The organism is Pseudomonas sp. B14-6 (assembly GCF_013260315.1).
Taxonomy (GTDB): domain Bacteria; phylum Pseudomonadota; class Gammaproteobacteria; order Pseudomonadales; family Pseudomonadaceae; genus Aquipseudomonas; species Aquipseudomonas mandelii.
The window spans coordinates 2,421,093-2,478,763 of record NZ_CP053929.1; the positions used below are offsets into that span (position 1 = coordinate 2,421,093).

General features: G+C 57.5%; 56 protein-coding genes and 1 tRNA gene (2 of these 57 cut by a window edge). 29 read left to right on the plus strand and 28 right to left on the minus strand.

What is annotated here, in order from left to right; genetic code table 11:
- The 3 genes from HP062_RS10940 to HP062_RS10950 form a co-directional block, all read left to right on the plus strand.
- Positions 1-1,739, plus strand: partial view of an RHS repeat-associated core domain-containing protein gene (locus HP062_RS10940; RefSeq protein ID WP_172791402.1) — the end only. Its footprint begins 3,136 nt before the window's first position; 1,739 of the gene's 4,875 nt are visible here — the last part of the coding sequence; its start codon lies beyond the left edge, outside the window; the stop codon is at positions 1,737-1,739.
- Positions 1,729-2,130, plus strand: coding sequence for a hypothetical protein (locus tag HP062_RS10945; protein ID WP_102595493.1), 402 nt, complete (start codon positions 1,729-1,731; stop codon positions 2,128-2,130). The genes HP062_RS10940 and HP062_RS10945 overlap by 11 nt, the downstream gene beginning before the upstream one ends.
- A 325-nt stretch (positions 2,131-2,455) precedes the next feature.
- A complete protein-coding gene (locus tag HP062_RS10950; protein ID WP_169856733.1) occupies positions 2,456-2,851 on the plus strand; it encodes a hypothetical protein in 396 nt (131 codons plus the stop codon).
- Between the two features lie 580 nt (positions 2,852-3,431).
- Here HP062_RS10950 and HP062_RS10955 read toward each other — a convergent pair.
- From HP062_RS10955 to HP062_RS10980, 7 genes are all read right to left on the minus strand, one after another.
- Positions 3,432-3,644, minus strand: a complete 213-nt coding sequence (locus HP062_RS10955) for a hypothetical protein (protein WP_172791403.1) — start codon at positions 3,642-3,644, stop codon at positions 3,432-3,434.
- 106 nt (positions 3,645-3,750) lie between these two features.
- Positions 3,751-3,933, minus strand: coding sequence for a hypothetical protein (locus HP062_RS10960; RefSeq protein ID WP_010456579.1), 183 nt, complete (start codon positions 3,931-3,933; stop codon positions 3,751-3,753).
- A 127-nt stretch (positions 3,934-4,060) separates the two neighbouring features.
- Positions 4,061-4,489 carry a glycine zipper domain-containing protein gene (locus tag HP062_RS10965; protein ID WP_010456581.1) on the minus strand — a complete coding sequence of 143 codons (429 nt, stop codon included), beginning with the start codon at positions 4,487-4,489 and terminating at the stop codon, positions 4,061-4,063.
- A 193-nt stretch (positions 4,490-4,682) separates the two neighbouring features.
- Positions 4,683-5,054, minus strand: coding sequence for a hypothetical protein (locus tag HP062_RS10970; RefSeq protein WP_010456583.1), 372 nt, complete (start codon positions 5,052-5,054; stop codon positions 4,683-4,685).
- Positions 5,055-5,391: 337 nt separating this feature from the next.
- Positions 5,392-5,577, minus strand: a complete 186-nt coding sequence (locus HP062_RS31055; RefSeq protein WP_010456584.1) for a hypothetical protein — start codon at positions 5,575-5,577, stop codon at positions 5,392-5,394.
- Positions 5,578-5,764: 187 nt separating this feature from the next.
- Entirely contained in the window at positions 5,765-6,085 is a 321-nt protein-coding gene (locus tag HP062_RS10975) for a YbjQ family protein (protein WP_010456586.1), read from the minus strand.
- Between the two features lie 329 nt (positions 6,086-6,414).
- Positions 6,415-6,504: transfer RNA gene (locus HP062_RS10980), tRNA-Ser, on the minus strand.
- A gap of 307 nt (positions 6,505-6,811) precedes the next feature.
- Between HP062_RS10980 and HP062_RS10985 the strand changes: the two genes are divergently transcribed.
- The 3 genes from HP062_RS10985 (at position 6,812) to HP062_RS10995 (ending at position 9,570) form a co-directional block, all read left to right on the plus strand.
- The gene (locus HP062_RS10985; RefSeq protein ID WP_010456588.1) at positions 6,812-7,501 is read left to right on the plus strand and encodes a crotonase/enoyl-CoA hydratase family protein; all 690 of its coding nucleotides are present in this window, start codon (positions 6,812-6,814) and stop codon (positions 7,499-7,501) included.
- 214 nt (positions 7,502-7,715) lie between these two features.
- The gene (locus HP062_RS10990; protein ID WP_010456590.1) at positions 7,716-8,438 is read left to right on the plus strand and encodes a 1-acyl-sn-glycerol-3-phosphate acyltransferase; all 723 of its coding nucleotides are present in this window, start codon (positions 7,716-7,718) and stop codon (positions 8,436-8,438) included.
- Positions 8,439-8,598: 160 nt separating this feature from the next.
- On the plus strand, positions 8,599-9,570 hold the full coding sequence (locus HP062_RS10995; RefSeq protein ID WP_010456592.1) for a magnesium and cobalt transport protein CorA: 972 nt from the start codon (positions 8,599-8,601) through the stop codon (positions 9,568-9,570).
- Positions 9,571-9,624: 54 nt separating this feature from the next.
- Here the strand turns inward: HP062_RS10995 and HP062_RS11000 are convergent, their stop codons facing one another.
- The 3 genes from HP062_RS11000 to HP062_RS11010 form a co-directional block, all read right to left on the minus strand.
- A complete protein-coding gene (locus HP062_RS11000; RefSeq protein ID WP_010456594.1) occupies positions 9,625-10,353 on the minus strand; it encodes an amidotransferase in 729 nt (242 codons plus the stop codon).
- Positions 10,354-10,448: 95 nt separating this feature from the next.
- Positions 10,449-12,593 carry a 3-hydroxyacyl-CoA dehydrogenase NAD-binding domain-containing protein gene (locus tag HP062_RS11005; protein ID WP_077748177.1) on the minus strand — a complete coding sequence of 715 codons (2,145 nt, stop codon included), beginning with the start codon at positions 12,591-12,593 and terminating at the stop codon, positions 10,449-10,451.
- Positions 12,594-12,618: 25 nt separating this feature from the next.
- On the minus strand, positions 12,619-13,824 hold the full coding sequence (locus tag HP062_RS11010; RefSeq protein ID WP_172791404.1) for an acetyl-CoA C-acetyltransferase: 1,206 nt from the start codon (positions 13,822-13,824) through the stop codon (positions 12,619-12,621).
- A gap of 598 nt (positions 13,825-14,422) precedes the next feature.
- On the opposite strand from HP062_RS11010, the gene HP062_RS11015 reads away from it, so the two are divergent.
- On the plus strand, positions 14,423-15,244 hold the full coding sequence (locus HP062_RS11015; protein WP_010456607.1) for a cytochrome c: 822 nt from the start codon (positions 14,423-14,425) through the stop codon (positions 15,242-15,244).
- A 119-nt stretch (positions 15,245-15,363) separates the two neighbouring features.
- Here the strand turns inward: HP062_RS11015 and HP062_RS11020 are convergent, their stop codons facing one another.
- From HP062_RS11020 to HP062_RS11065, 10 genes are all read right to left on the minus strand, one after another.
- Positions 15,364-16,179 carry a transglutaminase family protein gene (locus tag HP062_RS11020; protein WP_010456609.1) on the minus strand — a complete coding sequence of 272 codons (816 nt, stop codon included), beginning with the start codon at positions 16,177-16,179 and terminating at the stop codon, positions 15,364-15,366.
- A complete protein-coding gene (locus tag HP062_RS11025) occupies positions 16,176-17,126 on the minus strand; it encodes an alpha-E domain-containing protein (protein WP_010456611.1) in 951 nt (316 codons plus the stop codon). Before HP062_RS11025 ends, HP062_RS11020 begins: the two co-directional genes overlap by 4 nt.
- Positions 17,127-17,138: 12 nt before the next feature.
- On the minus strand, positions 17,139-18,548 hold the full coding sequence (locus HP062_RS11030; RefSeq protein ID WP_010456613.1) for a circularly permuted type 2 ATP-grasp protein: 1,410 nt from the start codon (positions 18,546-18,548) through the stop codon (positions 17,139-17,141).
- Between the two features lie 393 nt (positions 18,549-18,941).
- Positions 18,942-19,283: a ribonuclease E inhibitor RraB gene (locus HP062_RS11035; protein ID WP_010456615.1), complete on the minus strand. Its 342-nt coding sequence runs from the start codon at positions 19,281-19,283 to the stop codon at positions 18,942-18,944.
- A 214-nt stretch (positions 19,284-19,497) separates the two neighbouring features.
- The gene (locus HP062_RS11040; protein WP_077748175.1) at positions 19,498-19,731 is read right to left on the minus strand and encodes a hypothetical protein; all 234 of its coding nucleotides are present in this window, start codon (positions 19,729-19,731) and stop codon (positions 19,498-19,500) included.
- Positions 19,732-19,907: 176 nt separating this feature from the next.
- Entirely contained in the window at positions 19,908-20,783 is an 876-nt protein-coding gene (speE, locus tag HP062_RS11045) for a polyamine aminopropyltransferase (RefSeq protein ID WP_172791405.1), read from the minus strand.
- A gap of 246 nt (positions 20,784-21,029) precedes the next feature.
- Positions 21,030-21,221 (minus strand): PLDc N-terminal domain-containing protein, encoded by a 192-nt coding sequence (locus HP062_RS11050; RefSeq protein ID WP_010456621.1) that lies wholly within the window; start codon positions 21,219-21,221, stop codon positions 21,030-21,032.
- A 64-nt stretch (positions 21,222-21,285) separates the two neighbouring features.
- Entirely contained in the window at positions 21,286-21,816 is a 531-nt protein-coding gene (locus HP062_RS11055) for a hypothetical protein (protein WP_077748174.1), read from the minus strand.
- Positions 21,817-22,062: 246 nt separating this feature from the next.
- Entirely contained in the window at positions 22,063-22,581 is a 519-nt protein-coding gene (locus HP062_RS11060) for an ankyrin repeat domain-containing protein (RefSeq protein ID WP_010456625.1), read from the minus strand.
- A gap of 96 nt (positions 22,582-22,677) precedes the next feature.
- Entirely contained in the window at positions 22,678-24,504 is a 1,827-nt protein-coding gene (locus HP062_RS11065; RefSeq protein WP_172791406.1) for a long-chain-acyl-CoA synthetase, read from the minus strand.
- 344 nt (positions 24,505-24,848) lie between these two features.
- Between HP062_RS11065 and HP062_RS11070 the strand changes: the two genes are divergently transcribed.
- Complete coding sequence (locus HP062_RS11070; protein ID WP_010456630.1) at positions 24,849-25,127, plus strand: DUF3509 domain-containing protein; 279 nt, start codon at positions 24,849-24,851, stop codon at positions 25,125-25,127.
- Positions 25,128-25,332: 205 nt separating this feature from the next.
- On the opposite strand, the gene mtnC is transcribed toward HP062_RS11070, so the two are convergent.
- Genes mtnC through aroC form a run of 5 tightly spaced genes read right to left on the minus strand, consistent with a single transcriptional unit; the run spans position 25,333 to position 29,494 of the window.
- Positions 25,333-26,016, minus strand: a complete 684-nt coding sequence (gene mtnC, locus HP062_RS11075; protein WP_172791407.1) for an acireductone synthase — start codon at positions 26,014-26,016, stop codon at positions 25,333-25,335.
- A 4-nt stretch (positions 26,017-26,020) separates the two neighbouring features.
- Complete coding sequence (locus HP062_RS11080) at positions 26,021-26,566, minus strand: acireductone dioxygenase (protein WP_102595319.1); 546 nt, start codon at positions 26,564-26,566, stop codon at positions 26,021-26,023.
- A 34-nt stretch (positions 26,567-26,600) separates the two neighbouring features.
- Entirely contained in the window at positions 26,601-27,227 is a 627-nt protein-coding gene (locus HP062_RS11085; protein WP_102595318.1) for a methylthioribulose 1-phosphate dehydratase, read from the minus strand.
- Complete coding sequence (locus HP062_RS11090; protein WP_010456638.1) at positions 27,224-28,369, minus strand: MFS transporter; 1,146 nt, start codon at positions 28,367-28,369, stop codon at positions 27,224-27,226. Before HP062_RS11090 ends, HP062_RS11085 begins: the two co-directional genes overlap by 4 nt.
- A 33-nt stretch (positions 28,370-28,402) precedes the next feature.
- Positions 28,403-29,494 carry a chorismate synthase gene (gene aroC, locus HP062_RS11095; protein ID WP_010456640.1) on the minus strand — a complete coding sequence of 364 codons (1,092 nt, stop codon included), beginning with the start codon at positions 29,492-29,494 and terminating at the stop codon, positions 28,403-28,405.
- Positions 29,495-29,623: 129 nt separating this feature from the next.
- On the opposite strand from aroC, the gene HP062_RS11100 reads away from it, so the two are divergent.
- Complete coding sequence (locus tag HP062_RS11100) at positions 29,624-30,577, plus strand: alpha/beta hydrolase (protein ID WP_010456642.1); 954 nt, start codon at positions 29,624-29,626, stop codon at positions 30,575-30,577.
- Positions 30,578-30,676: 99 nt separating this feature from the next.
- Positions 30,677-31,468, plus strand: coding sequence for a hypothetical protein (locus HP062_RS11105; protein ID WP_172791408.1), 792 nt, complete (start codon positions 30,677-30,679; stop codon positions 31,466-31,468).
- Between the two features lie 126 nt (positions 31,469-31,594).
- Here HP062_RS11105 and prmB read toward each other — a convergent pair whose 3' ends face one another.
- Positions 31,595-32,503 carry a 50S ribosomal protein L3 N(5)-glutamine methyltransferase gene (gene prmB, locus HP062_RS11110; protein WP_010456646.1) on the minus strand — a complete coding sequence of 303 codons (909 nt, stop codon included), beginning with the start codon at positions 32,501-32,503 and terminating at the stop codon, positions 31,595-31,597.
- A 238-nt stretch (positions 32,504-32,741) separates the two neighbouring features.
- Between prmB and HP062_RS11115 the strand changes: the two genes are divergently transcribed.
- From HP062_RS11115 to HP062_RS11165, 11 genes are all read left to right on the plus strand, one after another.
- Positions 32,742-33,332 (plus strand): cysteine hydrolase family protein, encoded by a 591-nt coding sequence (locus tag HP062_RS11115; RefSeq protein WP_010456648.1) that lies wholly within the window; start codon positions 32,742-32,744, stop codon positions 33,330-33,332.
- Positions 33,333-33,462: 130 nt separating this feature from the next.
- Positions 33,463-33,783, plus strand: a complete 321-nt coding sequence (locus HP062_RS11120) for a hypothetical protein (protein WP_010456650.1) — start codon at positions 33,463-33,465, stop codon at positions 33,781-33,783.
- An 87-nt stretch (positions 33,784-33,870) separates the two neighbouring features.
- The gene (locus HP062_RS11125) at positions 33,871-34,428 is read left to right on the plus strand and encodes a Smr/MutS family protein (RefSeq protein WP_010456652.1); all 558 of its coding nucleotides are present in this window, start codon (positions 33,871-33,873) and stop codon (positions 34,426-34,428) included.
- Positions 34,429-34,563: 135 nt separating this feature from the next.
- Positions 34,564-36,450 (plus strand): DCC1-like thiol-disulfide oxidoreductase family protein, encoded by a 1,887-nt coding sequence (locus HP062_RS11130; RefSeq protein ID WP_172791409.1) that lies wholly within the window; start codon positions 34,564-34,566, stop codon positions 36,448-36,450.
- Positions 36,451-36,751: 301 nt separating this feature from the next.
- Positions 36,752-37,297 carry a GTP cyclohydrolase I FolE gene (folE, locus tag HP062_RS11135; RefSeq protein WP_010456659.1) on the plus strand — a complete coding sequence of 182 codons (546 nt, stop codon included), beginning with the start codon at positions 36,752-36,754 and terminating at the stop codon, positions 37,295-37,297.
- A gap of 101 nt (positions 37,298-37,398) precedes the next feature.
- A complete protein-coding gene (locus HP062_RS11140; protein WP_010456661.1) occupies positions 37,399-37,770 on the plus strand; it encodes a glutathione S-transferase N-terminal domain-containing protein in 372 nt (123 codons plus the stop codon).
- A 334-nt stretch (positions 37,771-38,104) separates the two neighbouring features.
- Positions 38,105-39,454 (plus strand): NCS2 family permease, encoded by a 1,350-nt coding sequence (locus HP062_RS11145; protein ID WP_172791410.1) that lies wholly within the window; start codon positions 38,105-38,107, stop codon positions 39,452-39,454.
- 72 nt (positions 39,455-39,526) lie between these two features.
- Entirely contained in the window at positions 39,527-40,156 is a 630-nt protein-coding gene (locus HP062_RS11150) for a LysE family translocator (RefSeq protein WP_010456665.1), read from the plus strand.
- A gap of 207 nt (positions 40,157-40,363) precedes the next feature.
- A complete protein-coding gene (locus HP062_RS11155; RefSeq protein ID WP_172791411.1) occupies positions 40,364-43,963 on the plus strand; it encodes a calcium-binding protein in 3,600 nt (1,199 codons plus the stop codon).
- A gap of 234 nt (positions 43,964-44,197) precedes the next feature.
- Entirely contained in the window at positions 44,198-46,084 is a 1,887-nt protein-coding gene (locus HP062_RS11160) for a hypothetical protein (RefSeq protein ID WP_256666158.1), read from the plus strand.
- Positions 46,085-46,194: 110 nt separating this feature from the next.
- Entirely contained in the window at positions 46,195-48,054 is a 1,860-nt protein-coding gene (locus tag HP062_RS11165; protein WP_256666159.1) for a hypothetical protein, read from the plus strand.
- Between the two features lie 156 nt (positions 48,055-48,210).
- Here the strand turns inward: HP062_RS11165 and uraH are convergent, their stop codons facing one another.
- A complete protein-coding gene (gene uraH / locus HP062_RS11170) occupies positions 48,211-48,564 on the minus strand; it encodes a hydroxyisourate hydrolase (protein ID WP_010456673.1) in 354 nt (117 codons plus the stop codon).
- A 418-nt stretch (positions 48,565-48,982) separates the two neighbouring features.
- Between uraH and puuE the strand changes: the two genes are divergently transcribed.
- The 8 genes from puuE to HP062_RS11210 all read left to right on the plus strand — a co-directional run bounded on the left by puuE (position 48,983) and on the right by HP062_RS11210 (position 57,109).
- Complete coding sequence (gene puuE / locus HP062_RS11175; protein WP_008031461.1) at positions 48,983-49,909, plus strand: allantoinase PuuE; 927 nt, start codon at positions 48,983-48,985, stop codon at positions 49,907-49,909.
- On the plus strand, positions 49,906-50,421 hold the full coding sequence (gene uraD, locus HP062_RS11180; protein WP_010456677.1) for a 2-oxo-4-hydroxy-4-carboxy-5-ureidoimidazoline decarboxylase: 516 nt from the start codon (positions 49,906-49,908) through the stop codon (positions 50,419-50,421). Before puuE ends, uraD begins: the two co-directional genes overlap by 4 nt.
- Positions 50,422-50,511: 90 nt before the next feature.
- The gene (gene alc, locus HP062_RS11185; protein WP_059404692.1) at positions 50,512-51,507 is read left to right on the plus strand and encodes an allantoicase; all 996 of its coding nucleotides are present in this window, start codon (positions 50,512-50,514) and stop codon (positions 51,505-51,507) included.
- Positions 51,508-51,623: 116 nt separating this feature from the next.
- Positions 51,624-52,127, plus strand: a complete 504-nt coding sequence (locus tag HP062_RS11190; RefSeq protein ID WP_010456681.1) for an ureidoglycolate lyase — start codon at positions 51,624-51,626, stop codon at positions 52,125-52,127.
- A gap of 50 nt (positions 52,128-52,177) precedes the next feature.
- Positions 52,178-53,470 (plus strand): urate hydroxylase PuuD, encoded by a 1,293-nt coding sequence (locus HP062_RS11195; protein WP_010456683.1) that lies wholly within the window; start codon positions 52,178-52,180, stop codon positions 53,468-53,470.
- 171 nt (positions 53,471-53,641) lie between these two features.
- Positions 53,642-55,000: a nucleobase:cation symporter-2 family protein gene (locus HP062_RS11200; protein ID WP_010456685.1), complete on the plus strand. Its 1,359-nt coding sequence runs from the start codon at positions 53,642-53,644 to the stop codon at positions 54,998-55,000.
- Between the two features lie 161 nt (positions 55,001-55,161).
- Positions 55,162-55,947: an outer membrane protein OmpK gene (locus tag HP062_RS11205; protein ID WP_102595877.1), complete on the plus strand. Its 786-nt coding sequence runs from the start codon at positions 55,162-55,164 to the stop codon at positions 55,945-55,947.
- Positions 55,948-56,323: 376 nt separating this feature from the next.
- The gene (locus HP062_RS11210) at positions 56,324-57,109 is read left to right on the plus strand and encodes an outer membrane protein OmpK (protein WP_172791412.1); all 786 of its coding nucleotides are present in this window, start codon (positions 56,324-56,326) and stop codon (positions 57,107-57,109) included.
- Between the two features lie 116 nt (positions 57,110-57,225).
- Here HP062_RS11210 and HP062_RS11215 read toward each other — a convergent pair whose 3' ends face one another.
- Positions 57,226-57,671: the end of a patatin-like phospholipase family protein gene (locus HP062_RS11215; RefSeq protein ID WP_010456692.1), read on the minus strand. Its footprint extends 727 nt past the window's final position; only the last 446 of its 1,173 coding nucleotides appear in the window; its start codon lies off the right edge, out of view; it ends in the stop codon at positions 57,226-57,228.

Genomic DNA, 57,671 nt, shown 5'->3' on the forward strand with positions numbered 1-57,671 from the left:
TGGTCAGCGTCGATGACGGCCAAGACCATCCGCTGGAGTTCGCGTACGACAAGCAAAACCGCCTGATCACCGAACATCAAGGTTGGGGCACGCTGCGCTACGGCTACGACGCTTGCGGCAAGCTCAACCATCTGCGTCTGCCGGACAACAGCCAACTCGACTATCACCACGCCAAGGGCGGTGCGCTGACAGCCATCGACCTTAACGGCACACGACTTACAAGCCACACGTATAAAGCCGACCGCGAACTGCAACGTCAGCAAGGCATGTTGTCGAGCCGGTACGACTACGATGAACAGGGTCGCCTGAAAGCTCACGCTATCAGCCAACCCCAGCATCCGCTGTATCGGCGCGACTATACCTACAGCGCCAACGGCAATCTCGAACACATCGCCGACACCCGTCATGGCCAACGCAGCTATCAATACGATCCGCTTGACCGCCTGATCCGCGTCCGCCACTCCCGCGACCAGCAGCCCGAAAGTTTCGCCCATGACCCCGCCGGCAACCTGTTGATGCAGGACCGTCCAGGCCCAGCCACCCTCAAAGGCAATCGCCTGCTGATGCAGGGCGATCGCCATTTCGTCTACGACCCCTTCGGCAACCTGATCCGCGAGCGCCGCGGCGCCGCCCAAAAACTCGTCACCGAATACCGCTACGACTGCCAGCATCGATTAATCGGCGTCACCCTGCCGAGCGGCAACACCGCCAGCTACCGCTACGATGCCTTCGGCCGCCGCATCTGTAAAACCGTCGACGACCACATCACCGAGTACTTCTGGCAGGGCGACAACCTCGTTGCCGAAAGTGGCCGCGAACATTACCGCAGCTACGTCTACGAACCCGGCACCTTCCGCCCACTGGCCATGCTCGACGGCAAAGGCCCGCACCAGGCCTGCCCGTTCTACTACCAACTCGACCACCTCGGCACACCACAAGAACTCACCGACTACAGCGGCGACATTATCTGGGCCGCCCAATACACAGCCTATGGCCGCCTGACACGCCTGAACCGCGATACCCATCAGGTTCTGGATCAGCCATTGAGGTTCCAGGGGCAGTATTACGATGCGGAGACGGGACTGCATTACAACCGGCACCGGTACTACAACCCTGATCTGGGACGGTATCTGACGCCGGATCCGAGTAAGTTGGCGGGTGGGTTAAACGGATATCAGTACACGCGCAATCCAACGGGGTGGGTTGATCCGTTGGGGTTGAATGATTGCCCTGGAGGGGACGGGTGCAAGAGGCCTTCGTTTGGGGATGAGGATCCGGCGGGGAAGGTGAAGGTTGATGAGGGGGAGGCTACTCTTCCGACTCCGAAAGCAGAAATCGATTATCTTTACCGTGGTGATCTTCGTCGTCCCGATGAAATCTTTGACACTGGTTTTTTAAGCTTAGGCAAAAGTACCGATCTATTGCTCCATATATGGGACAACCGAAATCCACCAAGCAATTTCGTAAGTACATCGACTGATCGGGAAGTAGGCATCGATTTCGGCACAAGGTACAGAACTACCAAGGGTTACTTGTACACCCTGAAAAAAATCTATGGCCACGACGTGAACAAAGAATTACATCCTGACGACATTCCTTATAGTTATGAGTCTGAAATTGCAATACCTAACGGAATAGAAAGCAAAAATATTCTCGGTGCCACGCCCCTGAAAAAAGATGGTAGTTATGTTGGGTATTCCATTCCGAATCCATCAAGGAATCTGAAAAATGACAATTAAGAAAATACCTATAGTGGTGGGTGGAAAACCCGAAACTGCGACCTTGGATTATGACGAGCGGGTACCTGTGATCCGCTTGACACTTGAAAATGGTTGGAGCGAAGAATTCAAAGGCTTAGACATCTATGAGTGTCTGGGAAAAATAATTAAATCACTCCCTGAAATTAAATTTCTTTGTAAAGGAGCGAAGATAAACGTTAGACCATCTAGCATGTCGTCGCAGATGACATCCGGAATAATGGCGTACGAGCACAAAATAGGCGTCCGCGCCACAAGAAAAGATATCGTCAACATCTTCGATTTTGATGACAAAGAAATAATCAACGAACCAAGACTACAGACCGAATTCTTTCATCGCTGGTTAGAGTCCATAAAAAAAATTAAACACTAGAGCGCATACAGAGCAGCGATTTTTTAATAAAAAACACAGCCCCCTAAACATCTCTGTTATTTAAAAAAGCGCCTGAAGAGCCCAGTTTGTACTGGGCTCATCTTCTGGAATACTCGAATTAACCATCCGAACCACCACCTCCTTCCGCACTCCCCAAACTCCCACCGCGACTCATCCCTGAACCACCGGAACTACCGGATCCTCCATTCCCACTCCCAGCCCCATTCCCGATCGGTTTAAGGGGACGGGCTCAGGGGACAGATTTATTTAGGACGGATGGCAGCTCCAAGGGCTACTCAACTCCCAACCCACGCAGGAAGTGATCGTGAACAAAACAATAGAAATATCCATAAACTCCTGCGGAGTCACCGAGAAAATTTCAATCGAATGCGACCGAAAAAATCTGACATTGGTTTTCACAACAAAAAATGGCTTGAGAAAAACTTACACGGCTTTTGATCTTTACGAATGCTTTGGGCTGTTGCGAGCCGATTTTCAGGAAATGAATTTTCTATGCAAAGGCGCCAAACTCAACGTATATCCCTCGCGTATGGCCTCGCAAATGGCCGGCGGCATAGTGGCGTATGAGCTCCATATGGGACGCGCAACTGAAACTGAAGACGTGGTTAATATCTTCGATTTTGAAGACAAAGACATCACAACTGATATTCAACAACAAAGGGACTTCTATAACCGTTGGCTGCAACAGTTCACGCACTAACCACGAAGGTTAAAAATCATATTTAGCCAAAGCACTTTATTAGCAAAAAAGCCCAGTTCGGACTGGGCTTATCCTCCAAGAACAACCTGGATTAACCGCCGGAACCACTCGTCCCCCCACTAGCACCACCCGTCCCTCCTCCCGCATTTCCCGAACTCCCACCACTCCCACCACCGCTCATCCCTGAACAACCAGAGCTACCGGATCCTCCAGACCCACTCCCAGAACCACTCCCCATCGAACTTCCACCACTCATCGACCCGCTTCCCGCCCCCGGGCTGGTGCTACTCCCGCTCGCATCACCCGCATTCCCACCACCAATGGAGCCAGGCGGTAACGCCTTCCCGTCTCCAGAACCCGCGTTCATTTCAGTAGACGGCGGCATCCCGCCCTTATCGACCGGTGCATCGTTGCCGGAAGACTGAGCAAACGCCGCCATTGAACTGATCGACAACACGCTGCTCACCGTCAGGACCATCAATGTTGACCTGATCATGGTGCATCTCCTCTAAAAAGGTGCGTACCTGATTTCTGGCAGCGTTGGCTTTTTAAAGGTGCCGCTCAATCGACGAATGGTTTTTCAGCTGGGCTCACCGGAGCCATCGTTACCGGCAATATCCGGGTCTTCGGGGGTGGCCTCAACATCGCCACGTTTCACAGCATCAGTCGGCACTTGCTCGACCGCAGTGTCGTCGTCCGGCGGACGTTGATCGCGACTCAGGGAATCGGTGGGCGAAGGCAGCGGGTATTCAGGGGTGTCGTCGTCATCGTCGACTTTCGGATCAGCATTCATAAAGCACCTCTCGAAGGGCCTGAAAAGCAGGCCCTGAAATTTCGAGGGCTGGACAATGCTTGCGTTCGATCAGTGAGACGATCGGTCGATAGCACATCAACGCCGGTCAATCGTCGTCTTCTTCCTCTTCTTCGTACTCGACGTTTCCCACATCCCCAGCGTCATCGGAGTCGTTGAGCGGGACCGTTGCATCATCCATCAAAGAACCCGGATCTTCGTTGCCGGGGTCATTAATGAACGGAAGCCCACTTGGGCCTTTTTCTTCCTTGCCTTCGGTTTCAGGAGTCATGGCAGTCCTCGCGACGTTGGGGGTGTATGACGTTCGAGGCGGCTTGCGACCAAACGTTCCGGGGACTACCAGGCAGATACGAAAAAACCCGGCCTGGGCCGGGTTTCTGATATCACTCGATGTCGAATCAGTGATGTTTATTCTTGTGCTTGTTTTTGTGCTTATTCTTATGACCGCCTCCGGAATGGGAGCCGCCGTTGTCGTTGCCGAGGTTGTTACCGACCGCACCACCCGCTGCGCCACCCAGGCCTGCGCCAATGGTCGAACCGGTAGAACCGCCGAGGCTGTTGCCGATCACGGAACCGCCTGCCGAGCCTAACCCACCACCAATCGCGGCCTCTGTGCGACTGCCCTTGTTCGCGCCAACAGCGCTGCCCGCAGCACCGCCAACGCCGGCGCCAATCGCTGCGCCTGTGCTGCCGCCCATTTGCTGACCCACTACGTTACCCAGTGCGCCGCCAAGACCGCCACCAACTGCAGCAGTGCCATCACCGGCAGCCATTGCACCTTGAGCGACCAAAAGTCCCAGAAACAACGTGGACAATGTCAAACGCATGATATGAACCTCAAATTCCGCATCGGGGGTAAGAGTACGCATTGCGGATGGGCGTGAGTCTAGCACCTGCACTCACTGAATCCGGCCAGCGATGAAGGTTGGACATCTGCAAATTCAAAGTCTGTGAAAAACGAAACATCCAGATACGAAAAGCCCGGCATTTAGCCGGGCTTTTCGAGGTTATCGCTCAGGATCAGTGACGCTTGTGACCTTTGGCCAGATTGCTGCCCACGCCGCCGCCCAATGCGCCGCCCAAGCCTGCACCAATGGTCGAACCAGTCTTGCCGCCCAGGCTGTTGCCGATTACCGAACCACCGGCCGCACCGACGCCGCCACCAATGGCCGCTTTGGTGCGGCTGCCTTTACGTGCTGCCACGGCACTGCCGGCTGCGCCCGCAACACCCGCGCCGATTGCCGCGCCGGTGCTGCCGCCCATGCTCTGGCCGACTACGTTACCCAACGCACCACCCAGACCACCACCGATCGCAGCAGTGCCATCACCGGCAGCCATCGCACCTTGAGTCACCAGAAGTCCCAGAACCAGAGCAGGCAGTGTTAAACGCATGACGAAAAACCTCAAAAATAGGGAATACCGAAAAGCCGGGGATTGAATGCTTTCGAGGAGGAAACGTCCACACAAAAGCCGCCGCTCCTCGCAATTGGCGACGTTTGGACAGCTTTTATGGAAAAGGTTTTATGACAGGCAAAAAAAAGCCCGCTGGGGAACGGGCTAGGGTACTGCTTTCTAACGGATGAGCTGAGACTACGTACTTGGGTGTGAAAACTTTGTGAAAAAACATCAACAGAAAATTCTCGCTTGTCGGTCGACCATTTTTTGGGGTGTCGAGCCCCTCTAAAAATAAAAAAACCCCACTCATTGGCGGGGTTTGTCCGTTTGACCATTACTTCCTGGATGTCACTCGTTTTGGCAAAAACTTCGACCTGAGCACCTTGGTCGCCGCGGATCTGACTTTGCTGGTCTCGACCTGATCTTCACCGAAGCTCGCCACATACTCCGTCTGGCCACACTGCACGCAATTGTTGATTGGAAATTCTGCCCCGTCGTCTTCGATATACGGATCAGTCATAGCGCTTCCCCTCTCAAAGCGGGATCGATACCGGCAAGCCCTATTGCCTGAAAAATATCGACCACCAAGGCTTTTGAGACTAGCCGGTCATTACCGGACTTGTAGTTCAGATCTCCGCATGCCCGACGAATGGACCCCGCCGTTTCCTACAAAATCAGCTGGCGATCAAACAGATTCATTCCGTCACTCACCTCAACTTGACCGCCGTCCCGGTTACAAACACCACGACCATCCCACCCTTGCCGGCCGGCATGCTGATCTCAAAATCGAGCCCCACCACCGCATCCGCCTGAAGCGCCCGCGCCCGCTCCTTGATCTCGTCGGTCGCCTGAATCCGCGCTTCCTTCAACGCCCGCTCCAGCGTCTGGGAACGCCCACCGAAGAAATCCCGCATGCCGGCGAACACGTCGCGAATAACGTTGACGCCCTGCACCGACTCGGCGCTGACGATGTCCAGATAGGCGGTGATTTGGCGGCCTTCGATGGCGTGGGTTGTGGTGGTGATCATGGGGATTCCTTCTTCATAGAGGCGCGCATTATTCCTCTGCGGCCAATCGTTGGAAACAAAAAGCCCAGCAACGGCTGGGCTTCGATAATCAGGTATCACAGTTCTTCAGGCATATTTACAGAGTCAAAGAAGCTTGCCGTCGGAAGCCCCCATCCGCCTGGCGCTCCTGCGTTACTTCCCACACGCCTTTCACTATTCCTACACCATTTTCAGAAGCGACTTCGCTTATTCGCTTGAGCCAACAACGGTGCCATGATTCAAATACTAACGCCAGAAACCACAAAACCCCTGATTTCTCTCGAAATCAGGGGTTCTGGTTACATCGAATTTGGCGGTGAAGGAGAGATTCGAACTCTCGATACAATTTCTTGTATACACACTTTCCAGGCGTGCTCCTTAAGCCACTCGGACACTTCACCGTATCTCTTCAAACATGTTCTGTCTGTCGAGGCGCGCTAATGTAGTCGAAAGCTTTTCTGATGGCAAACTTTTTTTGCAGAATTTTCATGCGCTTAGCGTTTCAGTCGTTCCTGTCGGTTCCGGGCGATGGCAAACCTGCCAATCTCCGGCTTCGCGCCCTCTTCTATAAGCAGAGGAATGCACGGCGTGAGCGGCGAGCTACGCTTGCCCGGCGGGGAAAGGGTGACTGGCGGGTCAGTCACGGCGCTTTACCTGGCCTGCGGCGGTGGGTAACGTCTGCCCAACTTTCATACAAGGAATAGCGTCATGAGTGAGTTGATTTCCTACCATCTCGAAGACGGTATCGCGACCCTGACTTTGAGCAATGGCAAGGTCAATGCCATTTCCCCGGACGTGATTGCTGCGTTTAATGCTGCGCTGGATCAGGCGGTGACTGATCGTGCAGTGGTGATCATTACCGGTACGCCGGGGATTCTGTCCGGCGGTTATGACTTGAAGGTGATGACGTCCGGCCCGAAAGAAGCGGTCGCGCTGGTGACGGCCGGCTCGACGCTGGCCCGTCGTCTGTTGTCGCATCCATTCCCGGTGATTGTGGCGTGCCCTGGGCATGCGGTGGCCAAGGGCGCGTTCCTGCTGTTGTCGGCGGACTACCGCATTGGTGTCGACGGCCCGTTCAGCATTGGCCTGAACGAAGTGCAGATCGGCATGACCATGCACCATGCCGGTATCGAGATCGCGCGTGATCGTCTGCGCAAGTCGGCGTTCCACCGCTCCGTCATCAACGGTGAGATGTTTAATCCACAGAGCGCCGTGGATGCCGGCTTCCTCGATCTGGTGGTGTCGGCCGAAGAGCTGCAAAGTGCTGCGCTGGCGGCGGCGCGTCAGTTGAAGAAGATCAACATGACCGCGCACAAAAACACCAAGCTGAAAGTGCGCAAGGCGCTGCTGGATACGCTGGACAACGCGATCATCCTGGATCAGGAACACATGGGTTAAGCCCGGACAGTCTGCACAGAAAAGCCCGACCGTCGTGTCGGGCTTTTTCATACGCACGCTGTTGAAAAATCCACAACCGCTCTAGCACGCGTCTGACCCACAAGTCGGAAACATGCGTACAAACATCGCCTATCTCCTTCCTCTATAGCGGCAATTGCCGAAAACAGTGCACATCCGTACACTGCGCCACCTTTTGTCCCGGTGGGGCCTGTAAATGCTGTTTGCGTTTCGTATGTTATTGATGGGCCTGCACTTTATTTTGGCCGGTGTGCTTGGGGTGATTCTGGGCCTGTGCCGCCCGTTCAACCCGGACAACAGCCGGTTGTGCGCGCGCCTGTATGCGTGGCCGGCGATGTGTATTTTGCGTTTGCGGGTGAAGGCCGATGTCGGGCCGTTGATGGATAAGCCCGACAGCTGCGTGATCATCGCCAACCACCAGTCCAACTACGATCTGTTTGTGTTCGGCAACGTGGTGCCCCGCCGCACCGTATGCATCGGCAAAAAGAGCCTGAAGTGGGTGCCGCTGTTCGGGCAGTTGTTCTGGCTGGCCGGCAATGTGTTGATCGACCGCGGCAATGCGCACAAGGCGCGCCAGTCGATGTTGACCACCACGCACACCTTGCAGCATCAAGACACATCGATCTGGGTCTTCCCCGAAGGTACGCGCAACCTCGGGGAAGAGTTGTTGCCGTTCAAGAAAGGCGCGTTCCAGATGGCGATCGCCGCGGGCGTGCCGATCGTGCCGGTGTGTGTCAGCAGTTACGTCAAACACATGCGATTGAACCGCTGGCGCAGTGGGAAAATTCTGATCCGCTCGCTGCCGGCAATTCCTACGGCGGGATTGAGCCTGGATGACATGCCCCGGCTGATGGCACAGTGCCGCGAGCAGATGCGCGAATGCATCGAGTCGATGGACCGGCAACTCCAAGCCGTTTGACAATAAACCCGCCTAGTGCGGGTTTTTTTCGCCTGTGAACTTCTGCCGGCGAACTCGGCAGATTTCATTGACTCTCAAGCAGCAGACAAGGCTAAGCTGAGCACGGCTCGCCACTGGGTCTTTGTTAATCAAAAGCGCTAATAAGAAGTGAACCAAAATCATGGGTAGAGTTGTTGCTGCTGCGGTTTATAGCGCCGGTAAAAAAGTCACCAATATCACCCTCGACGAAGGCGCGGCCTGGGCAGCAAAGCCTGGCCACTTTGTCTGGATCGGCCTTGAAGAGCCGAACGCGCAGGAACTGGCCAACCTGCAACGCCAGTTCAACCTGCACGAGCTGGCCATCGAAGACGCCTTGGAAAAACACAGTCGACCGAAGCTCGAAACCTTCGGCGATGCCTTGTTTATCGTCACGTATTCACCGGTCCGGCATGAAGGCAAACTGGAGTTCATCGAGACTCATATCTTTGCCGGCAACGGTTACATCATTACCGCGCGCAACGGTCATTCGGCGTCCTACGCCCTTGTCCGCCAACGTTGTGAGGCGCGTCCGCTGTTGTTGGAGCACGGGGAAGATTTCGTCCTCTATGCCATCCTCGATTTCGTGATTGAAAACTACCAGCCGGTGGGCGAAGCGATCCATGCCGAGATCGATGAGCTGGAGCGCAATGTGTTGTGCAGCGCGCTGAATGAACATGACATCCAGAAGCTGCACGGCCTGCGCCGGGACGTCTTGCGCTTGCGGCGTTATGCGGCGCCGATGGTGGAGATCGGTGAGGAACTGCAGAAGCTGAGCTTTCCGTTTATCGACAAGAACATGCGCCCGTACTTTCGCGATGTGCAGATTCACGTCACACGGCAGATGGAAGACCTGACGACCCTGGCGGACATTGCCAGCCAGACCATCGAGGTCGGTGTGTTGCTGGAGGCGTCACGGCAGAGCGTTGTGCAGCGCAAGTTTGCGGCGTGGGCGGCGATCCTGGCGTTTCCGACGGCGGTGGCGGGGATTTACGGGATGAACTTCCAGAACATGCCGGAGTTGACCTGGCATTACGGGTATTTCGCGGTGCTGGGGTTTATTGCGGTGGGATGTGTGAGTTTGTGGGCAAGTTTCAAAAAGTCCGGGTGGCTTTGAAACGCTTGTGTGGCGAGGGCGCCTGCTCCCTCGCCACACATTCACTGCAATGTTTTAAACCGCTTTAGCTTCTGGCTTATGCGCCACAAACCGCATCATCCACTCCGCAACGGTCGTGCCGTGATGCTCTTGCTCAAGGCTCGCCACACCTTTCGTATAAACCTGCTGACCCAGTGCCTCCTGTCGAATCTCCAACAGCGCACGGGAATAATCGTGAATGAACTCCGGGTGCCCCTGGAAGCACAGCACCTGATCGTTGATGTGGTACGCGGCGAACGGACAGAAATCGCTCGAGGCGATAACCGTGGCGTTTTCCGGTAGCGACGTCACCTGGTCCTGGTGGCTGATCAACAAGGTCAGTTCTTCACGCACCGGACTCATCCATGGCGCCTTGGCAGCGAGTTTGTATTTGTGAGTGCCGACGCCCCAACCTTGGGTCGCTCGTTCGCTCTTGCCGCCCAGCAGCAGCGCCAACAACTGATGGCCGAAGCACACGCCCAGCAACTTGTCGCCGCGTTCATAACGCTTCAGCAAGTAGGCCCGCAGGGTTTCGATCCACGGATCGGTGCCGAAGGAATCGGCCTTGCTGCCGGTGACGAGGTAGGCATCGAAGGTCAGATCGTCACTGGGGTACTCGCCCTGCATCACGTTGTATACGGTGAACTCGGCAGCGATGGGTTGCTGCGAAAACAGATTCTGGAACATCTGCCCGTAACCCTGATATTGATCGACCAGTTCCGGACGCAGGATGTCGGTTTCCAGAATGCAGATGCGTAACGACATAAAAAATACCTGACACGTGATGGGAATAATGCACACCCCAGAGCCTGCCTCGAAACACGGTGACAAGGCAAGCCCCGGAAGGCGTCATACGTCCCTTAGAACGCCTCCCCTTTGGCCGCTTTCTCCAGCAATAACGCAGGCGGCGCGAAACGCTCGCCATACTGCTGGGCCAGGTACTGGGCGCGGGCGACGAAGTCTTTCACCCCGTACTGGTTGATGAACTGCAGCGCGCCACCGGTCCAGGCCGCGAAGCCGATACCGAAGATCGAGCCGACGTTGGCGTCCGCCGTCGAGGTCAGCACACCCTCCTCCACACAACGCACGGTTTCGATGGCTTGCACGAACAGCAGGCGATCGCGCACATCCTTTGGCGAAATCTGCCCGTCGGCTTTCTCGAAACGGCTTTTCAGCTCAGGCCAAAGATGTTTCTGGCCACCGACCGGGTACTCGTAGAACCCGCCTCCTGCGGCTTTACCGGGCCGTTTGTATTCGTTGAGCAGCAAGTCAATCACGGCGAATGCGGGGTGCTCAATCAGCGGTTTCCCTTCTGCTTGCAGGTCTTTGGCGGTCTGCTGGCGGATATGACTCATGAGGCTGAGGGAAACTTCGTCGGAGATCGCCAGAGGCCCGACAGGCATACCGGCCTTGCGTGCTTCCGTCTCGATCATCGGTGCACTCACGCCTTCGCCGAGCATGGCGATGCCTTCGTTGGTGAAGGTGCCAAACACCCGGGAAGTGAAGAAACCACGGCTGTCGTTGACCACAATCGGCGTCTTCTTGATTTGCAGGACGAAATCGAACCCGCGCGCCAGGGTTTCGTCGCTGGTGTTGGCGCCCTTGATGATTTCCACCAGCGGCATTTTCTCCACCGGGCTGAAGAAATGCAGACCGATGAACTTCGTTTGATCCGGCACGGCGGTGGCCAGGCCGCTGATCGGCAAGGTCGAGGTGTTGGAGGCGATCACCGCGGCCGGGCCGACGACCTTTTGTGCCGCCGAGGAGACTTTGGCTTTCAGCTCGCGATCTTCGAATACCGCTTCAATGATCAGGTCGCAACCGGCCAGGTCGGCATCGTTTTCGGTGGTGTGGATCCGCGCCAGGATCGCCTCTCGCTGTTGCGGGAGCATCTGGGCGCGTGCGACTTTCTTGTCCAGCAGCGCCGCCGAGTGGGCCTTGCCTTTCTCCGCTGCTGCGAGGTTGATGTCCTTGAGCACCACTTCAATGCCGGCCGAAGCGCTGACAAAGGCGATGCCCGCGCCCATCATCCCGGCGCCCAGCACGCCGACTTTTTGCGTGACACAAGGTGCAAACCCCTTGGGCCGCGAGCCGCCGGCGTTGATCTCGTTGAGCTGGAACCAGAAGGTGCCGATCAGGTTTTTCGAAATTTGCCCGGTGGTCAGTTCCGTGAAATAGCGGGTTTCGATCAGGTGCGCGGTGTCGAAATCCACTTGAGCGCCTTCGACAGCGGCACAGAGAATCTTCTCCGGCGCAGGCATGCAGCCCTGGGTTTTGCTGCGCAGGATCGACGGTGCGATGGCGAGCATCTGCGCGACTTTCGGGTTCGACGGCGTGCCGCCGGGTATCTGATAACCCTTCACGTCCCACCGCTGTGCGGCGGCCGGATTGGCAATAATCCAGGCGCGCGCCTTGCTCAGCAATTCATCGCGATCTGCGGCCAGTTCATCGATCAAACCCGCTTGCAAGGCCTGTTGCGGCCGGACTTTCTTGCCTTCGAGCAGGTACGGCAAGGCTTTTTCAATGCCCAGCATGCGCACCATACGGACTACCCCGCCACCGCCCGGCAGCAAGCCAAGGGTGACTTCCGGCAGGCCGAGTTGCACGGATGGATTGTCCAGCGCGACGCGGTGATGGCAGGCGAGGCAGATTTCCCAGCCACCGCCCAACGCCGCGCCATTGATCGCGGCCACCACCGGTTTGCCAAGGGTTTCCAGGGTACGCAACTGGCCTTTGAGCGTCAGGACCATGTCGTAAAAGGCCTTGGCCTCGGGTTTGCCGACCTTGATCAATTCATTGAGGTCACCGCCGGCAAAGAAGGTTTTCTTGCCCGAGGTGATGATGACCCCGGCAATGCTGTCCTTTTCGGCCACCAGGCGGGCGACGCAGGCGGCCATGGCCTCGCGATAGACCGCGTTCATGGTGTTGGCGCTCTGGCCCGGCATGTCGATGGTCAGGACGACGATCTGGTCCTGACCTTTTTCGTAACGAATGGCTTCAGTCATGTCACTTGTTCCTTAAGGTCGGGGCTCAGAGGCGTTCGATGATGGTGGCAATGCCCATGCCGCCGCCGACACACAGGGTCGCGAGGCCATAGCGCAGACGCCGGGTTTCCAGTTCATCGAGCAGCGTGCCGAGAATGGCGCAGCCAGTGGCGCCCAGCGGATGGCCCATGGCGATGGAACCGCCGTTGACGTTGACCTTGTCCGGGTCGATGGCCATCTCCTTGATGAATTTCAGTACCACCGAGGCGAAGGCTTCGTTGACCTCGAACAGATCGATGTCTTCAACCCGCAGCCCGGCCTTGGCCAGTGCTTTGCGGGTGGCCGGCGCCGGGCCGGTGAGCATGATGGTCGGGTCGGTGCTGGTGACTGCGGTGGCGACAATCCGCGCCCGAGGCTGCAGACCCAGCGCACGGCCCTTGGCCTCGGAGCCAATCAGCATCAGGGCGGCGCCATCGACGATCCCGGAGCTGTTGCCCGGTGTGTGAACGTGGTTGATCCGCTCCACCTGGCTGTAAACGCGCAGCGCGGTGGCGTCAAAGCCCATCAGCCCCATCATCTCGAAGCTGGGCTTGAGTTTGCCCAGTCCTTCCAGGGTGGATTCGGCGCGGATGAACTCATCGTGATCGAGCAGGATGATGCCGTTCTGATCCTGCACCGGCACCAGTGATTTGTTGAACGAACCGTTGGCCCGCGCCCGCGCTGCCTTTTGCTGGGAATGCAGCGCGTAGGCATCGACGTCCTGGCGGCTGAAACCTTCAATCGTGGCGATCAGGTCGGCACCGACGCCTTGCGGGGTGAAATGGCTGTGCAGATTGGTTTCCGGGTCCAGCGCCCAAGCGCCGCCGTCGCTGCCCATGGGCACACGGGACATGGATTCGACGCCGCCGACCACCACCAGGTCTTCGAAACCGGAACGGACCTTCATCGCACCCAGGTTCACGGCTTCAAGCCCCGAGGCGCAGAAGCGATTGATCTGCACGCCAGACACGCTGACGTCCCAATCGGCGACTTGTGCCGCCGTCTTGGCGATATCGGAGCCCTGATCGCCAATTGGCGTGACGCAACCGAGCACCACATCATCGACCTGGCTGGTGTCCAGCGACGTGCGCTGCTGCAACGCCGTGAGCAACCCGGCCACCAGATTTACTGGTTTGACGCTGTGCAAAGCGCCATCTGCCTTGCCTTTGCCACGGGGCGTGCGTAACGCGTCGAAAATCAAAGCTTGGGTCATGACGTCCTCGAACCTGGGCGGTGAGTAAATACTGAGCTTCCACCTTAGGCCGAGCCGCCATGGATTCAATGACCGCAATGCTCACTGGCGTTGACGGACACGCTCAGACGGACGGTCACTCGGGTGCGGATTAACCGATTAACGTCACCAAGCTGTCTAGCAAACGGGCGCCCAAGAAGCTGGCAATAGGCCTCATGCCTTTTTAAAAGCTTTAAGTAAGCAAACCATACGAAATGGATCTAAACCAAGCGTGACGCGGGCTCTAAGGTGAACATGTACGAAGTTGTCGTCGGGTTTTGCCGAGGCACTCGTCTTACAGGAAGTTCAGCGCTCTGCCGTCATGGAGATATGCAGGCAGGCATCAGGAAATAACAAAAAAGGCGGTCAAGCCATGTTCAAGCATTCGAAAGTACGTCAAGCCGGGCTCATTCTTTTCGCCACTACGCTGTTGTTGATTTTGCCGAACTTGACCAAGGTGATCGGTTAAGCGGTCTTCAAATAATACGGCGCCAGGTTTTTACATCGCCCTCTTAAAAATGTGACTGGCTCGCTACCCGGGCCAGCGTGGGTGTGCCAACCTTTGCGGCACTTCCACGACATGGACGGCGATCATTTGAAAACGCTCATTCTCTTTGGGGCCTTGCTGCTCAGCACGCCCTCGTATGCCGCACAGCTGAACCTTGAGCTGGGCGCGAGCAGTCGCACCTGGCAGACCGAGGAATTGCTCAAGCATCCTCAGGTCCAGACCATCACTATCAGCGACGACGTTTCCTACAAGCGGGACATGAGTTATCGCGCAGTTCCGTTGGCGGCGTTGTTGACCGGCATCAAGCCTGAAGACCATCTGCAAGCCGTGGCGCTGGACGGATTTGCCGCTGAACTGTCGGCGGCACCGTTGCTGAACGCCAAGGGCGCGCGCGCGTGGCTGGCGATTGAAGACCCGGCGAAACCGTGGCCGGCGTTATCTGAAGGGAAACCGGGTGCCGGGCCGTTTTATCTGGTGTGGGTCGATCCGCAAGCCGGCAACATCAGCCCGGAGCAATGGCCGTTTCAAGTGGCGAGTATCAAGCGCATGGCGCCCGTGGCCGAGCGCTTTCCTGCGCTGCTGCCGGATCCGGCCTTGAAGGCGGATGATCCGGTGAACAAAGGCTTTGCGCTGTTTCAGAAGAATTGCCTGGCGTGTCATCGATTGAACGGTGCAGGGGATGCGCAGTTCGGGCCGGATCTGAATATTCCGTTTAGCCCGACCGAGTACTTCGGGGCGGATTTTCTGAAGCGCTACATTCGAGATCCGCAGAGTTTGCGCCAGTGGCCTCAGGCGAAGATGCCGGGTTTTGCGCCGACGGTGTTGCCGGAGGGGGATCTGGAAATGCTGGTGGGGTATTTGAAGCATATGGCTGGGCGCAAAGCTAAGCCCTGATCCATTCCCTGGAGGAGCGAGGCTTGCCCGCGAAGGCGTAGTGTCAGTCGACATCAATGTGAATGACAGTACGCCTTCGCGGGCAAGCCTCGCTCCTGCAAGGGGCCATGGTGTTTCGGTTATTGCTGCTGAACGGAGATAATCGGCGCTGGCATCGGCGTCGGCGAAACAAACACCTTCGCGTGCATTTGCTCACACCCACCGCCCCGGCGCATCCCGCGTACAGGGCAGGCATCCAGGTAATCCAAGCCCACCGCCAGTTTCAAATGCCGTTCCGGCCGGGCCAATTCATTGGTCACATCGAAGCTGTACCAAGCGTCATCAAGCCAGGCTTCGGCCCAGGCGTGACTGGCCAGGTGTTCGCTATTCTCGCTGTACAAATACCCAGACACATAACGTGACGGAATGCCCAGGCTGCGGGCGCACGCGAGAAACGCGTGCGTGTGGTCCTGACAGACACCGGAACGCCCGGCGAAGGCCTGGGCGGCGCTGGTGTCCACTTCGGTGGAGCCCGGCGTGTAGGTCATGTGCGAATTCAGGCCATGCATCAAGTCGATCAACGCCGTGCGATCCCGGCGTTTTTTGCATTCCTTTTCCGCGAACGCACGCAGGGCTTCGTCGGCTTCGGTCAGGCGCGTGAAGCGCAGGAACGGCAGTGCCGACTGGCTTTCATGTTCGGCTTCGCGCAGCTCGTCGATGTCCACCTGGCCACGGGCGCCGATGATGATCGCCTCGTGGGGTTCGTCCATTGTCAGCACATGCAGGATGTTGCCGAACGGATCGAGTTGCGCGCGTACCGGGCGCGGCAGGTCGAGTTGCCAGCTGAGCACATGCTGACGCTCGCTGTCGTGGGGTGTCAGTCGCAGGTACTGGATGCTCGCCCGCACCTGATCTTCGTAGTGATAGGTGGTTTCGTGGCTAATGGAAAGTCTCATGCAGCCTCCAGGTAGGAACTGTGAATGGCGTTACCCAACTGGCGCACCAGCGGGATGAATTCGGTCAGCCAGGCGTGCAGGCCTTCGTCGAGAATTTCGTTGATGCCGGTGTAGCGCAGGCGCGCGTCCATCTCCGCCGCCAGACGTTGCGCGGGACGGCCATTGGCCCCCGGCAACTGGGCAAGGATCTGGTCGATTTCTTCGGTGCAGGCACGCAGGGAACGTGGCACATCGGCGCGCAGCAACAGCAACTCGGCCACATGCCGGGCACCGGGTGCATCGCGATAGATCTCGGTGTAGGCCTCGAACGACGACAACGCCCGCAACAACGCGCTCCACTGGTAATACGCGTGAGCAGTGCCGTCGCTGACCGCTTCGGCCTGATCGCCGGCCATTTCGTAGCGGGCGTCGAGCAGGCGCAACGTGTTGTCGGCCCGTTCGATAAACGTCCCCAGGCGAATGAAGCGGAACGCATCGTTACGCATGATCGTGCCGTAGGACGCGCCACGGAACAGGTGGGAACGTTCCTTGATCCACTCGCAAAAACGGCTCATGCCGTAGCGACTCAGGCCTTGCTCGGCGATCCCGCGAATTTCCAGCCAGGTGGCGTTGATGTTTTCCCACATGTCGGCGGTGATTCGCCCACGCACCGCATGGGCACTGGCCCGCGCCGCGCCCAGGCAGCTGTAGATGCTCGCCGGGTTGGCCGCGTCCAGTGCGAAGAAATGCAGCAGCCGCTCGGCGTGCAAATCACCGTGGCGCTCCAGGTAATCGTCCAGGGTGCCGGTAATCAGCAGCGGCATGGCCAGTTCGTGCAGACCGTCACCGCGACCGTCCTGCGGCATCAGCGACAGCGAATAACTGATGTCGAGCATCCGTGCGAGGTTTTCCGCCCGCTCCAGGTAACGCGACATCCAATACAAATCCGAGGCAGTTCTACTTAACATGGCAGGCTTCCTTCAATCCTCGACCACCCAGGTGTCCTTGGTTCCGCCGCCCTGGGAAGAATTCACCACCAGAGAGCCTTCACGCAGGGCGACACGGGTCAAACCGCCGGGCACAACCCGGGTTTCGCGGCCAGACAATACAAACGGACGCAGGTCGATATGGCGTGGCGCAATGCCGTTTTCGACAAAGGTCGGACAGGTCGACAGGGACAACGTCGGTTGCGCGATATACGCGTGGGGCTTGGCTTTGATCCGCGCGCGGAACGACTCGATTTCCGCTGCGGTCGCCGCCGGCCCCACCAGCATTCCGTAACCGCCGGAGCCCTGGGTTTCCTTGACCACCAGGTCTGGAAGATTGGCCAGCACGTGGGACAGTTCAGAAGGATTGCGACACTGGAACGTCGGCACGTTCTTCAGGATCGGCTCTTCGTCCAGGTAGAAACGGATCATGTCCGTGACAAACGGATACACCGATTTGTCGTCCGCGACCCCGGTGCCGATGGCATTCGCCAGCACCACGTTGCCGGTTCGGTAGGACGACAGCAGCCCTGGAACGCCGAGCATCGAGTCCGGGTTGAACGCCAGTGGGTCGAGGAATGCATCGTCGAGGCGACGGTAAATCACGTCGACCGCCTTCGGCCCGTCCGTGGTGCGCATGAACACCTTGTCGTCGCGCACGAACAGGTCCGCGCCTTCCACCAGCTCCACGCCCATCTCTCGCGCCAAAAAGGCGTGCTCGAAAAACGCGCTGTTGAAGCGACCCGGCGTCAGCACCACCACGCTCGGATTATCGATCGGGCTGGAGCTTTTCAGAGTGTCGAGCAGCAGGTTCGGATAATGGTCGATTGGCGCGATGCGCTGGGCCGAGAACAACTCGGGAAACAGTCGCATCATCATCTTGCGGTCTTCGAGCATGTAGCTCACGCCGCTGGGTGTACGCAGGTTGTCTTCGAGCACGTAGTACGTGCCGTCGCCATCGCGTACCAGATCGACACCGGAAATGTGCGAATAGATATCGCGGTGCAGATCGAGCCCTTGCATCGCCAGCTGGTATTGCTCGTTGGCCAGCACCTGCTCGGCCGGAATGATGCCGGCCTTGATGATGCGCTGCTCGTGGTAGAGGTCGGCGAGGAACATGTTCAACGCCTTGACCCGCTGGATACAGCCGCGCTCGACGATCCGCCATTCACTGGCGGGGATGCTGCGCGGGATGGTATCGAAGGGAATCAGGCGCTCTGTCCCCTGCTCATCACCGTAGAGCGTGAAGGTAATCCCGGCGCGATGAAATAACAGATCGGCCTCGCGTCGCCGTTGTGCCAAGAGCTCGTCAGGCGTCTCGGCCAGCCAACGGGCAAACTCCCGATAATGCGGGCGGACCTGGCCGCCGGCATCGTACATCTCATCAAAATAGGTGCGGATCATGCCGTACTCCTTGTCACCCGGACATCTAGGCATCGCAAGGCCCGTGCCATCGGCAGAAACGCTTTGTTATCAATCAGTTGGAGAATCACGCCGTTTGCACCGCACCAATCCTGTGCAGCAAACGCCCCACGCTGATCGCCCCCGCTTCATTGCAAGGCGACGTTGTCACCTATCACCAGCATAGTCAGAGTTGATTTCACTGCCCGGCCGGCGGTGCGGATAATCCGCGCATCCGCTGCAAAACCTGACCGAACTTCCCTTTAGCCGCCTGCTCAGGCGGTTTTTTTTGCCTCGGGATTCTTGTTTCAGGGTTTTGCCAAGGGGCGGATGCCACAAACGAAAACGGCCAACCCGAAGGTCAGCCGTTGCTGAGCGTTGTCACTGTTCATAACGTTATGCGAGACGCCCTCGTATTTCCTGCTTGACGCCCCACCCTTCGAGGATGCCGCCCAGAGGCTCAACCACCGCCTCGAAACCCTGTTCGAAATCGCCGATGTCATCGTAGGTGGCGTACATGACTTTGCTCAGTTCGAGCGCCCATGCGCCGTCATCGCGCACACTGATTTGCGCGTTCAAGGATTCACCTTTGTATTGCCCTGCCGCCCTGCGTGCCCGCTCCTCGTCCGGGAAAATGGCGTAGAACTCGATGGGATGGAACCGTGAAAAATCGAAACCGCCTTCTTTCATGCGGCGCAACACGCTGCTGCTGATGTCTTCTTGATAGGCTGTGCTCATGAAACGTCCCCCTCAATCATGATGGATAGACTTTCCGTATTCCCGGCACGCGCAACCGATTGGTGCGAGCGATGCGGCAACCAGGTCGCCGGTGGGAAGCAAGCATGTAGCTGACAAGTCCAGACCTTAGCGATCCGTTCGCTGATCTCGATTGCAGAGTAGCCCCAAGACGGAGGCGCTGCCAAGGCCTGGATAAGAATGAGACAGGTGTTGTTCAGATTGGCGTGATGCCGAGGATTTGAATGCTGTTCTGCGCTTTGAGATTTTTTACGCTGGCATCAGCGGTGCGCCCTTCCAGATCATTCAGATCCAGTTCAGCGGCGACAGGAAGGAGCCGGCCTTTGATGAGTTTCGCGGCTTGCTCGTTATCCGGGCACTCGTCGCACTCAAAGACTTCATCGACTGTTTCACCGTGATCATCCACGAAAGTGATTTTCCACTTTTGCATCAGTGCCTCCTCGAACAAACCCGCAAATGGGCTTACATCCATCTGGACGTTTGGCCTGAGTGATCGTTCAAACGGATTACCGCATGCAGGTATGAAAAACATACAGGAACCTGCAGGAGCGAAGCTTTCGCGAGCAAGCTTCGCTCCTGCAAGGGGGTTATGCGTACATCTTCAGTTTAGTCGTTGCTTGGCTTGTTGATCGCTTGCAGCACGTATTGCGGCAAGGCGAAGGCGCCGATGTGGATTTCCGGGTTGTAGTAGCGGGTGATGATGCCGCTGCCGGCGAAACGCTGTTGCAGGGTTTCGCGGGACAACTTGCGATAGGCGGTGTTGGTCGCACCCCAGGCAAAGGTCATCGAGCCGCCGATGTAGGTCGGCACCGCGGCCTGATAGAAGTGCCAGTCCGGAAACAGACTGCGCAGGCGACCCGCGGTGGTTTTGACTTCTTCGATCTGCATGAACGGTGTGCCGTTCTGCGTGACCAGGATGCCGCCCTCGTTCAGGCAGCGACGGCAGGCCTGGTAGAAGTTTTCGGAGAACAGCACTTCACCCGGACCGATCGGGTCAGTGGAATCGGAAATGATCACGTCGAATTTTTCGGTGGTGGTGGCGACGAAACGCATGCCGTCATCGATTACCAGATTCAGGCGGGGATCATCGAACGCACCCTTGGAGTGGTTCGGCAGGAATTCCTTGCACATGTCGACCACGGTGCCGTCGATCTCGACCATGGTGATGTGCTCGATGCTGCGGTGCTTGGCCACTTCACGCAGCATGCCGCCGTCGCCACCACCGATAATCAGTACACGTCTGGCGGCGCCATGCGCCAGGATCGGCACGTGGGTGAGCATCTCGTGGTAGATGAATTCGTCGGCCTCGGTGGTCTGGATCACGCCGTCCAGCGCCATGACCCGGCCCATGCGCGGGTTTTCGAAAATCACCAGGTGCTGGTGTTCGGTGCGCACTTCGTGCAGCAGTTTTTCCATGCGAAAACGCTGGCCGTAGCCTTCGTAGAGGGTTTCCAGGTATTCGCTGGTGGTGGTGTTGCTCATGGGAAGTGCTCCGATGAATGCGGTGGCAACGGACGGTTACCCGCCCATGATGGCCAATCGATCGGCTCGATTAACCGGGAAAGGCGCGCATTCTACGTTGCGGAAGATGACAGGTCGAACCTTCTGACGCCCACATACCTGTAGGAGCGAGGCTTGCCCGCGAAGAACGATAACTCGGTCTCTCTGTTAAACCGTTTAATCGTTTTTCGCGGGCAAGCCTCGCTCCTACAGGGGGCGGTGTTGGGGTCAGATCCGCACATTGCCCCGGGGCCCGGCGATAGCCCAGATGATCAGGCCCAGGACAGGCAGCAGCAGAATCAGCAGCACCCAGATGATTTTCATCCCTGTGTCAGCGCCACTTTTGAGCACGTTGATGATTGCCCAAATATCCAGGACAAGAATAATCAGGCCGATCAGGCCATTGAACGTGGAACCCATGGTGTCGCTCCCTAAGAGTGGTGTGCACTCTTAGGATAGCCGGGCCTTGCGAGGGTTCCGTTTTTTAAACGTGGACCGCTATTTTCAGGGCTTCGAGCGATGGCGCGGCGGTGATACCCACTTGCGCGCACAACTCGAGCACGCGCGGTACGTCGTTGCCGTAGACCAGCACCACTTGCAGTTCGTCGTCGAGCAACTGGCTGAAGTTCATCAGCGTGTAACCGCCGTTTTCCTTGTTCATGCTGCCCATCTGCACCTGAATGCGGTTGAGCGCTGTCAGGGCTTCGGTCTTGGCCAGTTGCTTGGGCTTGATGTTGAAATCAACGCCGGGGCCGAACGAGGCGACGATCTGGGCGAACAGGTCGACGTAGGTGTCGGCCTGGAACAGCACGGTTTCCGGCAGGCTGCCCACTACAACCCACTCGCCCAGTGGAATCGGGAAGGAATCGTCGTAGTTGATATCCTGATTGGCCGTCAGAAAAGCCTCGGGATCGGCGTAGGCCTGAGCCGCTTCGTCAGCGACTTTCAGGATTTCGTCATCGCTCATGCACCCGGAGCTGATTTTAGTGATGAGTTCGACGAGTGCGGCTTTCATGGGGCGGATCCTGTAGCGAGTGAATTTTGAGGGCGCGAAGGATAGCGCATTCGGAGAGAGTTACCGAGCAGACCAAAACTGCGTGGCGAGGGAGCTTGCTCCCGCTCGGCTGCAAAGCAGTCGTCAATCAGGTGAAAGCGGTCGACCTGATCTACTGCGGTGAATGGTTTTGGGGCCGCTTCGCAGCCCAGCGGGAGCAAGCTCCCTCGCCATAAAAGCCTCGATACCACAGGGGAGCGTGCGTATTCAGGCCAGCAATTTTTGCAACTGCGCGGTGGTATCGACCGCGCCCATGGTTTTCGCGGCGTCCAGCGCGGTGACGCCATTGGCATCCTTGGCTTTCGGATCGGCGCCTTTGCTGATCAGGTAATCGACGATTTCAACGCGGTTGAACATCGCCGCCATCATCAGCGCGGTGCGGCCGTCGAAGGATGAGCCTTCCACTTGTGCGCCCCCCTCGACCAACGCCTTGACCACCGCCAGGTCGCCCTTGAACGCGGCGCCGGCAATCGGGCTCTGGCCATTGTCGTTGCGGATTTCCGGGTCGGCCTTGTGTTCCAGCAGCACTTTCACCGTCTCCACGTGGCCGTGGTAGGCGGCGAGCATCAGCAAGGTGTCGCCCTTGTGGTTGCGCAGGTTCGGCGGCAGGCCTTTGGTCAGCAACGCAGCCATCATGGCCGCATCGCCCTCGCGTGCCTTGTTGAATACCTGTTCGGCAAATTCAGCGGCTTCTTCGGGGGTCATCTGGCGGCTTTGGTCTGACATCGGGGACTCCACTGTCTGTCATTCGGAAAGCCGACAGTTTCCCGAGCAGCCCCAAGGCTGTCACTTCTTTTTTCTCAAGAGCCGCCATAGCCACATTCAATAGCGGTACTTGCCGCCGCGAATATCCGCCAGGATCTGGTCGGTGACTTGCACGTAAGTCTGGGTGCCGGGCAGCCAGGCGTAGATCGGGTCATCGCCGGTTTTGCCGGGGTCGAAGGCTTCGTCCTTGAGCCGGGTTTTCTGGTATTTGAAGGTCCCGGTGGTTTCCATTTTCACTTTCACCCGCAGGAAAAGCGGCACCGCATACGCGGGCATCTGCTGGCGGGCAAACGCCAACAACTCGCTGAAATCCAGGGTTGCCAAGGATTCGGCAGGCGTGATCGCGGCCATGCCGGCACGTCCGTTGGTGTTCAGGATTTCCACGCCATACGCCACGGCTTCTGAAATATTCGGGTGTTGCAGCAAGATGTTCTCGACCTCGGTCGTCGAGACGTTCTCACCCTTCCAGCGATAGGTGTCCCCCAACCGATCAACAAACTGCGCATGGCCAAAACCGATATTGCGCAGCAGATCGCCCGTATTGAAGTAACGGTCGCCCCGGGTGAACACGTCGTGGAGCACGACTTTTTCAGTCTTCTGCGGATCGGTGTAACCGTCCAGCGGCGCCTTGTCGTCGATTCTCGCCAACAACAGACCCTGCTCGCCTTTGGCAACTTTGCGCATGAAGCCCTTGGCGTCACGAATCGGCTGGCCGCTGTCGTGGTCGTAGGCCACCAGCTCCCAAGCCATCAGGGAAAAACCGATGGTGTTGTCGAAGTTGAGGATGTTGGTGAAGCCGATATTGCCGTCGCTGGCGGCGTATAGCTCACAAATGTGCTCAACCGCAAAGCGCGTCTTGAACTCGCGCCAGGCGCCGGGCCGCAGGCCATTGCCGATCATCTTGCTCACGCGGTGTTTGCTGTCCTCGGCCGTGGGTGGTTGATCCACCAGGTAGCGGCATAATTCGCCGACGTAACCAAGGGTGGTCGCCTGGTATTTGCGCACGTCGTTCCAGAACTGGCTGGCGCTGAATTTGCGGCGGATGGCAAATCCTGCGGCGCCGCTGATCGCCGCCCCCCAACACACGCAGAGCCCGGTGGCGTGATACAGCGGCAAGGTGCAATACACGACATCCTCGGGCTGCATATTCAGGGCGATCTGACCGAAGCTCGCCGAGCTGCGCATCCAGCGACCGTGTTTGAACACGCCCGCCTTGGGCAACCCGGTGGTGCCTGAGGTGTAGATATAGAAACAAGGATCGTCGAAGAAAACCTGCTGGCTGCTGGCCGGATTTTCACTGGACGCCTGGGCGCTGGCGCTCATCAGATTGATGAAACCGTCGGGCGCATGGCCGGGATGTCGATAGGTGTCTTGATCGGCAACGAACCAGGTGCGCGTCGGCTCGATCGACACCCGCTCGCGGACGGCACTGAAAGCTGGGACCAGTTCTTCGCCCACAATGATCGCCGCAGGCGCCACGAGGTTCAGGCTGTGGGCCAGGGTGTCGCGGGTTTGCGAGGTATTGAGCAAGGCACTGATCGCGCCGACCTTGGCCACTGCCAGAATCGTCACCAGCAGTTCTGGACGGTTCTCGAGAAAAACCGCCACCACATCACCCTTGCGGATGCCTTGGGTAATCAGGTGATGGGCGATGCGATTGGCCCACTGATTGACCTGTGCATAACTCAGCGTCACGTCGCCTTGCAGCAACGCGGGCCCATCGGGATTGCGCAAGGTCGCTTGCTCGAACGTCCAGCCGAGGCCACACGCTTGGGTCGGGTCCTTGACGTTGGCAACCTTCATGCCCTTCACCACCCGAGGAATGGCTTTGGCAATGGAAGGCAGTTTGCGGAGCATCATGCTCCAGGTAATCGTGTCGCTCATGCTTGCTCCCGTTCGATCTTTTTATTGTCGGGCGGCGGTCTATGAGTCCGAAAATACGTCAGCGGTTCTTGAGCTGTACACGCGGTTTTTGAAATGTTTTGTATCCGCGCCCCGAGCGTTCGAGATCGCGAACCTCAGCGCGGGTGATTGGTTCCATCCAATCGAGGCCGACCCCGCAAAATGCAGGATGCACGATGGCCATTCATGCAGATTGCACGAAAGCGAAAATCCACCAAAAATATAAATCATTGATTTATAACGATTTTAAAAATATCAGGTGCTGGCACAATCACTGCAACTACCTCTCCATGCTTGCCAATCAAGTGCTAACGGAGCTGATAGACATGAGCCTGATCCAAGAAAAATTTACCTCCCTGTTCTCCAACTTCGAAGTGAACACCCAACCACGTCCGGATGGTGGCATTCTGCTGACCCTGCGCAGCACCGAAGGCAAAGTGTTCAAGCGTTCGATTTCGTACCAGCAATTGCATGCCGGCGATCAGTTGTCGTGGGTGATCAGTGCAATTCGCCGTGACCTGGCCGAACAGGCCAGCGAACTGCCGCAGATCTCCATGCTGCAGAGCCAGCAGCGGTTTGCCCTGCCGACCTATCACTCGGCGTGAACCTTGCGGTTGAGTAAATAAACACGCTGTAAAAAAACAGGCCGGGAGAGCTTTCGCTCCACGGCCTGTTTTGTTTTTGAAGCTGCACTGAGCCTTTGTAGGAGCGAAGCTTGCTCGCGAAGGCGATGGAGCAGATGTCAATAATGTTGACGGACACGCCGCCTTCGCGAGCAAGCTTCGCTCCTACAGGTAAGTCGTTTCGACGTTAAAAGGTGGAAAGATCAATCCGGGCAAAACTGTCGACGGTGACATGCCCTGCCAGCGCCCCGCCTTCCCGGGCCAGTCCGCAAGTGGCCATGCCAGCGGCGCGCGCCGCGTCCAGTTCCTCGACGATATCGGACAGAAACACAATCTGCGCAGCCTCCAGCCCGATCGCCTGGGTGATGCGCTCGTAAGAGTGTGCTTCACGCTTGGGCCCCGACGTGGTGTCGAAATAGCCGCTGAACAAGGGCGACAAGTCCCCCGCCTCCGAGCAACCGAAGATCAGCTTCTGTGCCTGGATCGAGCCCGAGGAATACACAAACAGTTTAAAACCGTCCTGATGCCAGCGCTTGAGCGCTTCAACGGCGTCCGGGTAAACGTGACCTTTCAACTGTCCGGCCTGATAGCCCTGCTCCCAGACCATGCCTTGCAATGCTTTCAGCGGCGTGGCCTTGCGGTCTTCGGCAATCCAGCCCAGCAGGATTTCGATCACCCGCTCAACGTCGGCGTCCGGTTCGTTGCTGTCACGGCGCACGGCGGCCAGTTGCTCGGCCACATCTGCGCGCCCGGCGTGCTGGCGAACAAATTCCGGCAGGTGTTTGGCGGCATACGGAAACAGCACGTCGAACACAAAACTCACCGCGCTGGTGGTGCCTTCGATGTCGGTGAGAATCGCTTTGATCGGCATCGGCTCAGTCCTCAAGACGCGGGAAGCGGCTGGCGATGTCTTCGCCGGTGAAGTTGGCAACCCAGCCTTCAGGGTTGTTGAACAGTCGGATCGCGACGAAGTGCGGATGCTCGCCCATGTCGAACCAGTGCGGCGTGCCGGCCGGTACGGAGATCAGGTCGTTCTTCTCGCAGAGCACCGCGTAAACGTAATCGTCGATGTGCAGGGTGAACAGCCCACGGCCGGCGACGAAAAATCGGACTTCGTCTTCGCCATGGCGGTGTTCGTCGAGGAACTTGGCGCGCAGTTCGGCTTTTTGCGGGTGATCGCTGTTCAGGCTGATCACGTCGACGGTGACGTAACCGCGCTCGGTCATCAGTTTGTCGATCTGTTCCTGGTACGCCGCGATCACTTCTTCCTGACTGGCGCCCGGCTGGATTTTCGCGGTAGCTTGCCAGCGGTCGAAACGCACGCCCTGCTCGGCCAGGGTCGAGGCGATGTCTTCGAAATGGGTCAGCACCTTGTTCGGAAGATCAGGGTTTGAGACGTGGTAAACGGACAGGCTGCTCATCAGGGCAACTCCTTAACGGTTCATGCGTTGCGGTTCATGCTTGACGGTTCAAAACCGCGCGCATCTTCAACTCGCATTCGAACAAAAATTCAAACGCTTCGATCTGCCGCAGGGCGTCGCTCATGCGCGCGCCCCAGGTGTAGAGGCCGTGGCCGCGAATCAGGTAGCCGACGCAATCGGGATGGGCTTCTAGCCAAGGCTGCACCTTGGCGGCGAGGCGCGCAATGTCCTGGTCGTTGTCGAAAATCGGCACGCGCACCCGGGACTCGTGGGTCGAGACGCCGCTGAAAGCTTTTTGCAGTTCGTAATCTTCGAACTCGATGAAGTCTCCTGGCGTCAGGCGCGACAGCACCGTGGCGTTCACCGAATGGGTGTGCAGCACCGCGCCGATCTCCGGGCGCCAGCTGTAGAGCTGGGTGTGCAGCAGGGTTTCGGCGGACGGTTTTTTGCCCGGTTCCAGGCTGTTGCCCGACAGGTCGGTGACCAGCACATCATCCACACCCAGCTGGCCTTTGTGCTTGCCGGACACGGTCAGCAGCGCTTCGGTCGGCGACAGGCGGGTCGAATAGTTGCTGCTGGTGGCCGGCGACCAGCCGCGACCGTACAGAAAACGCCCGGCGTCGATGATTTCCTGGGCGAGGTGTTCACGGGTAAGGCTCATGGCCTGTCCTCTTGCATGCGTGTGGCAATGATAACGGCAGCGGCGAAGGCTGCGAGACTGGCAATACTAAAGGTGAACGTGGCCCCGAGGGCGTTCCAGCTGTAGCCGGAATACAACGCGCCCAATGCGCCGCCAGTGCCGGCGAGCGCGGCGTAAAGCGCCTGGCCCTGACCTTGCTGACGCGCACCGAAGCTACGTTGCACGAACTGGATGGCAGCGGCGTGAAAGCTGCCGAATGTTGCAGCGTGCAGCACCTGGGCAAACAGCAGCACCCAAAGGAATTCGGCCAGCGAGCCCAGCAGCAACCAGCGCACGGCCGCCAGCAGGAAACTCACCAGCAGCACCCGACGCACCGAGAAGCGCGCGAGGATTTTGCTCATGGCCAGAAACATCAGGACTTCGGCGACCACGCCGACCGCCCAGAGCATGCCGATCACGCCTCGACTGTAACCGAGCCGTTCCAGGTGCAGCGTCAAAAAGGTGTAATAAGGCCCGTGGCTCACCTGCATCAGCGCCACGCAAGCGTAAAACGCCAACACGCCGGGATTGCGCAATTGCCTGAGAAAACCGTCTCCGGCAATGCGTTCGCCCTGAACCGGTTGAGCGTTGGGCACCCACAGGCTGCTGACGACGATGCCGGCCATGATCAGCACCAGCGCCACCGGGTAAATGTCGAGGCTCAGCCATTCGAACATCCGGCCGAGCGCGACCACGGTGATGATGAAACCGATGGACCCCCAGAGGCGGATCTGACTGTAGCGCGACGTCTGCCCTTTCAAGTGCGCCAGGGTGATGACTTCGAACTGCGGCAACACTGCGTGCCAGAAGAACGCATGCAACGCCATGACCATCGCCAGCCAGGCGTAGGTCTGGCTGACGAAAATCAGCGAAAACGTCAGCAGGGTGCAGACGGCGCCAAAGCGCACGATGGCCAGGCGCCGGCCGGTGTAGTCACCCAGCCAGCCCCAGATGTTTGGTGCCACGCAACGCATCAGCATCGGGATCGCCACCAGTTCGCCGATGCGCGCGCTGGAAAAGCCCAGGTGATCGAAGTACAGCGCCAGAAACGGCGCTGTCGAACCGAGCAAGGCGAAATAGAACAGATAGAAACTGGAGAGCCGCCAGTATGGGAGCGCCGCCACGTCGTCAGACCGCAGCGGCGTTGAGGTCAGCCATTAAAGCTGACCCAGCACCGGCGTGCTCACGCGCACGTCGGCATTTTGCCCGCGATGACGCAACAGGTGATCCATCAGCACGATGGCCATCATCGCTTCGGCGATCGGCGTGGCGCGGATGCCGACGCAGGGGTCATGTCGGCCCTTGGTGATGACGTCCACCGGGTTGCCATGAACGTCGATCGAGCGGCCCGGCGTGGTGATGCTCGAGGTCGGCTTGAGGGCCAGGTGCGCAACGATCGGCTGACCGGAGGAGATACCGCCCAAAATGCCGCCCGCATTGTTGCTGAGGAAGCCTTCCGGAGTCATTTCGTCGCGGTGTTCAGTACCGCGCTGGGCGACGCTGGCGAAACCGGCACCGATTTCCACGCCTTTCACGGCGTTGATGCTCATCAGCGCATGGGCCAGTTCGGCGTCGAGGCGGTCGAAGATCGGCTCGCCGAGGCCTGGCATCACGCCTTCGGCGACGACGGTGATCTTGGCGCCGACCGAATCCTGATCGCGGCGCAGCTGGTCCATGTAGGCTTCCAGCTCCGGCACCTTGTCCGGGTCAGGGCTGAAGAACGCGTTCTCTTCCACCGAATCCCAGGTCTTGAACGGGATCTCGATCGGGCCGAGCTGGCTCATGTAGCCGCGAATGACGATGCCCTGGCTGGCCAGGTATTTCTTGGCAATCGCACCAGCGGCTACACGCATGGCGGTTTCGCGGGCGGAACTGCGTCCGCCACCGCGGTAATCGCGCTCGCCGTATTTGTGGTGATAGGTGTAGTCGGCGTGGGCCGGGCGGAACAGATCCTTGATCGCCGAGTAGTCCTTGGACTTCTGGTCGGTATTGCGGATCAACAGGCCGATGGCGCAACCGGTGGTGCGACCTTCGAACACGCCGGAGAGGATTTCGACTTCGTCGGCTTCCTGGCGCTGCGTGGTGTGGCGGCTGGTACCGGGTTTGCGGCGATCCAGATCGCGCTGCAGATCCTCAACGGAAATCTCCAGCCCCGGCGGGCAGCCGTCGACAATGGCGACCAACGCCGGACCATGGCTTTCGCCCGCGGTGGTGACAGTGAACAGCTTGCCGTAGGTATTGCCGGACATGCAGGACGCTCCGTGAAATGAACCTGAATACGTAATGCGCGCCAGTATACGCAGGCTACCCAAGTAGTTCATCCTCGAACCTTATGGGTGCCCGCGAGTCCAACCGGCACCTTTGTGAATGATGGCGTGATGATGCTGCGAGTTCTAGCCTTGAGCCTTACCCTGTTTACCGGCTTTGCCCAGGCCACTGTCCTGCAACGCCCGATCACTTTGGATACCGGCACCGGGGAGCTTTTCGGCTCGCTGTTGCTGCCTAAATCCGACACCCCCGTGCCCGTTGTCCTGATCATTTCCGGCTCCGGTCCTACGGATCGTGACGGAAACAACCCCGACGGCGGCCGTAACGACAGCCTCAAGCGGCTGGCCTGGGTGCTGGCCAAACACAACATCGCCAGCGTGCGTTACGACAAGCGCGGCGTGGCGGCGAGCCTCGCAGCGACGCCGGACGAGCGCAATCTGTCGGTGGAAGCTTATGTCGCCGACGCCGAGGCCTGGGGCCGCAAGCTCAAAACCGACCCGCGCTTTGGCCAGCTGATTCTGCTGGGCCACAGCGAAGGCGCCTTGATCGCCAGCCTTGCGGCGCCCAGCGTCGATGCCGCCGCGGTCATCTCCATGTCGGGCAGCGCCCGGCCGATCGACCAGGTGTTGCGTCAGCAATTGAGCAATCGCCTGCCACCGCCGTTGATGCTGCGCAGCAATGAGCTGCTCGACAGCCTCAAGGCCGGCAAAACCGACGACAACGTGCCGCCGCAGTTACAGGTGATTTTCCGCCCGAGCGTGCAGCCGTATCTGATTTCGCTGTTCCGTCAGGACCCGGAGGCAGCGTTCGCCAAATTGAAAATGCCGGCGTTGATCATCCAGGGCAGCAACGACATTCAGGTCGGCGTCGGTGACGCCAGGATGCTCAAGGCGGCCAAACCGGACGCCGAACTGGCGCTGATCGAAGGCATGAACCACGTCATGCGCATCGTGCCCAACGACGTGAAACGGCAAATGGCCTCTTACAAGGACCCGCAATTGCCGTTGGCCGCCGAACTCGGCGCGCGAATCCTCGAGTTTATTGACGGACTTCGCACCAGTTAGCCACTACTCACCCTCCAGTCCTGAAAAAAACGGCCGATAAGCCTTTGTCGCCAGCGCTATGACTGACGACAAGCAGAGCTTGGACAGGATCTCGCCGTTATGACTGATACCCAGACTTCACCCGACACGACCGCTGAAAAAGACACACCGCCAGCGGTCGAGCTGCCGTGGGCGGACGTTCACGTCGAGCACCACAAGATGCTCCGCCTGGCGCCGCTGCAAACCGACCGCAATACCGGTGGGCGGCCATTGCGCTTTGTCGAATTCGGTTACGCCGACCGCCACAGCAAGGACCACAGCCTGATGCGCATGAGCATCAAGCTGCCCAGCCAGCGCGTGCGCAAAGAGCAGAACCATCTGGACGTGTGGGTCGATCACACCGCCAAGCGTGTGCATTTCGAGCCTGAAAGCGGTTTGCAGATTGAACCGATGAACCGTGGCATCGGCCGGTTCATGGCCGCCCAGGGCATCACTTGGGCGAAGAAGCGTTGGCCCGGCTACACCGTCGACGGCACGGATCTGAACAATAAAGATGCGTTGAACGAAGACACGCGCCTGCGCCGCGATCACTTTCTCAAGGCCCATGGTTTTGAAGTGGTCTACGCCGACGCCCAGCATTTGAAAGGCAGCGTCAAAGAAGTAAAGGTCGAAGACCTGCTGGGTGACTGGAACAGCGAAAAGCTGCAAGTGGTGGAAATACTCGAAGCCGCGCAGATGCTTCAACAGGCCGAGCAGAATCTGGCCGAGCAGGAAGTGAAGCTGAAGAAACACGAAGAGAAGGTCAGCAAGTACAAGCGTGAAGACGCCGGTCTGCGCTTTACCATTACGTGCCTGGTGGCGTTTGCGGTGTTTCAGGCGGGGTTACTGATCTGGATTGCTACGCACCGGTAACGATCCGAGACCGCGGCGCGGTCTTCGCGGGCAAGCCACGCTCTCACCGATTTTGCGTCGTGCCCAAATGATGCGGCACACACAAGACCTGTAGGAGCGAGGCCTGCCTGCGAAAGCGCCCTAAAGTCAGACGCGGGAAGCGAACAGGGCCTGATGATCGCGGCACTGCTCCGCACTCAACATAAACACACCATGCCCACCGCGCTCGAAATCGAGCCAGGCGAAGTCGACTTCCGGGTACAGCGCCTCAACGTGAACCTGGCTGTTGCCCACTTCAACTATCAGCAAGCCCTTCTCGGTCAAATGATCCGCTGCTTCAGCGAGCATCCGTCGCACCAGGTTCAAACCATCATCACCGCAGGCCAGGCCCAGTTCAGGTTCATGCTGATATTCGTCCGGCATGTCGGCGAAATCTTCCGCGTCAACGTAAGGCGGGTTCGACACGATCAGGTCGAAACGCTGACCCGGCAAGCCGTCAAACCCATCACCCTGAACGGTGTACACCCGCTCATCAACGCCATGGCGCTCGATGTTCTGGTTGGCCACTTCCAGCGCTTCGAACGACAGATCGGCCAGCACGACTTCGGCGTTCTGGAATTCGTAGGCGCAGGCGATACCGATGCAACCGGAACCGGTGCACAGGTCGAGAATCCGCGCCGGCTCGGCACCCAGCCACGGCTCGAAACGCTTTTCGATCAGCTCGCCAATCGGCGAGCGCGGGATCAGCACACGTTCGTCGACAATGAACGACATCCCGCAAAACCACGCTTCGCCCAGCAGGTAGGCGGTCGGAATGCGGTCTTCGATGCGGCGTTTGAGCAAGCGTTGCAGATTGACCAGTTCGTCATCTTCCAGGGCGCAGTCGAGGTAGCTGTCGGCGATTTCCCACGGCAAGTGCAAGGCACCCAACACCAGTTGACGGGCTTCGTCCCAGGCGTTGTCGGTCCCATGGCCGAAAAACAGATCCTCCCCATGGAAGCGGCTGACGGCCCAACGGATATGGTCACGCAGGGTACGAAGGCGGGAAGTGATCACGGGGGTAAACTCCAGAAAAAACGACTGGCGATTCTAACAGCCAAAACGCGCCACGACGACGCGGGAAAACAGCAGATCAGATGTAGGACATGTCCATTTTCACTGTTGGCTATTGAACAAAACCTGCATCTTGACAAGGCTGCACGCCAGCAACGACGGCGCCTGCGATAGTAGCGATTCACAGAACCGCTCAGCCAGAGGACAATGTCGCAAAAGCCCCACTCCAAGGAGCCCCAGAATGTCCGTTCCAAAAACGATGTTTCAACTCAGCGGCCGCGGTTACGCAGCAGCCAATCTGGGTCATGCGACCCTTGTCATCATCGATGCCCAGAAAGAATACCTCAGCGGCCCGCTGGCCCTGACCGGCATGGATGCTGCCGTCGCGAACATCAAGCAACTGGTGGCCGCTGCCCGTGCCGCCGGTCGTCCGATCGTGCATGTGCGCCATCTCGGCACCGTGGGCGGGCTGTTCGATCCACAGGGCGAGCGCGGTGAGTTTATCCCGGGCCTGGAGCCGCTGGCGGACGAAACCATTATCGGCAAACTGCTGCCGAGTGCGTTTCACGGCACCCCATTGTACGATCGACTGCAAGAACTCGGCTCTCTGGACCTGATCGTGTGCGGCTTCATGAGTCACTCCAGCGTCAGCACCACCGTGCGTGCCGCAAAGAACCTGGGCTTTCGCTGCACCCTGGTTGAAGACGCCTGCGCGACTCGCGATCTGCCCTACAAAGGTGGCGTACTCACAGCCGAGCATGTTCAGCACACCGAAATGGCGATCATGGCGGACAACTTCGCCACCCTCGCGCTCACTCATGAACTGATCTGATCGGCCTCGAAGAGCGGTCAATACCGCCGCTCATCCGCAAAAGCCTCTCATTTGCTGCAATTGACTTAGCCTCAGGAACAACCCGGACAACTCCCGGTCGAAGGGCCGATACCCATTGAGGAAGGTCGGAATGAAGTTATCCGATGGTTTTGACGCACGCCGCTTGCGGCCCAAGGGCCAACGCAACTGGCGTTTTCGATTCGGCGCAGCCTTTGCTGCCTTGCTGGCGACGTGCGGTGTGTTGCTGGCAATGGCCGGCGCCGCCAGCCTGCTCGGCCGCCCTCCGGCCCTGGGCGAATTGAATGCCAGCCCGCTGGGCTCGGCGATCATTCTGGCGGTTGGCCTGTTTGTGCTTTATATCGGTGTGTGGCTGTGGCGTCGATGCCGGCGTCGTTCGCGCCAATCGCGAGAGCTGAACATGTCCCCGCACCTGATGAAAAAACACGATTGAATCGAAGGCCCGGCTTTTAGGCGGGCCTCAATTGTTATGGATAGTGCCTCGACTTGGGTAAACTGGCCGCCCTTCGCGGAGGCTGACATGCAAGACGACGATTTTTCCCTGTTCAAAAGTGCGATCCAAGGCGTCAAGCCGATCAAGCACGATCGCGCCGAAACCGGCAAACCCAAGGCCGACCGCGCGCAAATCGCCAAGTTGCGTCAGGCCGCGACCGTTCGCACCGATGCCACCACCGTTGATGGTCTGTCCGATCAGTTCGTGATCGACGTCGGCCCGGAAGACGAGTTGATGTGGGCCCGTGACGGCGTTCAGGAAAGCCAGATACGCAAGCTCAAGATCGGACAGATTCCGTTCGAAGGCAGCCTCGACCTGCACGGCATGACGGTGGAAAAAGCCCGGGAAACCCTCTGGGCGTTCCTGGCTGAAGCAACCAAATTCGAAATCCGCTGTGTGCGTGTCACCCACGGCAAAGCCGTGCGTCTGGACGGCAAGCGGCCGATGATCAAAAGCCACGTCAACACGTGGTTGCGTCAGCATTCCCAAGTACTCGGCTTCACCTCTTGCCAACCGAAACATGGCGGTGCCGGCGCGGTGTATGTGATGCTCAAACGGACCATGATGGAAGGTCGCGACGAATAAAGCCCTGGGGGCTGCTCAACGACACCGGGGATACTTTGGAATATTCGGCTCACTGCACGGGCCGCTGGCAGCTGCGGTACCGATTAGATCGCCGCACAGCTGACAATACAAAGATTAAAAAATGACGAGAGCGAAATGACTTTACCTTTTTACACACAGATGTGCGTGTTCTACTTGTTTAGTTTCGCAGCTGTTTATGCGATTTTGCGCTTCATACCTGCAGCCCCAGTCATCGCGGAGCAATGGGGGAAGAAACTGCTGATCAAGGCATTCCCGCCTGTATCCGACAACGAACATTACAAATTTTCAATTTTGCGGGCGCTGTTTGGACTGATCCTGCTACTCAGAGCAACTAACATACAATTACTGCTGCTGCCTGAAGAACGCTTAGGCTTGATTGGCCTGTTTAGTGCACTAGACATCATTGCCTCTTTCATGTTGATGGTTGGACTGTTCACCCAGGTTGCGTTGGCATTTTCCATATTTGTAATGTGGCAAGTCGGAGAAAGCGTCCTCGGCACCAGCACACTGGGCAATGATATTGCTGCAATCCTGAGTGTTCTTTTATTACTAACCAGCGCCGGCAAGTATCTCTCAGTGGATGCACTGATTATAAAACGCTGGAATGTGAGCCCAGCGGTGCTGCTTTACACCAAGGCACCACCAGACAAGATTACCATTGCACTGGCAAAATTCGCCGCCTTATTCTCCTACTGGCTGGTGTGTGTGTATTCGCTTTCCATGCACATTAACGAACCCGCTTGGACGACCGGAATCGCCGGTCCGTTGTTGTTGAGCAATAATTTCATGTCTCAATGGCATGCCGGGTTCGAAGCAATTTTCGTGTCCCATAACTTAGCGAACTTGATCGCCAAATATACACTTTGGCTCATGATGGCCTGGTATGCCACCATCCTGCCGTTTACGCTACTGGGCGGCCTGTGGCGTAAGTATGTAATTGTCTGGGCATTGATGTTCTTTTCCCTGTCGATGTTCGTCCTGAACCTTGGATCGCTAGGAGAAATCGAATTTGTATTGTGGGCAGCCATTTTCTGGCCATCGCTTGGCGTTAGTTCAAAACCAAAACTTTTGCTGTTCTATGATGACAAGTGCAACATGTGCGACAAAACGGTTCAAGTCCTCACTTATCTGGACGTCTTCAACCGTATACGTCTTATGCCCGTATCAAAGAGTGCCGACCAGCTTCTAAAATACAATATAAGCAATGAAGAAGCCTTGACGGATCTTTATGGAGTCAATGAAGAAACCGGGAAAACGTTCGGCGGTTATGATCTTTACTGCAAACTAGCCATTCACCTGGTTCTGCTGTGGCCTGTCAGCCCGCTGCTTTGGCTCGGCCGGTTATTCGGCACCGGTGCAGGTATCTACCGAATCATTGCAGTAAGACGGCGAAAGCTATTTGGTGTTTGCACGCTGGCAAGGCCCAAAGTCAATCACGACATCCAGTCTACTCCTGTCAATCGACCGTCTCGCCTCTCAATTGCTGTCGTTGCACATGTAATGCTGCTAGGCACCATTTATTTTTTCTCTATACCAGCACCCTATATTGGAATCACTGGATCAAGTAGTGCTGGCACAAGTGCTGCTCATTTTTATGGCATAGCCCCCATAAATGTTTTCAATAAAACCGACCTTCGAATGTCCGAAAACTGGTTCACTCTGACTGACGTCGAGTCAAATACACTCCTTCCTTATTTCAATGAGAACGGCGAGCGTCTCCCCTATCATAAATCCGACAGGGTCTATTTCGGGTACACCTTAAGGTTCAGGCGCGGAGAGATCGACAGTACGGACTGTGCTTTCGACCGCCAACAAGTATCCATTGACTACCTGACTCGTACTTGGCTGATTCGATCATCTACCCATCATCAGCCCCGTCAATTTACCTACACCCAATATTATCAGCCGATAGCCGACAATGGATCCTTGCTCGAAAACCTCTACACGCCGGGCAAGCGGGTCGTTCGCTGCACGCAAACTTATGAGGTATCCATTCAATAACGCAGGCCAACGGCACCGCCGATCACTTCGATGCAGCACGGGTCGAATTTGAGATCAGGGCCGGGTGGCAATACAACTGCCGGCATACCTACGCTACTATGTGCCCAGTGGCAGGCATGAACCTCGGGTTCATTGCGCATCAGTTCGGAGATAGCGTGCAAATGCTATTGTCGACCTCCGCTCGGTGCATCCCCCAGTGAAGACTGGCGCGAACCCAGGAAGCTGGAACAAAGCCTGACTGGTACAAAATTGGTACAGACAGAAACCGTACCCCTCTAGAACCCATACGGAATAAAGCTCTGTGACATTGGAACAGAATTACACCGCGATTCTCGGCCAACTGGGCGAGGACGTCTCCCGCGAGGGCCTGCTCGACACGCCAAAGCGTGCCGCCAAAGCCATGCAGTACCTTTGCCGCGGCTATGAACAGACACTGGAAGAAGTCACCAACGGTGCCTTGTTCAGCTCTGACAACAGCGAAATGGTGCTGGTCAAGGACATCGAGCTTTACTCGTTGTGCGAACACCACCTGTTGCCGTTCATCGGCAAGGCTCACGTCGCCTACATCCCCAGCGGCAAAGTATTGGGCCTGTCGAAAGTCGCGCGGATCGTCGATATGTACGCTCGCCGCCTGCAGATCCAGGAAAACCTCAGCCGCCAGATCGCCGATGCGGTCCAGCAAGTCACCGGTGCCCTGGGCGTTGCGGTGGTGATCGAGGCCAAGCACATGTGCATGATGATGCGCGGTGTGGAGAAGCAGAATTCGTCGATGATCACGTCGGTGATGCTGGGTGAGTTCCGCGAAAACGCCGCGACACGCAGCGAGTTTCTCAGCCTGATCAAGTAATTCGTTACACGAAGAAAACCGGCATTCATCGCCGGTTTTTTTTCGCCCGTGAAAAATCAGGTAAGCTGCGCGCCTTCCGTTCGCCCTGTGAGGCTTATTCCGTGTTCGTAAAAGCGCTTCGTGTCGGCCTTGGCCAACTGATCATCTTCATCGATTTCATTACCCGCCCAGGCAAGAAGCAGCGCCCCGCCGCCGCTCAGGCTCAGGTCGAAACAGCGGCCAAGGACCTGACGCTGTATCAGTTCCACGCCTGCCCGTTCTGTGTGAAAACCCGTCGCACCCTGCGTCGTCTGAATGTGCCGGTAACGTTGCGCGATGCGAAGAACAACGAACAGGATCGCCAGACCCTGCTGGAGCAAGGCGGCAAGATCAAGGTGCCGTGCCTGCGCATTGAAGAAAATGGGCAGACCACCTGGATGTATGAGTCCAAGGTGATTATTGATTATCTGGATAAGCGGTTCGCAGCTGCCTGACACGGCGGATCTCGAACAAAAATAAACCGGCCCATTGGCCGGTTTATTCGTTTCTACCCTCCCCCCAGTCGTTTCCCCGCTTGCTTGTGATGCGAGCCGGGCTCGGTCAGCGGTACGACGAAGGCCTCCCTCCCGGCGATATATCCCTATTGCCAAACTTTTCGTCTACAAAATCAAAAACATTATTTGCTTTATTTGTATACAAAAGCATAATCCACTTCGTGCGAGTTTCTGACCAGCCGGTCAACAAATTCGCAAGTGCCTCAAAGGGCCGCTGCCACCCTCATGGGTCCGGCCCTGGAAATAACAATAAAACTCTTGAGGAGTATTCGCTGTGGAAAGCCGCAAATCCGAAGCCCCGACGCTGGAACTCTCGCCGCCGTTACGCAATGGCTTGCTTGAGCGCATTTTCAAACTCAGCTTGCACGGCACCACGGTGAAGACCGAGCTGATTGCCGGTCTGACAACCTTCATCACCATGGCCTACATCATCTTCGTCAACCCCAACATCATGGCCGACGCCGGGATCGATCACGGTGCCGCGTTCGTCGCGACCTGTATCGCTGCTGCGCTCGGTTGCCTGTTAATGGGCCTGTATGCCAACTGGCCGGTCGGCCTGGCACCGGGCATGGGGCTGAACGCCTTCTTCACTTACACCGTGGTCGGCACCATGGGCTACAACTGGGAAACCGCCCTTGGCGCGGTGTTTGTTTCCGGTGTGTTGTTCATGTTCCTGACCTTTTCGCGGATTCGCGAATGGTTGCTCAACAGCATTCCTGTGAGTCTGCGCTACGCCATGGGCGCCGGCGTGGGGCTGTTTCTTGGGTTGATCGGCCTGAAAACCGCCGGCATTGTCGTTGATAGCCCGGCCACCCTGATCAAGCTCGGCTCCCTGCGCGAGCCCGGCCCGTTGCTGGCCGCCATCTGCTTCCTGATGATCGCCGTGCTCAGCTACCACAAAGTGTTCGGTGCGATCCTCATCAGCATCATCACCGTGACACTCGCGGGCTGGGGCCTGGGCCTCGTCCACTACGAAGGCATCATGTCTGCCCCGCCAAGCCTGGCGCCCACCTGGATGGCCATGAATGTTGCCGGCGTGTTCAACGTCAGCATGATCAGCGTGGTGCTGGCCTTCCTCTTCGTGCACATGTTCGACACCGCCGGCACCCTGATGGGCGTCGCCCAGCGCGCCAACCTGGTGAACGCGGACGGCCGGATCGAAAACCTTTCTCGCGCCATGAAAGCTGACAGTGCTTCCAGCGTGTTTGGCGCTGTAGTCGGCGTCCCACCCGTCACAAGCTATGTGGAAAGTGCCGCTGGCGTAGCGGCGGGTGGTCGGACTGGTCTTACCGCCGTGACCGTGGGTGTGTTATTTGTTGCAGCCATGTTCTTCGCTCCACTGGCGGGCATGATCCCTGCTTATGCAACAGCGGGTGCGCTGATTTATGTGGCGATGCTGATGATGGGCGGCATGGCGCACATCGAATGGGACGAAGCGACCGACAGCATTCCCGCGATCGTCACTGCGATCATGATGCCGCTGACGTTCTCGGTTGCCGATGGCATCGCGCTGGGCTTTATCACCTACGTGGTCCTGAAAGCCTTCACCGGCAAGCACAAGGAAATTTCCGTCAGTCTGTGGGTGTTGTGCGCGATCTTCATCGCCAAGTTTATTTTCTTGTAAGCGTTACGGCGTCAGTGTTTCAAATCAGCCTCACCCCGTCGGGTGGGGCTTTTGCACAAATGGAGGAAAGTGATGAGTCTGGAAACCTGGCTGCTGTTCAGCGGCGCTGCGCTGGTGGTGATCCTGATCCCGGGGCCCCTGTCTTTGCTGATGATCAGCAACAGTCTGAATTACGGTTTGCGCCGCTCTTACCCGGCGTTCCTGGGGGGCGTTATTGCCTCGATCTGCCTGCTCAGTGCCTCGGCGCTGGGCCTGGGCGCCCTGTTGCTGGCATCGGAACAGTTGTTTAGCGCGCTGAAAATCGTTGGTGCGCTGTACCTGTTCTACCTCGCCTGGCAGAGCTGGCAGCAATCGCGCCAGCCATCGGTTGGCGCTGAAGTGCCCCAGGCTGCACCGGTGCCACGTTTTCGTGCCCTCTTCGGACGCGCATTCGTGTTGGGCGCGAGCAATCCGAAGGATATTTTGTTCTTTGCTGCTTTCCTGCCGCAGTTTCTGAGCGCCGAACAACCGTTCCTGCCGCAGTTGCTGATGATGATTGCGACCTGGACTGTGCTGGATCTGCTGTGCAAATTAGCTTATGGGCTGGGCGCTCATGGTGCGGCCAGGTATTTACGCAGTGGCAAAGGACAAAGTTGGTTTAACCGGGTGAGCGCAGGACTCTTCAGTGGAGCGGGCGCAGCCTCCTTACTAAGCAACCACTGATCGTATTGCCCTATTACTTGAACACTTGGTTTCATTAGATGTTATCAACGCCAACGCACTAAGAAGTGTTTGCCAAGGATGGCATCACTTCAACCCCGCCCCGCAACAAACCGCAACACGCGATATAAATATATATAGTTGTCTTTTCAGAACCCCCCTACCATGGCGCTGCGATTTTGCACACGACGCCAGGAAAAGGAAGTTCCTATGGCAATGGTTTTCCAAACCCCAGATCCCGATCACTACAATGCCGTCGAAGTGACGGATATTGAACTGCAAGCCAATGAGTACTCCCCAACCACTATTGATTTCGATAAAGAAAGCATCGCCTCCGCCCCGCAACAAACAAATGCCAATAAAAGCCAGCTACGCGTTATTGATGAGCTGTTCGGCCCTATGAAAATAGGCACCCACTCGATTACCCGGTGTGCACTGGATGCACTGGGCGCGACATCAAATGGTCAGGGATTGAACGCTCAAAACACGTTCTTTCGACACCCCAAGCGGTCTTTTATCAACGCCTTGCAATTTGACCCTTTATTTATTGAAGCGCGTATGCGATTCACCGGCACCCGGGATGATTACGCACTGCCTTCCTTGCTGTTTGAAATGGCGTCGCAACGCCCATTAACGGCTCCGCCCCTGCTAAGAGAATTACCTGATCCCGCTGCCGATCCTGAACAGTACCGCCACAAACTGGACAAATTGCTGAACGCGGCGCAGAGGCTTGATATACGCCACGCGCACTTGTCCAAAACCACACCTCCCTGGGTGAATCGGGTCAAAAGTAGCAGCATGGTCAGCATGGGGACCGGGCTTCAGGCCTTCGGTATTTACAGCGGGCTGCGCGGCCTGCAAGACGCCATTGCAAGAAAAGATCATGGCGAAGTTGTATTCAACAGCCTCAGCACTTCAGCGGAAGTCACTTCATTAGCCGTCGAAGTGGCGGTCACCAAGCAAGCAAAATACATGATCGAAGCCGGGCAAAAAGCCTACGGGGATTTTGCCAAAACCAGCTTCGGCGTTCGACTGGGGCGTGGCGCGGGGCTGATCGCGAGCGCACTGACGTTGCCCTTCGATGTCATGACCGCCGTCAAATCCTTTAATAGCGCAGCGGCAACCACAGGCAAAGAAGCCACGGATCACTATGTCGCTGCTGGCTTGAGTGTGACCAGCGCGGCCATGACGTTGATTCTGGGTGCCGCCGCACTGGCAGGTTTCTCCTTTATCGGCCCGGTGGGGCTGACGGCCGGACTTCTGCTGGTGGCAGGTTCTCAGGTCTATGCGGCGGTACGCGTTGTCGACGATATCGATGATTACATCGAACTCACTACCCATGAGCGCCTGCGCACGGGCTGGTTCGCCTTTTGGGGAATTCTCCCCGACGACGACATACAAACCCGCCACGCGATTGCCAAATCAACGGTTGAACATTCGAGACTGTTACAAGCGACCGCCCGAAAATTACTGGAAGGAAAATTAAAAGACAGTACAGAAGTCATTGTAAACGGCAAGTTCAAGGTCGAGCTAAAGCCGACACAGGTGCCTAGCTTCGATTGGGAGGCGCAACAGTACCTATATAAAACCATACAAAAACCGCACGTCATTGATAGTAACGACACGATTGATGCTCGGGACGGTGTAACTGACGACATGCCCGGCGCGGAGTTCGGAACGCCAGGAGAGAACAAAGGTGCGGTGTGGTTTATGGGTGGCGGCGACGACACCATCGTGGGTGTTGAAAAAAAGCCAAACAGATTCTATTACGGCGCAGGTATCAAGCATCTGACCGGGGGAGAGAAAGACGATGAATTCATCTTCGAAGGCGCCGCCGAACTTCTCAAAAACGGTCCAAAAGACCCTCTACCCACTCTTCTGAAAGGTGGTTTGGGCAGCGATACGCTAGTGGTTACCGGGAGCTATCCTGAGGGCAACCGCCAAAGATTCGGGTATTTCATCGATCTGAACGAAGGACGACTGTCCATCATCACCCGTGACCAGACCAATGAGGGCCGTTTCAACTATCGGCACACGCTTCTGGAGAGCATTGAGAACGTCGAAACCCTGGCCGGTGCGCAAAACAAGGTCATCGGTACGGGCGGCCCGAATGTCATCAAGTCGCGCGGTCGCGACACCATTGAGGCGGGCGCCGGGGATGACAAAATCTATCTCCTGAACAATGAAGGTACAGCCGCCGGAGGTCCCGGAAAGGATCACTACGCGGTGGCCCATAAACCCGGCAACGTATTCATTACTGAAGATGGCGTGGAAGAGAGCGTCATTGCACTTGACTGGAGAATGGACCTGATAAAGAGCTGGAAAATCGACAATCACGAACTGGTCATCACCTCAGGCTTTGATCTCGACGATCTTAAAGAGCGGGATGTCTACATCAAGGGCGTCTATAAAACAGCCAACGATCGACGGCAACTGCAGAACAGGAAACTGACTTTCGTTACAAAGGACGGGTTTCATTTGATGCCTGAACTTCCTGAAACCATAGAGACTGCCGGCTCCCTCGAGATTAAAACAGTCGTTACTCAACAGGGAAAAACCCAAAACCCGGTCATCCTTTACAACCGTGAATACACGATCGCACACGACAAAAACACGAGTTATTTTGTTTCGCGACTCAATAAACATACGATCCTTACAGTAAAACAACGAAGCACAAACACGCTGGCAACCCTTTATCTGGAATATGCCAGCCATGAACTGACGCGGGTCGAGGCTTACTTCAAGGTAGACCTGATGCGCCAACGTGACTTTGATCGCATCATGTACAAAGAATGTGGTCTGACCTTTCACTTTGACAGTCAGCGATTGACTATCAACAACCTGGCCAGCTCTATCTGGAGCGGCGACCAGAGAATCACAAGCCGACTGACGCGCCCCACCAACGTGTTGAACCAAGCTGTTCTTCTGATCATGAATGACGGTGTTTCTTATAGAGTCGATCCACCCTCTTTGCCCGATTCAGCTTTCTCCAACGATCAGTTCGAAATAAACGGTCCAATGGAGCGCACCCGCCAAGTGCCGCTGCCACTCGCGGCCAGAGATGGAGCGTCTGTTTTTTGTCAGCCCTTGGACAACGAGGCCCTTCACCTGGGCAACCGGGAGAAGTGTGTCCAACTGGTCGCTTACCCTGAACAAACAACCATCGAACATCTGGAGGGTGACGGCTCGACGTACCTTGTCCACCTCAGCTCCGAAATGACGCTAGGCATTTCAACGCCAGGCGCTCGAGCGAACGCCCTACTCAAATCGCCATCGGCGTCTACCTGGGAATTCGATGCAACGAGCCTCGCCTACACCAGAATCAAACGGGTGGACGACTGTCTGCTGATCGGACATACCGTCATTCACCTTCCGCACTACGACGACCCACAAGATTTGATCGATCAGATACGGGTCATCACGCCAGACGGCGTTGTCTATAAAGTCGATCTGGATTTCGACGAAGTCTATATTGACTCACTGGATGGCCGGTATTTCAAAGGCGATGTTCTGAACGAGGGCGCCCTATTGGCAGAACTGAGAGCCTTGGAAATGGAGGACCTCGCCGTTCGAAACATAGCCCTGAGAGACGGTACTGTCGGCAGTCTGTCTTACAACCTGTCGGACCGTCGTTGGATACTTGATACAGACACGTCCCGCACTGTCCTTTACGCCGACCTGGTGCCTTTACACCGGTGCGCCCACCAACTCGAACACTGTTATGAGTTGATGGCGTTTGGCACTCGCTCCACCCCTCCGGTAAGCGCCGCCGATCTGCGGATACTTTTAGACACCTGCAAACTTCTATAGCGCCTACGCAAGACTTCAAACCTCAGGATCAGGCAGACGTCTTTTGTAGCAAATACCACCACACCCTATACATATTTATAGCCTCTCGACGGTTGATCCAATCAAAACTAACCACCGTGTTTTCCAGGGCCGTGCTTCTTCACGAGCCCTGCTTTTCACCCAACTAATTTTTCGTCTGTATCAGCGGCCAGTTCTGATTCAGACCTTCACCAGATTATTATCGGATCTACGGCCATGGCTAAACCACCCAAGAAAATTCCAAACCCCAATACGCCTGGCACTTCATCATCCTCCACCAGACTCTCTTCTGAGGATGACGTGCCCAGGGTCGGCCCGTCCGGCCGTAATGACGCGCCCGTGCAGGGAGAACTCACTCCCCTTGTCCCTGCCTCAAATACGTTGCCAGGCGACACTTCCCAGCAACAGCCCGTGGTTGTCACCCACATGCCTGCTCGCACTCCTCACCCCTTTTTGCAACCGGAGAACAGGGTGTCCTGGCCTCTTGAGCAGGTTGATCAACTGATACGCATCGGTGACACCGGGCTCTTCATGAGCAAAGAGCAAAGGTTATATGCCCACATTGAATACGCAGGCATTGGCAGAGTGGAACCGAACGCCAACGGAGACTACCAAGTCTATTTCCCTTTCGCCCCTGACCATGCCGGACCGGTGCTGAAGAAGGTTGAAGGCAAGCCGCTGTGGTCCATTTTTCCGTCAACTCCAGGCGAACAAAAAGTGGGTTCGCGCGTGACCGCTTCGACCTTCGCGGCCCCCGTCCATCTGATCAACAATCCACTGGTGATCAGAAAACTACCCGCCGCTGACAGGCTTGGAATTCGCTGGCACAACCTGAGAAGTTATGTCGAGTTGCTCGACGAAGGCATTGTTCAAGTCGTCAGAAACGCGAATGGCGATTATCAGGCGACCTTCGGCCAGGAATGGACACCTTCCGGCCCCGTACTCGAGAGGGTTGGACTGACACGATTCTGGCGACGTAAAGCTCCAACGCAAACCACTGATCAACTGACGGCTCGTCAACCGTCCTCCACCGTCGAAGAAGCCGGTCCGAGCAAGCGCCAGCGCCTTGAGGAACATGAACAGCAGCCAGGCCCCATTGGACCCGAGCAACAGGTTATTCCTCTCTACCCCGCCCACCCGACCAATGAAACCCCCCACCTGTGGGCATCCTGGGGAAAGGTCAACAAGCCGCATTCAACGGAATCCATACAGATCGGTGAACTGCATTATGAAACGGTACCCAAGGTCAAAAACGTACCAAAAGTCTTGAATTACCTCCAGCATCCCCAATTCCAGCCTTCTCGTTTCGACTTGTTTGAACAGATGTTGCACGCGAAACCCTGGTTGCAGCCCGTACCGGTAGTCCTGAACAGCGATGGCAAGTGGATTGTGAATAGCACCCGCCGATTGTTTGAAAAACCGATGACAGAGTCTGTTTCAACTACCTTCCCGGACTTTTCACCGGTCACCTCGCGCGCTGTCGCAAAGCGACTATTCGAATATTCGGGGGGATCCGAGGTAATCGCCCGCGACGGCTTGTACACCACCATATTGACGCTGGATCACTGGAAGGAACGGGCGGGCATCTTTGATGCAAAGTTCGAAAATCCGATTGATTTATTGCCTGTCGCTTCACGCATGGATGATGAGGGGACAATCATTTCCATGGTGCCTCCGGAATTTGGCGAACCCTTGCGCAGGCTGGACTTCCTCCCCAGGCATTTCCAGATGGAATGGGACAGCTTTGTCGCGGATCGCTCTGACTACAACCTCAAACGGTTAGTCAGCACCGCATTGATCCGCAACGGGTATGACGTGTTTCCTTTATTGAATGAACATCGCAATCCCAAGTTGATTTTCAAGCGCGAGGGTCATGACAAGGTTTACTTCCTGAAACTCGGTATCGTCGAGAAAAATGCGATTGGACTAAAACCGTCTCTTGCGCCCGAACTTGCCTACCAGGCGTTAGCTTCACAGGTGGGTAATGAAGCCCGGCAAGCTCTCATTACCGCCAACCAACAAAACAACATTGTCTGGTTATTAGGCGGCGTTCAAACAACGCCGTCTGGATGGCAGTCTGTTTTTATTATCAGAGAGCGCTGATACCGCCTTTCTTCAGTGATAGCCGCACATCATTAAACGCCCCTTATCGGGCCTCAGATACTTATTGTTTAAACATTACCCACTTATATAAACATCCAGGAATACGACCGATGGCCAAACCACCAAAAAGAGTTTCAACTTCCAATACACCTGATACCTCGACAACACTTCCAAGGTCTTCGTCAGAAGACAGCCGGGTACGAGGCGGCCATCAGGCCGCAACGGTTGGCACATCGCGGGGAGACGCCAATCCCGTTTCAGACGCCAATGTGCCAGGTTCATCGCAAAGTACCTTGCCTCGTCAGCCTGTCGTCGTTAGCGACATGTCGGCTAACCCTACAAGCGATGCCGAGATGGCTACCCGCATGATTTCCTGGCCTCGGAACAAGGTCGACGAACTATTCAGCATCGCCGACACCGGGCTTTTCATGAGCCGCCAGCAGCAGCTTTACGCCGATATTGGAGAGGAAGGCATTTTTCTGATCAGGGCAAACGCGAGAGGCGACTACCAGGTGCCTCTTCCGTTTGCCCCGGGCCAACCCGGGCCGATCCTCACGAAGGTGCCTGGCCAGGCGCAGTGGAAAATCACTCGCGAGGGCATGGTCCTTCCCATCGCAAGCGTTCCCGTGAGGCCGGAAACGCTGGAGATCATTCCTCGGCACCTGGCCGACAAACTGACGTCACCCGATGCCAACGGTCTTCGTTACGACAAGCTGAAGAGAACCTATGTCGACGTGACGGAAGAAGGCACGGTCATGGTCCGCAAAAATACGGACGGCCACTATCAGGCCTCCTCGACGAGCGAATTGATCCCTTCGGGCCCGTTACTCGAAAACATTGAAGGGATGACACTTTGGCAACGCAAGGCAACCAACACACCGGCCTCAGACGCTGAAGATTCAGGACCCACCCCAGGCAAGCGCCCTCGTCTGGACGAACAGGTCGAGGCGGCCAACCCCGTGGCCGATAACAACCCTCCTGCTGCCACCCTGAATGACAACCCTTATTTATGGGCCTCCTGGGGGAAAATAACCAAGCCTGATTCGGTGGAATCCATCATGATCGGCCAACTCCATTATCCGATCGTGCCAAAGGGGCCAATGGCCGATCAGCTCCCCCTCGTGTTCATTCAACACCCGGAATTTGCGCCCTCTCGCTTCGAGGCCTTCGAGCGCATGTTGCAAGAGGCACCTTCGTTGCAACCCGTCGCCACCAGCCACCACGCCGCAACAAATACCCGGAAAGTCGACGGCGCTGCTCGACTCTTTGAGAAAACACTGACGCAACAGGTCGCGGATGTTTACAAGGGTTTCACCGAGCCGACATCCCGCGCCGTCGCCAAGCGACTATTTGAGCTATCCAACGAGTCGGCGGAGTTCAACGGCAGCGGTTTGGCCCGAATGAAGCAAACCTTTCGCTACTGGGAGGGCAAATCGAACCTGGGCGTGCCACGGCTCGGCGACCCATTGGACATGTTGCCTATTGCGTCCAGTAATGATGGCGCCCGACGAATCGTCGAATTACACGCTCCGGATTCCGTGACGCCCTTACAGCAGTTGAACTTCAACCCCGAGAGCACTCATGCCTGGCAGTTCTACGCCGAGTTGCCCAACGCGCCGGGACGACTTTCGTTGTTGCTCGCGTCGATACTGGGCCACAGCGGTTACAAGGTCTTCCTTCCCGCAAACGTAGAGAATGTTCAGCTCACGCCTCCAACGCTGGTATTTAAAAGGCCCAATCACGACAAGGTGTACTTTTTGAAAGTGGGACGTGTGGAGACCGATGCGATTGAAATTCTGCCGCCGTCCATGGCAGAGCTTGACGACCCTCATCTGAAGACGCGAATCGGCGACGAAGCGCACCAGTCACTGGTTGCCGCCGATGCGAAGGGTGATGTGGTATGGCTGATGGGCGGCGTCCAGCACCTGCTCGCAGGAAGCCCTTCGGTGTTCATCATCAAGGAACGCTGATAGCGAAACGTGCGCACCTCGCCGTCCATCAGCGGGGTGCAACCCAAGGTATCCGTGTCAAACACAAGGCAAAAAAAAGCCCGCAGTGTGAGCGGGCGAAAGACCAAAGAAGCTATATGCGCAGTCGCTTCCAGGTTGAGGCAGCTGCTTGGGGGATCAGCTGCCGCGGTACGTGGAATAGCTGTAAGGCGAAATCAGCAATGGCACGTGATAGTGATCCTGTTCCGCAGAGATGCCGAACCGCAGCACCACCACGTCCAGGAACGCCGGTTCCGGCAACTGAACACCCCGGGCGCGGTAGTAATCGCCCGCATGAAACTGAACCTGATAGACCCCGGAACGGTAGTCATCGCCTTGCAGCAGCGGTGCGTCGACACGGCCGTCGCTGTTGGTGATCGCGCTGGCGACCAATTCCAGCTGCGAGCCTTCAACGCGGTACAGCTCGACCTTGATCGAGCTGCCCGGGCAACCGTGTGCAGCGTCCAAAACGTGTGTAGTCAAACGTCCCATTGATTCTGCGCGCCTGCCTGCATGGAGCAGTCAGACCTCGCGCCTCCCGAAGTCAGTTGAAAGGAGACCGCACCGGTTCGGAGCACGAAACGCTGCGGCGAGCGACTGATTAAGACACTTTTCAAAAAAATTGTACACAATAAAAACGACATTTTTCCAACCAGTGCCGCCATCCAGGATTTCATAACAAATCTGACGCCAAACCATGCGCTAAAAGGTCCTTCCATCCATTAGCTGACCATTCGGGCAGGTTTCTTGCAATAACATGCAAAGATGACAGCTCATCAAAAATGCAAAAAATCAGGCTTACAAAGTGAACATAAAGTTGTATACAATCAGTCCATCGCTGTGACGCCAGCCTGTCATCTCACCGCCAGGCCGCCACACAACCTGTCAACGAACAAGAAGGAAGACTGCAGTGAGCGCTGACTACCCACGCGACCTGATCGGTTACGGCAGTAACCCTCCTCACCCACACTGGCCCGGCAATGCCCGCATCGCCCTGTCGTTCGTGCTCAATTACGAGGAAGGTGGCGAGCGCAATATCCTGCACGGCGATAAAGAATCCGAAGCCTTCCTCTCGGAAATGGTCTCGGCGCAGCCGCTGCAAGGCGCGCGCAACATGAGCATGGAATCCCTTTACGAGTATGGCAGCCGCGCCGGCGTCTGGCGGATTCTGAAACTGTTCAAGGAATTCGACATTCCGCTGACCATCTTCGCCGTGGCCATGGCCGCCCAGCGTCACCCGGACGTGATTCGCGCGATGGTCGATGCCGGCCACGAGATCTGCAGCCACGGCTACCGCTGGATCGACTATCAGTACATGGATGAGGCGCAGGAACGCGAGCACATGCTCGAAGCGATCCGCGTCCTCACCGAAATCACTGGCGAACGCCCGCTGGGCTGGTACACCGGCCGCACCGGCCCGAACACCCGTCGCCTGGTGATGGAAGAAGGCGGTTTCCTCTACGACTGCGACACCTACGACGACGACCTGCCCTACTGGGAACCGAACAACCCGACCGGCAAGCCGCACCTGGTGATTCCGTACACCCTGGACACCAACGACATGCGTTTCACCCAGGTCCAGGGTTTCAACAAGGGCGACGATTTCTTTGAATACCTCAAAGACGCGTTCGACGTGCTGTATGCCGAAGGCGCCGAAGCACCGAAGATGTTGTCGATCGGCCTGCACTGCCGCCTGATCGGCCGCCCGGCGCGCCTGGCCTCGCTCAAGCGCTTTATCGAGTACGCTAAAAGTCATGAACAGGTGTGGTTCAGCCGTCGCGTCGACATCGCTCGCCACTGGCACGAAACCCACCCGTACCAAGGGGCTGCCCAATGAGCACCTTCCAGACCGTCAAACCTTCGAGCCTGAGCCGCGACGCGTTTGTCGCCGCGTTCGCCGATATCTACGAACATTCGCCATGGGTGGCCGAGAAGGCCTTTGACCTGGGGCAGGACGCCTCGATCGATGAGATCGAAACCCTGCACCAGCGCATGAGCGACATCCTGTTGAGCGCCGATCATCAAAGCCAACTGGCCCTGATCAACGCTCACCCGGACCTGGCCGGCAAAGCCGCTGTCCAGGGCCAGCTTACCGCGGCCAGTACTGAAGAACAGTCGGGCGCGGGGATTCACCAATGCACGGCCGAAGAGTTTCAACGCTTCACCGAGCTGAACGACGCCTACAAGGCCAAGTTCAAGTTTCCCTTCATCATGGCGGTAAAAGGCAGCAACCGGCATCAGATCCTCGCGGCGTTCGAAACGCGCATCCACAATTCGGCGGATACCGAATTCAAATGCGCGCTGGCGGAGATTAACAAGATCGCCCTGTTCCGTTTACTGACTCTCTAGCAAGCTTGGCCCGAGAAACCTCTAGAACGCTTGCGTTTCCCAGGGCCCTGCAAGCATCCCAAGCCAACTTATTAAAGGCAGACAAGAAGAATGAAAGCTTACGCCGTACCTTTCGAGAAGTTCGTCAACCTGGCCGACGCCCGCCTGGGCACCAAAATCATCTCGGTCACCGATGACTGGTTCGCAGACGCCAACCGTCTGTTCCAACCGACCCCGGCCGTATGGAAGGAGGGCGTGTTCGATGACAACGGCAAGTGGATGGACGGCTGGGAGTCGCGCCGCAAGCGCTTTGAAGGCTACGACAGCGCCGTCATCCGCCTGGGCGTTCCGGGATCGATTAAAGGTGTGGACATCGACACTTCATTCTTCACCGGCAACTTCCCGCCGTCGGCCTCCCTGGAAGCCTGCTTCCTGGCCTCGGGCGAGCCGGACGACAACACCCAGTGGACTGAAGTGCTGTCCGCCGTCGAGCTGCAAGGCAACAGCCACCATTACCACGAAATCAGCAATGACCAGGCCTTCAGCCACCTGCGTTTCAACATCTACCCGGATGGTGGCGTGGCCCGTCTGCGTGTCTACGGTATTCCGTTCCGCGACTGGTCCGCTGTCGGCGACAACGAACAGGTTGACCTGGCAGCAGCCCTCAACGGTGGCCGCGCCCTCGCCTGCTCCGACGAACACTTCGGCCGCATGAGCAACATCCTCAACCCGGGCCGTGGCATCAACATGGGCGACGGCTGGGAAACCGCACGTCGTCGCACGCCGGGTAACGACTGGGTCATCGTCGCGCTGGGTCATGCCGGCGAGATCGAAAAAGTCATCGTCGACACTCTGCACTTCAAGGGCAACTACCCGGACACGTGCTCGATCCAGGGCGCGTTCGTGAAGGGCGGCACCGACAGCCAGATCGAAACCCAATCGCTGTTCTGGCGTGAACTGCTGCCGGCGCAGAAACTGGAAATGCACGCCGAACACACCTTCGCCGAGCAGATCAAGGCGCTGGGCCCGATCACCCACATCCGCCTGAACGTGTTCCCGGATGGGGGCGTGAGCCGCCTGCGGGTATTGGGCAAGGTCGCTAAATAAGCGGCGCGCCCTTCGCGGGCAAGCCTCGCGCCTACAGGCATCACCGACCGTAGGAGCGAGGCTTGCCCGCGAAGACGCCAGAACAAACAACATTGAATTCGGAAAAGAAGACCAGCATGCGCACATTGACGATTGAACCGCTGACCAAAGAAGCCTTCGCCCCTTTCGGTGACGTGATCGAAACCGACGGCAGCGATCACTTCATGATCAACAACGGTTCGACCATGCGCTTTCACAAACTGGCGACGGTGCAAACCGCCACGCCAGAGGACAACGCGATCATCAGCATTTTCCGCGCCGACGCGCAGGACATGCCGCTGACCGTCAGCATGCTGGAGCGTCACCCGCTGGGCAGTCAGGCGTTCATTCCGCTGCTCGGCAACCCCTTTCTGATCGTGGTCGCGCCACTTGGCGATGAACCTGTATCAGGCTTGGTCCGCGCCTTCGTCACCAACGGCAGGCAGGGCATTAATTACCATCGCGGCGTTTGGCACCATCCGGTGCTGACGATCGAAAAGCGGGATGACTTCCTGGTGGTTGATCGCAGTGGCACAGGCAATAACTGCGATGAGCATTTTTTCAAAGAGGATGAGCGTTTGATCCTTGCCCCCCACCAATAAGAGAAGGTCTGATCACTCGACAACAGAGTGACAGGCGAGAGGTAAAGACTGTGGAAGCACATCTGTTGGAATGGCTGAACCTGAGCGTGCGCTGGGTTCACATGATTACTGGCGTGGCCTGGATCGGTGCGTCGTTCTATTTCGTCTGGCTGGAAAACAACCTCAATCGGGTCAACCCGAAAAGTGGTCTTGCGGGCGATCTGTGGGCGATCCACGGCGGCGGTATCTACCACCTGGAAAAATACAAATTGGCCCCGCCGACCATGCCGGACAACCTGCACTGGTTCAAATGGGAAGCCTACTTCACCTGGTTGTCGGGGATCGCGCTGCTGTGCGTGGTGTTCTACTCCAACCCAACGCTGTACCTGCTGGCACCGGGCAGCAGCCTGACCGGCCCTGAAGGGGTCGCACTGGGCATCGCCTCGTTGTTCGTCGGCTGGTTCATCTACTCCTTCCTCTGCGACTCGGCCCTGGGCAAACGCCCTGCCCTGCTAGGCTTCATCCTGTTCGTGCTGATCATTGGCGCCGCTTACGGCTTCAGCAAAGTGTTCAGCGGTCGTGGTGCGTACCTGCACGTCGGCGCGATCATCGGCACCATCATGGTCGGCAACGTGTTCCGCATCATCATGCCGGCGCAACGAGCATTGGTGGCGGCGATTGCCGAAAACCGCACGCCGGACCCGGCACTGCCGGCCAAAGGCTTGCTGCGTTCGCGTCACAACAACTACTTCACCTTGCCGGTGCTGTTCATCATGATCAGCAACCACTTCCCGAGCACCTACGGCAGCCAATACAACTGGCTGATCCTGGCCGGGATCGCGGTGCTGGCGGTGTTGGTGCGTCACTACTTCAACACCCGTCATGACAGCCACAAGTTTGCCTGGACCCTGCCTGTCGCGGCTGTTGGCATGATCTGCCTGGCTTACGTCACCGGCCCGGCGCAAATGCCGAGCGCACCTGAAGTGGCCAAGGCGCCTGGCACCATCGAGTACCAGCCGCTGCCGGAAACCGCCATCGGTGGTGGTGCCAAACCTGCCGCTGCGAAGCCTGCAGAAGCACCGGTCCAGGCGTCCAACGCCGGCCCGAGTTTCGACAAGGTGCACAGCGTGATCCAGGAACGTTGCTCGGTGTGCCATTCGGCCAAACCGACCAGCCCATTGTTCAGCGCGGCTCCGGCCGGTGTGATGTTCGACACCCCCGAGCAGATCCGCCAGAACGCCGCGCGCATCCAGGCTCAGGCCGTTACCAGCCAGATCATGCCACTGGGCAACATCACCCAGATGACCCAGCAGGAACGTGACCTGATCGGTGCGTGGATTGTTCAGGGCGCTCCGACCAACTAACCGTTGAAAAGCTTCGCGGGCAAGTCGGATCGCCGCACCGCTCGCTCCTACGGATATGCAGTGTCCCTGTAGGAGCGAGCGGTGCGGCGATCCGACTTGCCCGCGAATGGCCGCGCCGCGGTCAATCCTGATGCACAAAATCACAAGAATAAAAAAGATCCGAGGTGTTGCATGTCCGAGCTATCCGAAGCACGCATCCCCGACGCACCCGCAATTCAGCGTTTGCCCCTTTTGCAACTGATCCTGGTCGGCTTGCAACACGTTCTGCTGATGTACGGCGGCGCCATCGCGGTGCCGCTGATCATCGGGCAGGCCGCCGGCCTGAGTCGTGAAGAAATCGCCTTCCTGATCAACGCCGACCTGCTGGTGGCCGGGATCGCGACCATCGTGCAATCGCTGGGCATCGGCCCGATGGGCATCCGTATGCCGGTGATGATGGGCGCCAGTTTCGCCGCCGTCGGCAGCATGGTCGCCATGGCCGGCATGCCCGGGATCGGCCTGCAAGGGATCTTCGGTGCAACCATCGCCGCCGGTTTCTTCGGCATGATCATCGCGCCGTTCATGTCCAAGGTCGTGCGCTTCTTCCCGCCGCTGGTGACCGGCACGGTCATCACCTCGATCGGTTTGTCGCTGTTCCCCGTGGCCGTCAATTGGGCGGGCGGCGGTGCCGGCGCCACTCAATTCGGCTCACCGATTTACCTGGCCATTGCCGCGCTGGTGCTGGCCACCATTCTGCTGGTCCACCGCTTCATGCGCGGGTTCTGGGTCAACATTTCCGTGTTGATCGGCATGTGCCTGGGCTACGTAATCTGCGGGCTGATCGGCATGGTCGACCTCAGCGGCATGGCGGATGCGCCCTGGGTGCAGATTGTCACCCCGCTGCACTTCGGCATGCCCACGTTTGAACTCGCACCCATCCTGTCCATGTGCCTGGTGGTGGTGATCATCTTCGTCGAGTCCACCGGGATGTTCCTCGCGCTGGGCAAAATCACCGGCCAGGAAGTCTGCCCACGGATGCTGCGCCGCGGCTTGCTGTGTGATGCCGGCGCCTCGTTCTTCGCAGGTTTCTTCAACACCTTCACCCACTCTTCGTTCGCGCAAAACATCGGCCTGGTGCAGATGACCGGTGTGCGTTGCCGCTCGGTGACCATCGTTGCCGGCGGTTTGCTGGTGGTGCTGAGCCTGTTGCCGAAAGCGGCGTTTCTGGTGGCCTCGATTCCACCGGCGGTACTGGGCGGCGCAGCGATTGCGATGTTCGGCATGGTGGCCGCCACCGGGATCAAGATTCTTCAGGAAGCCGACATCGGTGACCGTCGCAACCAGTTGCTGGTGGCGGTGAGCATCGGCATGGGACTGATTCCCGTGGTGCGTCCGGAGTTCTTCGCGCACTTGCCGTTGTGGATGAGTCCGATCACCCACAGCGGCATTGCGATGGCGACGTTGAGTGCGCTGTCGCTGAACCTGCTGTTCAACATTCTTGGCGGCAAAGAACGCGCCGCGATCAACGACTGTCACGCCCACTCGCATTAAGTCAGCAACGCACGAACCCTGTAGGAGCCCGCTTGCTGGCGAAGGCGGCGTGTCAGACGACATCAAAATTGGATGTTCTGACCTCATCGCCAGCAAGCCAACTCCTACAAGGTCGGGGACTGCCTGCGCCTTGCAAAAATAAAAACAAGAGGGAGCAACAGATGATTCGGACACAGAAAAAACTGCTGTTGGGCGGTGGCCTTCTGGCCGCAAGCCAGGCCATGGCTGGCGATTTACTGCTGTGGCAGACCAACAGTCTGAGCTATTTGTACGGCAAGGATTTTGCGGTCAACCCGTCGATCCAGCAGACGATAACCTTTGAGCATGCCGACCGCTGGAAATACGGCGACAACTTTCTGTTCGTCGACAGCACTTACTACAACGGCGAGAAAGACCGGAACAAAGGCGTTCACGCCTATTACGGCGAGTTCAGCCCGCGCCTCTCCTTCGGCAAAATCCTCGACCGCCGTTTCGAGTTCGGCCCGATCAAGGACGTGTTGCTGGCCATGACCTACGAGAATGGCGAAGACGACACCGAGGCCTACCTGATCGGCCCCGGTTTCGACCTCGCGGTTCCCGGCTTCAACTTTTTCACCTTGAACTTCTACTATCGCCAGACCGAAGGCTCGCGCCCTGGCGACGATGTCTGGCAGATCACGCCGGCCTGGTCTTACACCCTGCCATTGGGCAACTCGAACCTGTTGATCGACGGCTACATCGACTGGGTGGTGGATAACGACCAGAACTCACAGGGCACCTACCACGCCAACTTGCACGTCAACCCGCAGATCAAGTACGACCTGGGCAAGGCCCTGGGCTGGCGGGAGAAACAGGTGTACGTCGGCGTCGAGTACAGCTATTGGAAAGACAAGTACGGCATCGAAAACAACGGCAACTTCGACACCAATGAAAACACCACCAGCCTGCTGCTGAAGGTGCACTTTTAAGATGGCCCGCAACCGTGCTCCAAACCTGTCGTCGGTGCGCTGTTGCGGGGCACTTGAGACCTGGCCAAGGAGTCAGTATTCTCCGCGGCCGCCTGAATCCGCTTTAAAAAAAAGCCCGGATTTAATTCCTGACCAGAAAGCCAACTTATCCCGGCTCTGCACGGTTCCAAGGCATTCCAAAACCCCTCTCAATCGACTGCTCTTGAGCAGCCGAGCGGGAGTTTTTTGGCTTTTCGAACGCCTTGGCTCAGCTCTTGCTATCAGCACTGAAGCTGACCGACTGGATGATTTTTTACCGCTACAGAAAAAGGCGCCACACCAGAGCGTCGACCTTAGAAAAATAACGTGGAACCACCTACTTTTTGGGAGCAACCGAATGAAACGTACGTGCACCAGCCTGATGCTCGCGGGATCGTTACTGGCCGGGGGCCAGGCCATGGCCGGCGACTTGCTGCAATGGCAGGACAACAGCCTGACTTATCTGTATGGCAAGGACTTCCAGGTCAACCCGCGCATTCAGCAGACGGTGACCTTCGAACACGCCGACGGCTGGAAATATGGCGACAACTTCTTCTTCATCGACAAGATCTTCTACAACGGCAAGGAAGACGCCTTCGCCGGTGAGAACACCTACTACGGCGAATTCAGCCCGCGTCTGTCGTTCAACAAGATCTTCGACCAGAAGCTCACGTTTGGCCCGGTCAAAGACGTGCTGCTGGCCATGACTTACGAGTTCGGGGAAAACGATACCGAGTCCTACCTGATCGGTCCCGGTTTCGACCTGGCGATCCCTGGGTTCGACTACTTCCAGCTGAACTTCTACAACCGCCATACCGAAGGCGACCGTCCGGGTGACAACATCTGGCAGGTCACCCCGGTCTGGTCCTACACCATACCGGTCGGCGACTCGAACATCCTGATCGATGGTTTCATGGACTGGGTGGTCGACAACGACGTCAACAAAAAAGGCGAATATCACGCCAACCTGCACTTCAATCCGCAGGTCAAATACGACCTGGGCAAGGCACTGAACCTGGGCGAAAAGCAGTTGTACGTCGGCGTCGAGTATGACTACTGGAAAAACAAGTACGGCATCGAAGACAGCAAGGGTTTCAAGACTGATCAGAGCGTGACCAGTTTCCTGGTCAAGGTTCACTTCTGATCCGGCGGCGTCTCTAAGGACGCCATCGCTAGCAGGCTAGCTCCCACAGTTGATCTTCGTCGCGCTGAAGATCCCCTGTGGGAGCTAGCCTGCTAGCGATAGCAACACCGCCGATCTCAGGCCGTAACCACAGGCTCCGCCAACCCGAGAAACCGGCACAACTCCCCGCGCTTGGCCAACGCATCCCGTCGCCCCAGATCAATCAGCTCGCTGCAATACCCCGCCTCGAACAGCAGATAACTCAACACCCCCGCCCCGCTCGTCTTGGTCGCCCCCGGCCCGCGCAGAAACAGGCGCAACGCCGCCGGCAATTCCTGCCGATGCCGCGCGGCAATTTCATCGATCGGCTGACTCGGCGAAATCACCAACACGTCCACTGGCGCCACGCCCAACGCGCGCATCGGCGTGCCATCGGGCAGCAAATGACTGAACTGATTCAGACGCTGCAGCAACTCGATGTCACTTTCCAGACTGTCAATGAACGTGCTGTTGAGCATGTGCCCGCCGATCTGCGCGAGGGTCGGCTGCTGACCGGTGTAGGCGCGTTGCAGCGGTTGCTCCG

Excerpts from the sequence above, each read along its gene's own strand:
- HP062_RS11105 (WP_172791408.1), top strand. The coding sequence starts at position 30,677 with ATGACTGATACCCAGACTTCACCCGACACGACCGCTGAAAAAGACACA.
- HP062_RS11190 (WP_010456681.1), top strand. The coding sequence starts at position 51,624 with ATGCGCACATTGACGATTGAACCGCTGACCAAAGAAGCCTTCGCCCCT.
- HP062_RS10945 (WP_102595493.1), top strand. The coding sequence starts at position 1,729 with ATGACAATTAAGAAAATACCTATAGTGGTGGGTGGAAAACCCGAAACT.
- HP062_RS10960 (WP_010456579.1), bottom strand. The coding sequence starts at position 3,933 with ATGACTCCTGAAACCGAAGGCAAGGAAGAAAAAGGCCCAAGTGGGCTT.
- aroC (WP_010456640.1), bottom strand. The coding sequence starts at position 29,494 with ATGTCCGGCAATACCTACGGCAAGCTGTTCACTGTCACCACCGCGGGC.
- HP062_RS10995 (WP_010456592.1), top strand. The coding sequence starts at position 8,599 with ATGGGTAGAGTTGTTGCTGCTGCGGTTTATAGCGCCGGTAAAAAAGTC.
- HP062_RS10975 (WP_010456586.1), bottom strand. The coding sequence starts at position 6,085 with ATGATCACCACCACAACCCACGCCATCGAAGGCCGCCAAATCACCGCC.
- HP062_RS11020 (WP_010456609.1), bottom strand. The coding sequence starts at position 16,179 with ATGAGACTTTCCATTAGCCACGAAACCACCTATCACTACGAAGATCAG.
- HP062_RS11055 (WP_077748174.1), bottom strand. The coding sequence starts at position 21,816 with ATGAAAGCCGCACTCGTCGAACTCATCACTAAAATCAGCTCCGGGTGC.
- HP062_RS11030 (WP_010456613.1), bottom strand. The coding sequence starts at position 18,548 with ATGATCCGCACCTATTTTGATGAGATGTACGATGCCGGCGGCCAGGTC.
- HP062_RS11065 (WP_172791406.1), bottom strand. The coding sequence starts at position 24,504 with ATGAGCGACACGATTACCTGGAGCATGATGCTCCGCAAACTGCCTTCC.
- HP062_RS11040 (WP_077748175.1), bottom strand. The coding sequence starts at position 19,731 with ATGCAAAAGTGGAAAATCACTTTCGTGGATGATCACGGTGAAACAGTC.
- speE (WP_172791405.1), bottom strand. The coding sequence starts at position 20,783 with ATGAGCAACACCACCACCAGCGAATACCTGGAAACCCTCTACGAAGGC.
- HP062_RS11200 (WP_010456685.1), top strand. The coding sequence starts at position 53,642 with ATGTCCGAGCTATCCGAAGCACGCATCCCCGACGCACCCGCAATTCAG.
- HP062_RS11165 (WP_256666159.1), top strand. The coding sequence starts at position 46,195 with ATGGCCAAACCACCAAAAAGAGTTTCAACTTCCAATACACCTGATACC.
- HP062_RS10990 (WP_010456590.1), top strand. The coding sequence starts at position 7,716 with ATGCTGTTTGCGTTTCGTATGTTATTGATGGGCCTGCACTTTATTTTG.
- HP062_RS11150 (WP_010456665.1), top strand. The coding sequence starts at position 39,527 with ATGAGTCTGGAAACCTGGCTGCTGTTCAGCGGCGCTGCGCTGGTGGTG.
- HP062_RS11130 (WP_172791409.1), top strand. The coding sequence starts at position 34,564 with ATGACTTTACCTTTTTACACACAGATGTGCGTGTTCTACTTGTTTAGT.
- HP062_RS11125 (WP_010456652.1), top strand. The coding sequence starts at position 33,871 with ATGCAAGACGACGATTTTTCCCTGTTCAAAAGTGCGATCCAAGGCGTC.
- HP062_RS11205 (WP_102595877.1), top strand. The coding sequence starts at position 55,162 with ATGATTCGGACACAGAAAAAACTGCTGTTGGGCGGTGGCCTTCTGGCC.
- HP062_RS10965 (WP_010456581.1), bottom strand. The coding sequence starts at position 4,489 with ATGCGTTTGACATTGTCCACGTTGTTTCTGGGACTTTTGGTCGCTCAA.
- alc (WP_059404692.1), top strand. The coding sequence starts at position 50,512 with ATGAAAGCTTACGCCGTACCTTTCGAGAAGTTCGTCAACCTGGCCGAC.
- HP062_RS11010 (WP_172791404.1), bottom strand. The coding sequence starts at position 13,824 with ATGACCCAAGCTTTGATTTTCGACGCGTTACGCACGCCCCGTGGCAAA.
- HP062_RS11115 (WP_010456648.1), top strand. The coding sequence starts at position 32,742 with ATGTCCGTTCCAAAAACGATGTTTCAACTCAGCGGCCGCGGTTACGCA.
- mtnC (WP_172791407.1), bottom strand. The coding sequence starts at position 26,016 with ATGCCGATCAAAGCGATTCTCACCGACATCGAAGGCACCACCAGCGCG.
- HP062_RS31055 (WP_010456584.1), bottom strand. The coding sequence starts at position 5,577 with ATGACTGATCCGTATATCGAAGACGACGGGGCAGAATTTCCAATCAAC.
- HP062_RS11015 (WP_010456607.1), top strand. The coding sequence starts at position 14,423 with ATGGACGGCGATCATTTGAAAACGCTCATTCTCTTTGGGGCCTTGCTG.
- uraD (WP_010456677.1), top strand. The coding sequence starts at position 49,906 with ATGAGCACCTTCCAGACCGTCAAACCTTCGAGCCTGAGCCGCGACGCG.
- HP062_RS11000 (WP_010456594.1), bottom strand. The coding sequence starts at position 10,353 with ATGTCGTTACGCATCTGCATTCTGGAAACCGACATCCTGCGTCCGGAA.
- HP062_RS11050 (WP_010456621.1), bottom strand. The coding sequence starts at position 21,221 with ATGGGTTCCACGTTCAATGGCCTGATCGGCCTGATTATTCTTGTCCTG.
- HP062_RS10970 (WP_010456583.1), bottom strand. The coding sequence starts at position 5,054 with ATGCGTTTAACACTGCCTGCTCTGGTTCTGGGACTTCTGGTGACTCAA.
- HP062_RS11210 (WP_172791412.1), top strand. The coding sequence starts at position 56,324 with ATGAAACGTACGTGCACCAGCCTGATGCTCGCGGGATCGTTACTGGCC.
- HP062_RS11070 (WP_010456630.1), top strand. The coding sequence starts at position 24,849 with ATGAGCCTGATCCAAGAAAAATTTACCTCCCTGTTCTCCAACTTCGAA.
- HP062_RS10985 (WP_010456588.1), top strand. The coding sequence starts at position 6,812 with ATGAGTGAGTTGATTTCCTACCATCTCGAAGACGGTATCGCGACCCTG.
- HP062_RS11035 (WP_010456615.1), bottom strand. The coding sequence starts at position 19,283 with ATGAGCACAGCCTATCAAGAAGACATCAGCAGCAGCGTGTTGCGCCGC.
- HP062_RS11155 (WP_172791411.1), top strand. The coding sequence starts at position 40,364 with ATGGCAATGGTTTTCCAAACCCCAGATCCCGATCACTACAATGCCGTC.
- HP062_RS11025 (WP_010456611.1), bottom strand. The coding sequence starts at position 17,126 with ATGTTAAGTAGAACTGCCTCGGATTTGTATTGGATGTCGCGTTACCTG.
- HP062_RS11080 (WP_102595319.1), bottom strand. The coding sequence starts at position 26,566 with ATGAGCAGCCTGTCCGTTTACCACGTCTCAAACCCTGATCTTCCGAAC.
- uraH (WP_010456673.1), bottom strand. The coding sequence starts at position 48,564 with ATGGGACGTTTGACTACACACGTTTTGGACGCTGCACACGGTTGCCCG.
- HP062_RS10955 (WP_172791403.1), bottom strand. The coding sequence starts at position 3,644 with ATGAATGCTGATCCGAAAGTCGACGATGACGACGACACCCCTGAATAC.
- HP062_RS11120 (WP_010456650.1), top strand. The coding sequence starts at position 33,463 with ATGAAGTTATCCGATGGTTTTGACGCACGCCGCTTGCGGCCCAAGGGC.
- HP062_RS11100 (WP_010456642.1), top strand. The coding sequence starts at position 29,624 with ATGATGCTGCGAGTTCTAGCCTTGAGCCTTACCCTGTTTACCGGCTTT.
- HP062_RS11005 (WP_077748177.1), bottom strand. The coding sequence starts at position 12,593 with ATGACTGAAGCCATTCGTTACGAAAAAGGTCAGGACCAGATCGTCGTC.
- HP062_RS11085 (WP_102595318.1), bottom strand. The coding sequence starts at position 27,227 with ATGAGCCTTACCCGTGAACACCTCGCCCAGGAAATCATCGACGCCGGG.
- HP062_RS11160 (WP_256666158.1), top strand. The coding sequence starts at position 44,198 with ATGGCTAAACCACCCAAGAAAATTCCAAACCCCAATACGCCTGGCACT.
- HP062_RS11060 (WP_010456625.1), bottom strand. The coding sequence starts at position 22,581 with ATGTCAGACCAAAGCCGCCAGATGACCCCCGAAGAAGCCGCTGAATTT.